The sequence below is a fragment of the Vibrio sp. Vb1166 genome (assembly GCF_033338695.1).
In the GTDB taxonomy this organism is placed as follows: domain Bacteria; phylum Pseudomonadota; class Gammaproteobacteria; order Enterobacterales; family Vibrionaceae; genus Vibrio; species Vibrio alginolyticus.
This window is the reverse complement of sequence record NZ_JAWOTE010000004.1, coordinates 1-55,897: the sequence shown is the minus strand read 5'-3', so window position 1 is coordinate 55,897 and position 55,897 is coordinate 1. Positions and strand designations below refer to the sequence as shown.

Annotated in this window: 59 protein-coding genes, 1 rRNA gene and 1 riboswitch (1 of these 61 cut by a window edge); of the genes, 24 read left to right on the top strand and 36 right to left on the bottom strand. The window is 46.5% G+C overall.

Translation table 11 applies throughout. From position 1 onward, the window contains the following. Window positions 1-109 carry the start of a GGDEF domain-containing protein gene (locus tag R7E51_RS06130; protein ID WP_206957599.1) on the bottom strand. It extends 1,040 nt beyond the left edge of the window, so the window shows 109 of its 1,149 coding nt (coding positions 1-109); it begins with the start codon at window positions 107-109; its stop codon lies beyond the left edge, outside the window. A 507-nt stretch (window positions 110-616) separates the two neighbouring features. On the opposite strand from R7E51_RS06130, the gene R7E51_RS06125 reads away from it, so the two are divergent. Further along, window positions 617-1,957: an MATE family efflux transporter gene (locus R7E51_RS06125; protein WP_064354450.1), complete on the top strand. Its 1,341-nt coding sequence runs from the start codon at window positions 617-619 to the stop codon at window positions 1,955-1,957. Window positions 1,958-2,054: 97 nt separating this feature from the next. Here R7E51_RS06125 and R7E51_RS06120 read toward each other — a convergent pair whose 3' ends face one another. The 3 genes from R7E51_RS06120 to R7E51_RS06110 all read right to left on the bottom strand — a co-directional run bounded on the left by R7E51_RS06120 (window position 2,055) and on the right by R7E51_RS06110 (window position 5,332). Next, window positions 2,055-3,734: an RluA family pseudouridine synthase gene (locus R7E51_RS06120; protein WP_137282906.1), complete on the bottom strand. Its 1,680-nt coding sequence runs from the start codon at window positions 3,732-3,734 to the stop codon at window positions 2,055-2,057. Window positions 3,735-3,851: 117 nt separating this feature from the next. After that, window positions 3,852-4,472: a DsbA family protein gene (locus tag R7E51_RS06115; protein WP_047102496.1), complete on the bottom strand. Its 621-nt coding sequence runs from the start codon at window positions 4,470-4,472 to the stop codon at window positions 3,852-3,854. Further along, on the bottom strand, window positions 4,466-5,332 hold the full coding sequence (locus tag R7E51_RS06110) for an MBL fold metallo-hydrolase (protein WP_017633829.1): 867 nt from the start codon (window positions 5,330-5,332) through the stop codon (window positions 4,466-4,468). The genes R7E51_RS06115 and R7E51_RS06110 overlap by 7 nt, the downstream gene beginning before the upstream one ends. 126 nt (window positions 5,333-5,458) lie before the next feature. Between R7E51_RS06110 and R7E51_RS06105 the strand changes: the two genes are divergently transcribed. Further along, on the top strand, window positions 5,459-6,346 hold the full coding sequence (locus R7E51_RS06105; RefSeq protein ID WP_005383264.1) for a LysR family transcriptional regulator: 888 nt from the start codon (window positions 5,459-5,461) through the stop codon (window positions 6,344-6,346). Between the two features lie 94 nt (window positions 6,347-6,440). Continuing rightward, window positions 6,441-7,244, top strand: a complete 804-nt coding sequence (locus R7E51_RS06100; protein WP_042522338.1) for a Cof-type HAD-IIB family hydrolase — start codon at window positions 6,441-6,443, stop codon at window positions 7,242-7,244. Window positions 7,245-7,353: 109 nt separating this feature from the next. Here the strand turns inward: R7E51_RS06100 and R7E51_RS06095 are convergent, their stop codons facing one another. The 5 genes from R7E51_RS06095 to R7E51_RS06075 form a co-directional block, all read right to left on the bottom strand. After that, the gene (locus R7E51_RS06095; protein ID WP_242531387.1) at window positions 7,354-7,743 is read right to left on the bottom strand and encodes a hypothetical protein; all 390 of its coding nucleotides are present in this window, start codon (window positions 7,741-7,743) and stop codon (window positions 7,354-7,356) included. Window positions 7,744-7,767: 24 nt separating this feature from the next. After that, window positions 7,768-8,865 (bottom strand): GGDEF domain-containing protein, encoded by a 1,098-nt coding sequence (locus R7E51_RS06090; protein ID WP_005383270.1) that lies wholly within the window; start codon window positions 8,863-8,865, stop codon window positions 7,768-7,770. 5 nt (window positions 8,866-8,870) lie between these two features. Further along, the gene (locus tag R7E51_RS06085) at window positions 8,871-9,326 is read right to left on the bottom strand and encodes an oxidoreductase (RefSeq protein WP_206957597.1); all 456 of its coding nucleotides are present in this window, start codon (window positions 9,324-9,326) and stop codon (window positions 8,871-8,873) included. Window positions 9,327-9,770: 444 nt separating this feature from the next. Beyond that, entirely contained in the window at window positions 9,771-10,610 is an 840-nt protein-coding gene (gene fghA, locus R7E51_RS06080; protein ID WP_064354455.1) for an S-formylglutathione hydrolase, read from the bottom strand. A 62-nt stretch (window positions 10,611-10,672) separates the two neighbouring features. After that, window positions 10,673-11,821, bottom strand: a complete 1,149-nt coding sequence (locus R7E51_RS06075) for an S-(hydroxymethyl)glutathione dehydrogenase/class III alcohol dehydrogenase (protein ID WP_017821027.1) — start codon at window positions 11,819-11,821, stop codon at window positions 10,673-10,675. A 293-nt stretch (window positions 11,822-12,114) separates the two neighbouring features. Here R7E51_RS06075 and R7E51_RS06070 point away from each other — a divergent pair, with 293 nt between their 5' ends. Together R7E51_RS06070 and R7E51_RS06065 are read left to right on the top strand one after the other, a co-directional pair. Beyond that, window positions 12,115-12,921 carry an arylamine N-acetyltransferase family protein gene (locus tag R7E51_RS06070; RefSeq protein ID WP_115386898.1) on the top strand — a complete coding sequence of 269 codons (807 nt, stop codon included), beginning with the start codon at window positions 12,115-12,117 and terminating at the stop codon, window positions 12,919-12,921. 80 nt (window positions 12,922-13,001) lie between these two features. Then, entirely contained in the window at window positions 13,002-13,874 is an 873-nt protein-coding gene (locus tag R7E51_RS06065; protein ID WP_017633836.1) for a LysR family transcriptional regulator, read from the top strand. 99 nt (window positions 13,875-13,973) lie between these two features. Here the strand turns inward: R7E51_RS06065 and R7E51_RS06060 are convergent, their stop codons facing one another. Further along, the gene (locus tag R7E51_RS06060) at window positions 13,974-14,747 is read right to left on the bottom strand and encodes a siderophore-interacting protein (RefSeq protein ID WP_206957596.1); all 774 of its coding nucleotides are present in this window, start codon (window positions 14,745-14,747) and stop codon (window positions 13,974-13,976) included. A 179-nt stretch (window positions 14,748-14,926) separates the two neighbouring features. After that, a complete protein-coding gene (locus R7E51_RS06055) occupies window positions 14,927-15,511 on the bottom strand; it encodes a LysE family translocator (RefSeq protein WP_054578560.1) in 585 nt (194 codons plus the stop codon). Window positions 15,512-15,625: 114 nt separating this feature from the next. On the opposite strand from R7E51_RS06055, the gene R7E51_RS06050 reads away from it, so the two are divergent. Beyond that, entirely contained in the window at window positions 15,626-16,066 is a 441-nt protein-coding gene (locus R7E51_RS06050; RefSeq protein ID WP_005374369.1) for an Lrp/AsnC family transcriptional regulator, read from the top strand. A 214-nt stretch (window positions 16,067-16,280) separates the two neighbouring features. Continuing rightward, the gene (locus R7E51_RS06045) at window positions 16,281-17,459 is read left to right on the top strand and encodes a lytic polysaccharide monooxygenase (RefSeq protein WP_054578559.1); all 1,179 of its coding nucleotides are present in this window, start codon (window positions 16,281-16,283) and stop codon (window positions 17,457-17,459) included. 116 nt (window positions 17,460-17,575) lie between these two features. Here R7E51_RS06045 and R7E51_RS06040 read toward each other — a convergent pair whose 3' ends face one another. The 3 genes from R7E51_RS06040 to R7E51_RS06030 are packed head-to-tail and all read right to left on the bottom strand — an operon-like array spanning window position 17,576 to window position 19,206. Further along, window positions 17,576-18,196, bottom strand: a complete 621-nt coding sequence (locus R7E51_RS06040) for an HAD-IB family hydrolase (RefSeq protein WP_031778857.1) — start codon at window positions 18,194-18,196, stop codon at window positions 17,576-17,578. A gap of 38 nt (window positions 18,197-18,234) precedes the next feature. Next, window positions 18,235-18,546 carry a cupin domain-containing protein gene (locus R7E51_RS06035; protein ID WP_206957594.1) on the bottom strand — a complete coding sequence of 104 codons (312 nt, stop codon included), beginning with the start codon at window positions 18,544-18,546 and terminating at the stop codon, window positions 18,235-18,237. Between the two features lie 9 nt (window positions 18,547-18,555). Further along, window positions 18,556-19,206: a Qnr family pentapeptide repeat protein gene (locus R7E51_RS06030; protein ID WP_005374358.1), complete on the bottom strand. Its 651-nt coding sequence runs from the start codon at window positions 19,204-19,206 to the stop codon at window positions 18,556-18,558. Between the two features lie 495 nt (window positions 19,207-19,701). On the opposite strand from R7E51_RS06030, the gene ompW reads away from it, so the two are divergent. From ompW to R7E51_RS06015, 3 genes are all read left to right on the top strand, one after another. Beyond that, window positions 19,702-20,346, top strand: coding sequence for an outer membrane protein OmpW (ompW, locus tag R7E51_RS06025; RefSeq protein ID WP_054576497.1), 645 nt, complete (start codon window positions 19,702-19,704; stop codon window positions 20,344-20,346). Window positions 20,347-20,560: 214 nt separating this feature from the next. Then, entirely contained in the window at window positions 20,561-21,586 is a 1,026-nt protein-coding gene (locus R7E51_RS06020) for an HlyD family secretion protein (protein ID WP_054576496.1), read from the top strand. Then, window positions 21,583-23,073 (top strand): MDR family MFS transporter, encoded by a 1,491-nt coding sequence (locus tag R7E51_RS06015; protein ID WP_054576495.1) that lies wholly within the window; start codon window positions 21,583-21,585, stop codon window positions 23,071-23,073. The genes R7E51_RS06020 and R7E51_RS06015 overlap by 4 nt, the downstream gene beginning before the upstream one ends. Before the next feature lie 96 nt (window positions 23,074-23,169). On the opposite strand, the gene R7E51_RS06010 is transcribed toward R7E51_RS06015, so the two are convergent. After that, window positions 23,170-23,415 carry a Rho-binding antiterminator gene (locus R7E51_RS06010; protein WP_054576494.1) on the bottom strand — a complete coding sequence of 82 codons (246 nt, stop codon included), beginning with the start codon at window positions 23,413-23,415 and terminating at the stop codon, window positions 23,170-23,172. A gap of 181 nt (window positions 23,416-23,596) precedes the next feature. Here R7E51_RS06010 and R7E51_RS06005 point away from each other — a divergent pair, with 181 nt between their 5' ends. After that, on the top strand, window positions 23,597-24,733 hold the full coding sequence (locus R7E51_RS06005; RefSeq protein WP_206957592.1) for an MBL fold metallo-hydrolase: 1,137 nt from the start codon (window positions 23,597-23,599) through the stop codon (window positions 24,731-24,733). Between the two features lie 76 nt (window positions 24,734-24,809). Here the strand turns inward: R7E51_RS06005 and R7E51_RS06000 are convergent, their stop codons facing one another. From R7E51_RS06000 to R7E51_RS05980, 5 genes are all read right to left on the bottom strand, one after another. Then, entirely contained in the window at window positions 24,810-25,235 is a 426-nt protein-coding gene (locus R7E51_RS06000) for a VOC family protein (RefSeq protein WP_017634369.1), read from the bottom strand. 173 nt (window positions 25,236-25,408) lie between these two features. Next, window positions 25,409-25,894 carry a VOC family protein gene (locus tag R7E51_RS05995; RefSeq protein WP_005374344.1) on the bottom strand — a complete coding sequence of 162 codons (486 nt, stop codon included), beginning with the start codon at window positions 25,892-25,894 and terminating at the stop codon, window positions 25,409-25,411. Window positions 25,895-26,033: 139 nt separating this feature from the next. Beyond that, complete coding sequence (locus R7E51_RS05990; protein WP_033907198.1) at window positions 26,034-26,363, bottom strand: DUF4144 domain-containing protein; 330 nt, start codon at window positions 26,361-26,363, stop codon at window positions 26,034-26,036. A 24-nt stretch (window positions 26,364-26,387) separates the two neighbouring features. After that, window positions 26,388-26,924: a DUF924 family protein gene (locus R7E51_RS05985; RefSeq protein ID WP_206957590.1), complete on the bottom strand. Its 537-nt coding sequence runs from the start codon at window positions 26,922-26,924 to the stop codon at window positions 26,388-26,390. A 69-nt stretch (window positions 26,925-26,993) separates the two neighbouring features. Beyond that, window positions 26,994-28,841: a M3 family metallopeptidase gene (locus tag R7E51_RS05980; protein ID WP_206957588.1), complete on the bottom strand. Its 1,848-nt coding sequence runs from the start codon at window positions 28,839-28,841 to the stop codon at window positions 26,994-26,996. Between the two features lie 276 nt (window positions 28,842-29,117). Between R7E51_RS05980 and R7E51_RS05975 the strand changes: the two genes are divergently transcribed. Further along, a complete protein-coding gene (locus R7E51_RS05975; protein WP_017634365.1) occupies window positions 29,118-29,480 on the top strand; it encodes a hypothetical protein in 363 nt (120 codons plus the stop codon). Between the two features lie 70 nt (window positions 29,481-29,550). Here the strand turns inward: R7E51_RS05975 and R7E51_RS05970 are convergent, their stop codons facing one another. After that, the gene (locus tag R7E51_RS05970) at window positions 29,551-29,724 is read right to left on the bottom strand and encodes a hypothetical protein (RefSeq protein WP_005374332.1); all 174 of its coding nucleotides are present in this window, start codon (window positions 29,722-29,724) and stop codon (window positions 29,551-29,553) included. Between the two features lie 234 nt (window positions 29,725-29,958). Here R7E51_RS05970 and R7E51_RS05965 point away from each other — a divergent pair, with 234 nt between their 5' ends. The 3 genes from R7E51_RS05965 (at window position 29,959) to R7E51_RS05955 (ending at window position 33,765) form a co-directional block, all read left to right on the top strand. After that, window positions 29,959-31,101 (top strand): sugar diacid recognition domain-containing protein, encoded by a 1,143-nt coding sequence (locus tag R7E51_RS05965; protein WP_005374330.1) that lies wholly within the window; start codon window positions 29,959-29,961, stop codon window positions 31,099-31,101. A gap of 158 nt (window positions 31,102-31,259) precedes the next feature. Further along, a complete protein-coding gene (locus R7E51_RS05960) occupies window positions 31,260-32,612 on the top strand; it encodes a GntP family permease (protein WP_053308050.1) in 1,353 nt (450 codons plus the stop codon). Between the two features lie 16 nt (window positions 32,613-32,628). Continuing rightward, window positions 32,629-33,765, top strand: a complete 1,137-nt coding sequence (locus R7E51_RS05955) for a glycerate kinase (RefSeq protein WP_054702117.1) — start codon at window positions 32,629-32,631, stop codon at window positions 33,763-33,765. Between the two features lie 95 nt (window positions 33,766-33,860). Here R7E51_RS05955 and R7E51_RS05950 read toward each other — a convergent pair whose 3' ends face one another. Continuing rightward, the gene (locus R7E51_RS05950) at window positions 33,861-35,297 is read right to left on the bottom strand and encodes an aminotransferase-like domain-containing protein (protein ID WP_206957587.1); all 1,437 of its coding nucleotides are present in this window, start codon (window positions 35,295-35,297) and stop codon (window positions 33,861-33,863) included. Window positions 35,298-35,389: 92 nt separating this feature from the next. Here R7E51_RS05950 and R7E51_RS05945 point away from each other — a divergent pair, with 92 nt between their 5' ends. The 3 genes from R7E51_RS05945 to R7E51_RS05935 all read left to right on the top strand — a co-directional run bounded on the left by R7E51_RS05945 (window position 35,390) and on the right by R7E51_RS05935 (window position 37,387). Continuing rightward, a complete protein-coding gene (locus R7E51_RS05945; protein WP_170897421.1) occupies window positions 35,390-36,289 on the top strand; it encodes a DMT family transporter in 900 nt (299 codons plus the stop codon). Between the two features lie 66 nt (window positions 36,290-36,355). Continuing rightward, complete coding sequence (locus tag R7E51_RS05940) at window positions 36,356-36,643, top strand: hypothetical protein (protein ID WP_005374318.1); 288 nt, start codon at window positions 36,356-36,358, stop codon at window positions 36,641-36,643. Window positions 36,644-36,796: 153 nt separating this feature from the next. Next, window positions 36,797-37,387, top strand: a complete 591-nt coding sequence (locus tag R7E51_RS05935) for a type II secretion system protein (protein ID WP_262591170.1) — start codon at window positions 36,797-36,799, stop codon at window positions 37,385-37,387. 37 nt (window positions 37,388-37,424) lie between these two features. On the opposite strand, the gene R7E51_RS05930 is transcribed toward R7E51_RS05935, so the two are convergent. The 5 genes from R7E51_RS05930 to R7E51_RS05910 form a co-directional block, all read right to left on the bottom strand. Beyond that, window positions 37,425-37,952: a GNAT family N-acetyltransferase gene (locus tag R7E51_RS05930; RefSeq protein WP_025768768.1), complete on the bottom strand. Its 528-nt coding sequence runs from the start codon at window positions 37,950-37,952 to the stop codon at window positions 37,425-37,427. 33 nt (window positions 37,953-37,985) lie between these two features. Continuing rightward, entirely contained in the window at window positions 37,986-38,453 is a 468-nt protein-coding gene (locus R7E51_RS05925) for an HAD family hydrolase (protein ID WP_176311403.1), read from the bottom strand. A gap of 119 nt (window positions 38,454-38,572) precedes the next feature. Next, window positions 38,573-39,043 (bottom strand): GNAT family N-acetyltransferase, encoded by a 471-nt coding sequence (locus R7E51_RS05920; RefSeq protein WP_033907192.1) that lies wholly within the window; start codon window positions 39,041-39,043, stop codon window positions 38,573-38,575. A 1-nt stretch (window position 39,044) separates the two neighbouring features. Continuing rightward, the gene (locus tag R7E51_RS05915; RefSeq protein ID WP_176311404.1) at window positions 39,045-39,776 is read right to left on the bottom strand and encodes a glucose 1-dehydrogenase; all 732 of its coding nucleotides are present in this window, start codon (window positions 39,774-39,776) and stop codon (window positions 39,045-39,047) included. 9 nt (window positions 39,777-39,785) lie between these two features. Further along, window positions 39,786-40,301, bottom strand: coding sequence for a GNAT family N-acetyltransferase (locus R7E51_RS05910; RefSeq protein WP_017634358.1), 516 nt, complete (start codon window positions 40,299-40,301; stop codon window positions 39,786-39,788). Window positions 40,302-40,571: 270 nt separating this feature from the next. Between R7E51_RS05910 and R7E51_RS05905 the strand changes: the two genes are divergently transcribed. Together R7E51_RS05905 and R7E51_RS05900 are read left to right on the top strand one after the other, a co-directional pair. Next, entirely contained in the window at window positions 40,572-41,666 is a 1,095-nt protein-coding gene (locus R7E51_RS05905) for a NapC/NirT family cytochrome c (RefSeq protein ID WP_017821006.1), read from the top strand. A gap of 22 nt (window positions 41,667-41,688) precedes the next feature. After that, window positions 41,689-44,136 carry a trimethylamine-N-oxide reductase 2 gene (locus R7E51_RS05900; protein WP_017821005.1) on the top strand — a complete coding sequence of 816 codons (2,448 nt, stop codon included), beginning with the start codon at window positions 41,689-41,691 and terminating at the stop codon, window positions 44,134-44,136. Between the two features lie 70 nt (window positions 44,137-44,206). Here R7E51_RS05900 and R7E51_RS05895 read toward each other — a convergent pair whose 3' ends face one another. From R7E51_RS05895 to thiD, 8 genes are all read right to left on the bottom strand, one after another. Further along, a complete protein-coding gene (locus R7E51_RS05895; RefSeq protein ID WP_005374297.1) occupies window positions 44,207-44,932 on the bottom strand; it encodes a phosphatase PAP2 family protein in 726 nt (241 codons plus the stop codon). 210 nt (window positions 44,933-45,142) lie between these two features. Then, window positions 45,143-45,757 (bottom strand): thiamine phosphate synthase, encoded by a 615-nt coding sequence (gene thiE, locus R7E51_RS05890; RefSeq protein ID WP_053350096.1) that lies wholly within the window; start codon window positions 45,755-45,757, stop codon window positions 45,143-45,145. A 63-nt stretch (window positions 45,758-45,820) separates the two neighbouring features. Further along, a complete protein-coding gene (gene thiM / locus R7E51_RS05885) occupies window positions 45,821-46,612 on the bottom strand; it encodes a hydroxyethylthiazole kinase (protein WP_017821002.1) in 792 nt (263 codons plus the stop codon). Window positions 46,613-46,624: 12 nt separating this feature from the next. Next, window positions 46,625-47,293 (bottom strand): thiaminase II, encoded by a 669-nt coding sequence (gene tenA, locus R7E51_RS05880; protein WP_206957585.1) that lies wholly within the window; start codon window positions 47,291-47,293, stop codon window positions 46,625-46,627. Window positions 47,294-47,347: 54 nt separating this feature from the next. Continuing rightward, entirely contained in the window at window positions 47,348-48,298 is a 951-nt protein-coding gene (locus R7E51_RS05875; RefSeq protein ID WP_017821001.1) for an ABC transporter substrate-binding protein, read from the bottom strand. Between the two features lie 47 nt (window positions 48,299-48,345). Continuing rightward, window positions 48,346-49,146: an ABC transporter permease gene (locus R7E51_RS05870; protein WP_017821000.1), complete on the bottom strand. Its 801-nt coding sequence runs from the start codon at window positions 49,144-49,146 to the stop codon at window positions 48,346-48,348. Next, window positions 49,139-49,894, bottom strand: coding sequence for an ABC transporter ATP-binding protein (locus R7E51_RS05865; RefSeq protein WP_017820999.1), 756 nt, complete (start codon window positions 49,892-49,894; stop codon window positions 49,139-49,141). Before R7E51_RS05865 ends, R7E51_RS05870 begins: the two co-directional genes overlap by 8 nt. Then, window positions 49,884-50,741 carry a bifunctional hydroxymethylpyrimidine kinase/phosphomethylpyrimidine kinase gene (gene thiD, locus R7E51_RS05860; protein ID WP_005383329.1) on the bottom strand — a complete coding sequence of 286 codons (858 nt, stop codon included), beginning with the start codon at window positions 50,739-50,741 and terminating at the stop codon, window positions 49,884-49,886. The genes R7E51_RS05865 and thiD overlap by 11 nt, the downstream gene beginning before the upstream one ends. A gap of 97 nt (window positions 50,742-50,838) precedes the next feature. Continuing rightward, window positions 50,839-50,946: riboswitch (TPP riboswitch) on the bottom strand. Between the two features lie 311 nt (window positions 50,947-51,257). Between thiD and R7E51_RS05855 the strand changes: the two genes are divergently transcribed. Both R7E51_RS05855 and R7E51_RS05850 read left to right on the top strand, forming a co-directional pair. Continuing rightward, window positions 51,258-52,643 carry a TldD/PmbA family protein gene (locus R7E51_RS05855; RefSeq protein WP_017820998.1) on the top strand — a complete coding sequence of 462 codons (1,386 nt, stop codon included), beginning with the start codon at window positions 51,258-51,260 and terminating at the stop codon, window positions 52,641-52,643. Then, window positions 52,643-53,986 (top strand): TldD/PmbA family protein, encoded by a 1,344-nt coding sequence (locus tag R7E51_RS05850; protein WP_017820997.1) that lies wholly within the window; start codon window positions 52,643-52,645, stop codon window positions 53,984-53,986. The genes R7E51_RS05855 and R7E51_RS05850 overlap by 1 nt, the downstream gene beginning before the upstream one ends. Before the next feature lie 77 nt (window positions 53,987-54,063). On the opposite strand, the gene trmY is transcribed toward R7E51_RS05850, so the two are convergent. Further along, the gene (gene trmY, locus R7E51_RS05845; RefSeq protein WP_017634347.1) at window positions 54,064-54,663 is read right to left on the bottom strand and encodes a tRNA (pseudouridine(54)-N(1))-methyltransferase TrmY; all 600 of its coding nucleotides are present in this window, start codon (window positions 54,661-54,663) and stop codon (window positions 54,064-54,066) included. Between the two features lie 158 nt (window positions 54,664-54,821). On the opposite strand from trmY, the gene R7E51_RS05840 reads away from it, so the two are divergent. Then, window positions 54,822-55,346: a DUF3087 domain-containing protein gene (locus R7E51_RS05840; RefSeq protein WP_017820996.1), complete on the top strand. Its 525-nt coding sequence runs from the start codon at window positions 54,822-54,824 to the stop codon at window positions 55,344-55,346. 483 nt (window positions 55,347-55,829) lie between these two features. Further along, window positions 55,830-55,897 (top strand): 16S ribosomal RNA (locus R7E51_RS05835); the annotation flags it as partial.

Sequence of the window (55,897 nt, the reverse complement as noted above, 5' to 3'; positions counted from 1 at the left end):
AAGTTAAACAGGCAGCGGCGATACTGGAGCATAAAAAGACAATTTTCTTTTTTCTTGTTGAGCGGATGTCCGCCATTTCTTCTAAGCGCGCCCCAGCCAATGTCGACATTACGTATCCTTGCTTAATTAACGTGTACGCTTATTCTAGGCGGTATTTTCGCGATAAATAGAACAACAAAGTTTCCAAATGTGATATCAGTCATTTTTAGTGCAAAGCCATCAGTGTGATTTGGTGCGAGTGTTCAAAGAAGAATGGTGGCGCATGCAGGTTTTCATGACGGTTCTTCATGGCTCTATATGGTTGGACTGATAATTCAAAGTAATGCATTTAGTTAGACATATTTCTATTGATTATCCTGATTCTGTTCGGTGCTCGTTGATTGAGAGTATTGTTCACCAATCTCTGCTCTACGTATCGTCAAGGCATATGTCGTTTCGAAAATGCATTAGAAATATTTTTCCGAAACAGGGCGAAATATTGTTGTCGTTATGACCAATATGCGACTAGAATCCGCGCTAAATCACAACCTCATATCGAGCTTCGTTCGAGTCACTATTTTTAAACTGCTTCACAAATATTGTGAGGCAGTTTTTAGTTGTAGGAAAGGTTACAAGCATGCCTAAAAGCCAAAACATCAACCAACGAATGTCCATCGTGGCATTAGCTTGGCCAATTCTTGTCGAAATTTTGCTACGGACGGCTTTAGGAACCAGTGACGTGTTCATGCTGAGTGGCTACTCAGACAAAGCCGTATCCGCTGTTGGTGTGATCACGCAGATTACCTTCTTTTTAATCATCGTTTCGACCTTTGTCAGTAGCGGTACGGGGATTTTGATTGCCCAATACAATGGCGCTGGACGCGAGCAAGAGTCAGTGAGCGTTGGTGTTGCGAGTATTGCGTTGTCTGTGCTCGTCGGTGTGCTATTGAGTGTGATTGCCGTGCTTGGTGCGATATATCTACTCCCGTATTACGGCTTGGAAGCGCAAGTCGAGCAGTACGCTCATGAATATCTGCTGATAAGCGGTGCGATGACGTTTAACGTTACGATTGGCGTTGTTTTTACAACTATTCTGCGTAGTCATGGTTATTCACGTTCCCCAATGGTGGTGAATTTGATCTCGGGTGTGTTCAACATCATTGGTAACTATATTGCGCTTTACCAGCCATTCGGTTTACCTGTGTATGGTGTGCAAGGTGTAGCAATAGCAACCGTCGTCAGCCAAGTCATCGGTACGTTAATGTTATGGTTTATTCTCGCTCGCAGCAGCATTGAACTACCGATGTCGACCATGAAACAAGTGCCCGTAGAGATTTACAAAAAAATCTTAAAAATCGGCGGTATGAACGCGGGTGAAGTGCTGTCTTACAACGTGGCGCAAATCTGCATTGTGTATTTTGTGGTGCAAATGGGGACGGCATCGTTAGCGGCTTTCACTTATGCGCAAAACATTGCCCGTTTCTCGTTTGCTTTCGCGCTGGCAATTGGTCAGGCAGCGCAAATTCAGACTGGTTACTACATCGGTAAAGGTTGGGTGAGCAGCATTTTAAAACGCGTACAAATCTACTTCTTAGTAGGATTTGTGGCATCAACGGCGGCAACCACACTGATTTACCTGTTTAGAGAAGAGATTCTGCGCGTATTTACCGATCAACCAGAGATACTCGCATTGGCAGGTTCGTTAGTCATGGGCTCAATTTTGCTCGAGGCCGGACGTGTGTTTAACCTGATTTTTATCGCGGGGCTCAAAGGCGCGGGTGACATCAAGTTCCCAGTGCAAATGGGGATTTTGAGTATGTGGGGACTAGGTGTGCTTTTCTCTTACATCTTTGGCATTCACATGGGGTATGGCGTTTTAGGGGCTTGGATGGCAATCGCACTCGATGAATGGGTGCGTGGTATCATCATGGCAAGGCGTTGGCGCTCTCAGGTGTGGACCAAGTTTAAGGTGAGCTAACGGTTTTCGGTATCGCGCATCACGCTTATTCTGTTGTTAGAAACCAAAAAAGGCACTGATAGTCAGTGCCTTTTTGTTATTTAAACTCGGGAAGACGTTAGAATTCGCACTCAGCTTTGAACACCATGCGCTCTTTGCTGTATGGATGATCCAGCTCTAGCATCTCAGCATGCAGGTGTAAGCGGTTGGCTTTTTCGCCGTATAAACCATCACCAACCATCGGCATGTTTAACCCCATGTGATGAGCACTGTGTACACGTAGTTGGTGAGTTCGCCCGGTTTTCGGATACATGTATACCTTGCTGCGCCCATCTTTGACTTCAATCAGTTGCCAGTAGGTTTCTGCATGTTTCCCGTGTTCAAAACACACCAGTTGACGTGGGCGGTCGTCGGGGTCACCACGCATTGGCAGTGAAATTTCCCCTTCAGGCTCGTTTAATACGCCTTCGAGCAGTGCCATATAACGTTTTTGTACGCCGCGAGCCATAAACTGTTTTTGCAGACTTTTGTTCGCGCGCTTAGTTAAGGCAAACACCAAAATGCCAGAGGTCGCCATGTCGAGACGATGAATCACAAACGGCCCTTCCACATCAGGGTACATCGCTTGTAGGCGCGTATAAGCAGAGTCCTTGATAGTTTTACCAGGCACTGAAAGTAAGCCCGAGGGCTTGTTGACGACGACCATAGCGTCGTCTTGGTAGATTATCTCTAGTTCTTTGTCTTCTGCCCAATTCTCCGCCAATGGATTAGGTTCGACATCCAGCCCTTGCATCATATGGCCCAAAATCGGCTGACATTTGCTGTTGCACGATGGGTAGAATTTTTTGTGTTGGCGAACTTCAGACTTTGGCGACACACCCCACCAAAATTCTGCCAGCGCCAGCGGTTTGAATCCGTATTTAAACGCGTATTGGAGCAGTTTTGGCGCAGCACATTCCCCTGCACCTGCTGGTGGTATTGGGTTTGTGGTGTCCGCAAAAATGTCCACCAAGTCGCGTGCTTCGCCATGGCTGTTTAGAAAGCGGTACTGTTTATGCAGTTTGTGCTGTAAAGCGTTGGAGAGCGTTTTGCGCTGTTCTTTCAGATGAGCAAGTTGCTGCTCTAACTCAGCCAAGCGCGCTTCTTTGATTGCAAGCTTTTCATCCCACGCTTGCTTTAAGTATTTGAGAACGTTTTTCTCGGCGACACTTTGCTTACCCAACTCATCCAATAAGATTTTGAGGTCATCGGCATTGAGTGTTTGCTCGCCCTGTTGACGCTGTCGTTTGCGTGCGGCGCGGCCGTCAATCATCACTTGGCGCTGTGTTTGCTCCTCTTGCTGATAAGCGGCGCGGTCGGCTTGGATTTGCGCTTTAAGATCCGCCAATTCCGGATTCGCGGCACAGGTTTTGTACTCCGTATTGGCGGCGTTGATGGCATCCGTTTCTGCGCGGAAGAAGCCTTCATCGGTCAGCATGTCGTACACAGGAGGGACAAATCCTGGAATCAAGTTTTGGTCAGCAATTTTGCCAGAAAACGCACTTAAAAAGCCGAGCTCGCCTTGAGGGCTTTCTACCAGCAATACGCCAAACATTTTGCCTCGCCCCGTTTCTTCATTAACCAAACCAAAATCGTGTTCGAAGTCGGTTTGCGCTAATAAGTGCTGTTGCAATTGCTTTGCGGCCATAACGCAAAGAGGATGCGGCGTGTAGTAGAACGGAAACGTAAACTGCGTTGGCGATTCATAGCCAGAAATATCAGCAGTAAAACGAGTAAAATAATGTTCAGGCGAGTGCATGGTGGGTATCCGCGAGAGTAAAAAATCGAGCGAGGATTGTACCTGTTTGAGTCAGGATTGCCATGTCGGTGTTGGCACTCGCTCTTGGATTAAGAACAAGAGCGAGTGGGGAAGAGCTTATTGCAGTTTTTGTAATGCAAGCTTCCACTGTGCCGGTTTGTCGTAGTAGGTCGAGTGCGGCAAGGTCAAGTACTCGCCATTTACTTCTGCAATCAGGGTTGGATAACCACCAACGTGTAACTGTCGCATCAATTGTCGGCTAGAGCGAATTCTCTCATCTAGTTCGGCTTCGCTTAACGCCATGTTTTGCTCCCACGCATCACTTGTTAAACCTAGCGATTCTGCAATGGCTTTGAGCGTCGATGCTTCATTCACTTTTAACCCGAGCTGATAATGCGCAGATTGGATGGCCTTTAGCATGTGCCATGGATTCAGCCCCATTTTCTCCGCACTCAAGATCGCTTGTGTGGGTAGATAAGAATCAAGAACAAACGCATCTTCGCTTTTCACGCGTTGTAGATATGCTTCACCAAACGTTGCTCCGGTTTCGGTTGCGATACGAGCGTCACTGTTGATGATGTGCTGACGAAATTCAGGTTCAATCGCGCGTTTCTCAATCATACCGCCGGGATGAAGCTCTACCTTAAATTGAGAGGTGTCCATCAAGGCTTCGATGAGTGGTGATGCCCCGTAGCACCAACCACACATGGGATCGAAGAAGTAATGCACGGTTACCATGACATTTCACCAGTATGCACTTTCGCACCGATTTCTAGCGCGATTGGCAATTGAGCTTCTGGGTATTTCGCAGACATGGTGTCAATGAGTTGAACGCTGTTATTGCTGTGTTTTTTCGCTTGCTGAAAATCCTGCAAGTATTGTTGCGAGTAGCGAATGGTGTCTGCGTTCAGCTTTGTGCCTGCTTTCATGTGACCAGGAATGACCACTTGAGGTTTAAGCGCAAGCATCTCGCTAAGTTGCTGCTCCCAAGCATTGATGGCGGTCTGGTCAGCGGCATCTGCCATCCACAAATGTACGTTTGAGTACACGGCTACGTTACCTAGAATCGCTTTGTTATCTGGAATCCATAGGTAAGGGCGGTGTGCTGATGTGCCATGGTTACCACGAATTTCAATCTTATGACCTTCTAGCTCCAATGATGCTTTATCGTACGCGACAGGGATCACTGGTTTTACCGGTGCGTTTGCGCCAAGCTTTGGTCCCCAGTACGCCAGCTTTCCAGCCAATTTCTCTTTAATAATTTTTTGAACCGCAGGCGTTGTGATGATCTGCGCATCAGGGAACTGTTGGTGTAAGGCCTCTGCGCCAAAGTAGTAGTCTGGGTCCGCTTGGCTGATAAAAATGGTTTTAAGCGTTTTGCCTGAGTCCAGCACTTTAGCGGCAATGCGCATCGCGTCAGCTTTGGTGAAGCCAGTGTCGATAACCATGGCGTCAGTCTCACCGTATACCAAGGTTGAGTTTACGTGGAAGCTGTTACCGTCGGCGTTGTAAACCTCAAGAGTAAGGGGAGAGTGGTTTGCCGCTAGAACAGGGCTTGCCATTAAAATGGATGCAGCAATCAAAGTGAATTTTTTCATAATAAGCTCCTAAAGAATTTGGGGCCAAGCGACCATGGCTTGGGAACGGGAGCTATATTAGGAAATTGATACGCTCGGAAAAATACACAATAATGTGCATCACTATTTCTTATTTCGAGCAAATGTATGGATAGAGTAACGGCAGCAAAAGTGTTTGTGGATGTGGTGTATTCTGGCAGTTTTACCGCGACCGCAGAGCGGTTAGACATGTCTCGGCCAATGGTGACTCGTTATGTAGAGGCTATGGAGAACTGGCTGCAAACTCGTTTGTTACACCGCACCACGCGCAAGGTGTCCCTCACCACCGCAGGGGAGCGCAGCTTGCCTCAGATTGAGCGCTGGTTAAAACAGGCCGATACATTAACGTCGAACATTGCCGCTGATGGTGAGCTGTCCGGAAAAATCCGTCTTGCGTCTAGTACTTCATTTGGATTCTCACAGTTGATCCCCGTAGTAAACAGTTTTATGCAAAAGCACCCCAAAGTGCATATCGACATAGATCTGCAAGATTCAGTGAGTGATCTAACCGAACAACGTATCGATCTGGCGATCCGAATTGCGTCAGATCCCGATCCTTCTTTGATTGGTAAGCCGATTGCGGTGTGCGAATCGGTGTTGGTAGCATCACCGCAATATTTACAAACTCACCACGCGATCGCGCATCCGCGAGATTTATCTTCACACGACTGTTTGGGATACAAAAACTTTGAGCGTCACGTATGGCATTTGTCTCAGGGCGACCAGTTCGAATCGGTGGGAATTGAGTGTCGCCTAACCAGCAATGAGGCCACGGCGTTATTGCATGGCGCTTTACAAGGCATGGGTATTTCGATGTTGCCAACTTACTTGAGCAATATCTATCTCAAATCGGGTCAGCTTGAGTCGGTGTTGCCGGATTGGAAGCCAAATGATCTCAACATTTACGCGCTGTATTCATCACGTAAACACTTGTCTCCTGCGGTGAGAGCTTTCATCGATCACAGTGAAGATTACTTTAAACAGCATCCTTGGTAATAGCGAAAGGCGTCGTCATCCCGACTTGAGATTCATACAAGATCCTGTACCTTACATGGATATATTTTCGCAGCGTCATTTAGAGTTTTAGTTAATGTCACAAGTTTGCATCAAATTTATTGCTTCCGATATGGATGGCACATTGCTTGACCAGTACGGTCGTTTGGATCCAGAGTTTTTCGATCTGTTTTTGCAACTGGAAGAGCAAGGCATTTTGTTCTCCGCTGCGTCTGGTCGTCAGTATTACAGCCTGCGAGACACGTTCGCGCCAATCAAAGACAGACTGTTGTATGTGGCTGAAAACGGCACCTTGGTGATGTACCAAGACAAAGAGCTCTACAGTTGTACCATTCCTAAAGCGGAAGTGTTGGAGATTGTGAAAGCGGCTCGTGAAATTGACGGAGCGAACATCGTATTGTGTGGCAAGCGCTCGGCGTACATCGAAACGCATGATCAGCAATCGCTGGAAGAATTTCAAAAGTACTACCACCGCTGTGAATATGTGCCGGATTTGCTTGAGGTCGAAGACGAGTTTATTAAGGTAGCAATTTGTCACTTTGACGGTTCGGAAGAGCTCCTGTTCCCGACCATGAACGCAAAGTTTGGCGCAACGCATAAAGTCGTGGTGAGTGCAAAAATCTGGCTGGATGTGATGAATGCCGAGGCCTCTAAAGGTGCGGCCATTCAGCATCTTCAAGAGACGATGAATTTTACTCCGGCAGAAACTATGACGTTTGGTGACTACCTCAATGACCTCGAAATGCTGCAAGTCAGTGAGCATTCGTACGCGGTTGCCAACGCGCACGAAGAGATTAAGAAAATTGCTCGTTATTCTGCGCCAAGCAACCAAGAGGCTGGGGTACTCAAAGTGATTAAAGAGAAAGTATTAGCGAAGTAACGCTCATTCTTTCGATGTTATTTTCTTCTTCACGTAAAAAGCCCCGCAGTGTATGCGGGGCTTTGTTTTTTTTGTGTGTGTGGTGGGAGGGGGTAGTAAGGTTCCCGTTTTAGCGTACGTACTTGGTGGTTGCACTGACTAAAAAGTGTTGCAATTTCCCGTCTGATTTTGGCACCCACAAGTCGTTATGATAATGGTAAATACGGCCATTGACGGTCACAGACAAGGTATTATCACCCGTTTTCTCCATGCGAATAAACTGATCCGAAGTGACCAAAAACGGCTCTTGCTCTTCAATGCTCTGGCCCGTTGCCAATACGAAGTAGCCGAATCGGTTGCCAGCATCCGGATCGGTTGAGTAGATTCGATGTCCAACGAGGCTGTAGTCGTCGTTGAGTGCCTGCTCAAGCGTTTTTTGCCCGATGGTTTCGTGCGATGGAATAAATACCCAAGCCAACACACCTGCCGCAATGACTGCCAGTAGAAGCAGTACTTGCATGAACTTTCTCATCATATATACCGTTTAACGTTGAAATTTCATTTTGTACATGCGCTTATCCGCTATGCTGATAAGAAAGTCAACATTGTCACTGTCTTTAGGGTATTGCGCTAAGCCCATGCTTGTTGAAAGTGTTGAGACTTTATCGGAGTTTAATATTTGTGCATCAAAGACGGTATTTATCTGCTCACGTACGTTCTCTTCATTGAGATGTTCACCTTCAAGGATAACCGCGAACTCATCTCCTCCCATGCGATAAACAGTAAAATCATTGAGTGCCATAGAATTAAGCCGCCTAGCGATTTCCCGCAGTACAGTGTCGCCAACTTGGTGTCCGTGTGTGTCGTTGACTTCTTTAAAACCATTTAAATCTAGAATCCAGAGAGAAAAGGGCCTTTTTTCTTGAGTAAATTTGTTTAGGGTTATGAATAGTGCATTGCGGTTCCCTAGGTTCGTCAAAGGGTCACTTAGCGCCAATTTTCTATGAAAATGGGATTCACGATAAAAGAAATAAGTTAGAGAGATAATCGACAAAACGAACGTCGCAAACAACATATATTGTGCTTGCATTAAGCGCTGGGTTTGACCTTTTTGTGCTTCATAAGCTTTACTGCTTAGGCGGAAGTTTTGATTAACGAAGTCTATTAAGCCTAAATATAGTGTTTGAGTTGAACGATAAAATGCAGCAGCAGCTTGGCTGTCACCTGTTCTAGCTTCTACTAGTTGTTTTTCTAGCTCTTTGAACTCTTCAAAAAGATTAATGAAGTAAAGGTGCATGTTGTTCCGAGAAAAGAACTTATTGGCTTTCGTGCTACTGGTCAATAAGTCAAAGCGACTCCACGCTAACTCGTATTGAAGCTCTGCACCATCAATATTCAATACGTTTTCATCTAACCGTCTGGCCTCGCCGACAAGTTCTGATAGTTCTTTGGAGAGTTGGAATAAAAACCAAGTCGCTTGTTTTTGTTCGTTATTAAAATTTTGTGAGAGTGAACGTGTTTGCTGTAAAAGCACGACATTCGCGAGAAGCAAAGAAACGGCAAACACCACCAGCAGCATTTTGCTGGTGGTAGAATATTGCAATATTCTTTGTTTCTTAGAATAGGGTTCTGATAACTTCATTCTTATTATTTTTCTTTTATTTCATTTACTTGCCATACCATTTGCGCATGATATTTATTGTAGTTTAGCTCTGGATAGAGATTGAGTGGATATATCACCCAGAAAGGGCCTTTATTCCTGACTTTTATGTAATTCTGATCTTGTTGATAAGCCAGTATTGGTTGATATCGAAGAATATCTTGTCGGGACAATGTCGAGTGATAGTCGTTTAAGCTGCTGATATCAACCTGCTCTGGTACATTTCCGTAGACGTGTGTAAGAAGCGTGCTGAGTTTAACGCCTAAAAACTCTGACGAGGCAGGAAGCCAAGGCAATGTCATCGTGTAGCTAGTGGTAGGTAAAGCTTGGATCTCTTCCAGTTCCAGTATGACACTAGGCTGCTGGCTACTACTAAATACGATCGTATTTGCAGACAAGAATGGCGCAACAAAAAACAGACCTAGCGCGACTATCTTTTTCATCATATGCCCTTTTGAGTTTTATTCTTTTTTCTTAGCTAGGACAAAGGTGCTAGCGGTAATTGATTTATAATTATAGAGCCAACCGGATGAGATTTTATAATACGTTATGTTTCAAAAATAACTGTCGGTTTACGTCACGTCAAGGTTATTAAGTTGCTTCTTAATTAAAAGCTCAGAGTATTGGGATGATGGTAGAGTTTCGTAATGATTTCGCGGTATTTAATTGGTTTTTAGTGCAACTTTGTTTCATTTTTAATAAAGATGCTGTGTCGGAAATGAGAATTTAATAAGGCGAGAAATGGACGTCGAATTTGTTCTTAAGTTACATTATTTTACATATTTAAATCATCGATATTCAGATATGTATTTGTTAGTACGTAAAGAAAATAAAGTCACCTGGTTTTGGTGACTTTATTTTTTATTTCATGAGCTTACTTAAATTAACTATGCAAACAAATATTTTGCATGGAAGTTGAGGTGCTCTTCAATAAAGCTTGAGATGAAGTAATAGCTATGGTCATAGCCTGGTTGCATTCTCAAGGTTAGGTTTGAATCGTGTATTTTTGCCGCAGCAATCAGCGCTTCCGGTCTAAGCTGCTCATTTAAGAAGCCATCAGCATCACCTTGATCAATCAAAATTGGTAATGGTGATTGTTGTTGTTTTAGAAGTTCACTTGCATCGTATTGCTTCCAGCTTTCAAGCTCCTTGCCTAAGTAAGCAGTAAAGGCTTTTTGTCCCCAAGGGCATTGCATTGGGTTACTGATTGGACTGAACGCTGAAATAGAACGGTACTGTTCTGAATTTTTCAGACCAATGGTGAGCGCTCCGTGGCCGCCCATACTGTGACCGGAAATTGACTTCACGTCAGAGACTGGGAAGTTACTTTCGATGATCGCAGGCAACTCCTCAGTCACATAGTCGTACATACAGTAATGCAGTGACCAAGGTGCTTGCGTCGCATTAAGGTAAAAGCCAGCTCCTTTTCCTAGGTCATAGCTTTCGTCGTCAGCGATACCTTCGCCTCTCGGACTTGTGTCTGGTGCAATGATCGCAATGCCAAGCTCGGCTGCCATACGAAATGCGCCCGCTTTCTGCATAAAGTTCTCATCGGTACACGTTAAACCAGAGAGCCAGTATAGCGCGGGTACGGGATTTGATTTCGTTGCGTTAGGTGGCAAGAATATTGCGAAGCGCATGGTGCAGTTTAGGGCATTGGATTCGTGTGTATATTGCTTGTGCCAACCGCCAAACACTTTGGCTTGGCTTACATTTTCAATGGTCATGAATAAACTCTCTAATTAGCAGAAGGAATTCAGGCTCCCCAAAAGGAGAGCCTGAGGCAGCATTATTGATCCATATGGATAACTGTTCGGATGCTCTTACCTTCATGCATCAGATCAAACGCTTTGTTGACGTCTGCTAATCCCATTGTGTGGGTAATGAACTCCTGTAAGCCGAATTCACCAGCCATGTAACGGTTTACGATTTCTGGAAGCTCAGAGCGACCTTTAACGCCACCGAAAGCGCTGCCACGCCATACACGACCAGTTACCAGTTGGAATGGACGAGTTGAGATCTCTTGACCTGCACCAGCAACACCAATGATGACTGACTCACCCCAACCTTTGTGACAGCACTCAAGTGCTTGGCGCATCACGTTTACGTTACCGATACATTCGAATGAGTAGTCAACACCACCGTCTGTCATTTCAACAATCACTTCTTGAATTGGCTTGTCGAATTTTTGTGGGTTGATGCAATCAGTTGCACCAAGTTGTTTCGCTAGGTCGAATTTGCTTTCGTTGATGTCTACACCGATGATGCGGCTGGCACCAGCCATGCGAGCACCGATGATTGCAGAAAGACCGATACCGCCGAGACCAAAGATTGCCACTGTGTCGCCTTTTTCAACTTTAGCTGTGTTTAATACCGCACCCATACCAGTGGTTACGCCACAACCTAGAAGACAAACTTCTTCAAGTGGTGCTTCTTTGTTTACTTTCGCTAGTGAGATTTCTGGAAGAACCGTGTACTCAGAGAAAGTAGAACAACCCATGTAGTGGAAGATAGTTTCGCCGTTGATAGAGAATCGGCTTGTGCCATCTGGCATTAGGCCTTTACCTTGCGTTTCACGAACGGCCTGACATAGGTTCGTTTTGCCAGATTTACAGAACTTACACTCACCACATTCAGCAGTGTAAAGTGGGATAACGTGGTCGCCAACTTCAACGCTTGTTACGCCTTCGCCAACCATTTCAACGATGCCGCCACCTTCGTGACCAAGGATTGAAGGGAAGATACCTTCTGGATCGTCACCTGATAGTGTGAATGCGTCAGTGTGACAAACACCAGTTGCTACGATGCGTACTAGCACTTCGCCGGCTTTTGGAAGTTGTACATCCACTTCTTCCATTTTAAGCGGCTCACCTGCAGCCCAAGCGACCATTGCTTTTGATTTTATGTGAGTTTGACCAGGTTTGATTTCAAGCGACATTGGATGTTTCCTTTATATTTTCAGTATATGGAGTGACGTAATAAGCGTAGTTAAGGTTTGCTTACCGCGCTTCGTCGTTTTGTTGGTGCTCATTTTAGGTGTTTCAGTAAAAATGATAATCCGTCCATTTTGAAAATGATTTTTACATATGCGTAATAATGATAAGGTGAGCGTGTAAAAAGAGTGCGATGCCTCCTTAAAGCGGAAGGGAAATGGAAAAGGTGATTGACCTGAAGTTAGATAGAGGGGCTAAAGTAGAAAACTGTCAAACCATCAGCTAAGTAAGAGTGATTATGAATAAGACGGATCTGAGTGCCTATTTAACCAAGCTAGGCTTGCCTAGTGAATTGCCCGCCGATTTGGAGTCATTGCACAGAATTCACGTGGCGCAGCATCGTTGCCTGCCGTTTGAGAATTTTGACATCGCATTGCAGCGAGGCGTCTCTGTTGAGATTGAAGATATTATTCAAAAAACCGTGTACCACTCTCGCGGTGGTTACTGCTTTGAATTAAATGGTTTAATGCTTGATGTGCTCAACACTCTTGGGTTTGAAGCGCGAAGTTTGCTAGGGCGTGTACATGTGTCTGGTACACCAACAGGTCGTAGTCATCAAATCACGTTAGTGACGTTAGAGGAACAAACATGGATTGTCGATGTAGGTTTTGGCTCCAATACTCCTCGAGCGCCATTGCCATTTATCCTTGACCAAGTGATTCAGACGGATTTACAAACCTTCCGTTTTGTCAAAGATGCTCAGTTTGGTTATTTCCTCCAAGTGCTTTCAACCGATGGAACGGACACGTGGAACAATCTATACAGCTTTGACCTAGAGTTTGTGTTTGCTGGTGACATTGCATGTAGCAACTTCTTTACCTCGACTTCGCCTAATTCACGTTTTACTAGCGCAAGAGTCGCTGCTAGAGCGACAGAAAGTGGGTTGGTGACGCTGTTTAACTACACACTCAGATGCACCAATCATGAAGAGCTAACAGAAATAGAGCTAGAGCCAGGTCAAACCTACCTGGATGCGTTGAAAGAATATTTTGGCATTGAGCTTGATGCGCAATACGACGATCTTCGTCCGTTACCTGACGCGTAAAGTTTTCCAGTTTTCAAAGCGTAGCGCGACGAGAACAATGTAATCACTATTTGTCTAGAAGAGGTCGACAGGAATACAGCATGGCGAATTGGGAAGGAGTCAGCGAGTTTGTTGCCGTAGCGGAAACTAACAGCTTTACAGCTGCCGCGGCTAAACTGAAAACGTCAGTGGCACAAATCAGTCGCCGCGTATCGGCACTTGAAGAGCGTCTTGCGGTTAAGTTACTGCATCGCACGACGCGAAAAGTTTCTCTGTCTGAAGCTGGACAGCTTTATTATCAGCAGTGCAAACACTTGGTCGAAGGGCTAGAACTAGCTGAGCTTGCTGTAACGCAAATGCAAACCGAACCGCGAGGTTTGCTGCGTGTGACAGCGCCTGTGACCTATGGGGAAATGAACCTCGCACCGCTCTTGCATCAGTTTTTGGAGAAGTACCCGCGTGTGGATCTCGATTTAGTTCTGACCAATCAAAAACTGGATTTGATAGAGCAAGGGGTAGACGTGGCGATTCGTCTTGGCCGCCTGCAAGATTCCAGCATGATCGCAAAGCGTCTTTCGTCGCGTCAAAATTACGTGTGTGCTAGCCCTATGTATTTGGAGCGATTTGGCGAGCCTCACACATTATCCGAACTGGCTCGACATCAGTGCCTAGTTGGTTCGGTCGATTATTGGCATTTTAAGGAAAATAAACGTGATAAGTCTTTGCGCGTATCGGGGAGAATTAAATGCAATAGTGGTTTTGCGCTAATGGGCGCCGCCAAACGTGGTTTGGGTTTAGTGCAGTTGCCGGACTATTACGTTCAAGAAGCTCTAGATAACGGTGAGCTAGTCGAGGTGCTGACCGATTACCGAGACGACCGTGAAGGCATTTGGGCACTGTATCCACAAAGCCGAAATTTATCGCCCAAAGTGAGGTTGTTGATCGACTTTTTAGCGCAGGAACTAGCGGATTAGAGTTTTCATGAACTTTAATACAACTGAAGTTGCTAAAACGCCCGGTGATGCCGGGCGTTTTTATTAGGATGAGAGCTGGAATCGAAAAGACATGAATCACTATTGGTTGGATTCCGCGTCTTCACGTTTAATCACTTTGTGCCCATCTTCAGATACGCCTTGCTTCCAATAGCTGCTGATGTAGATATTCTCGCGATCGACTTCTTTTTCGTTGCGGAAATATTGGCGCAGCGCACGCATTGAATCGAACTCACACGCACACCATACCGAAGCGTTACCATCTAACCATTCCAGTTCGCGAACGCTATCAGCCAAGGTTTGCTGTTCAGTTAGCCAAATCAACTCCATGCCTGCTGGCGCGTGTAGGGGTTGGATGTCGTCTGGAGACATCACGCTGATCACAGCGTAGCCTTTGGTCTCTTCTGGCAGCGTACGAATTTTCGCAGAAAGCGCTGGAAGTGCCGTCATATCGGCAGCCATGAAGAACCAATCCGCCTCCGTATTTAAGTTGGAGATGCTACCTGGCCCAACAATGCTGATCGTGTCGCCTTTTTGCGCGGCCATTGCCCAACGCGCTGCAAATCCGCATTGCAGATCTTGCGTTACGTGTCGGACGAAATCCACTTCGATTGAACTGGTTTCTGGATGAAAGCGTCGAATAGTGTAGGTGCGCATGATTGGTCGGTCGTCTTCTGACAGGATGCTCAGATCCGCGCCGCCCATATCGTTAAACAGTAATTTGATGTAACTGCCTTCGCAGTCACGAGGAAAGTGGCTCAGCGCCTCACCTTGCAAGGTAATGCGCTGCATGTTTGGAGTGATGGTTTCTGTGTCTGTGACAACAAGCGTTTTAGGTTGAGGCTTCTTTTTCATTGTTACTTTACTCGATAATTATTCTCTTTCTCATTTAAAGATTATCAAGTTCCCTAACAAGAGGGTAGCGTCTTTAAACAAATTTACACTGTGAATTAACGCCAAAGCCTCAAGAAAAATATTACCTCTATCCTTTCTCTAACCACGTAAAGTGAGTCGTTTTTTAACCATAAATGGACTTATATCATTGGAATCGTAGACAAAAGCAACAGCGCAGCCATACTGTAGTTGAACCCCTTAACGCGTTTATCGGTGGTCAACCAACGCTGCAATTGCATACCTGCCGCCGTCCAAAATGTCACCGATGGCAAGTTAGCTAAACAGAAGATACCGGCGATAAAAGTCAGTTCGAGCCATGCACCGCCACTGCTGTATACCGTAATGGCCGTCAACGCCATCGACCAACCCTTCGGGTTCACCCATTGGAATGCGACAGCCCCTAAAAAAGACATTGGGCGAAAATCGTGTTTTGCTTCGGTTTTGTCGCTGGTGGCGATTTTGTACGTCAAGTACAGCAAATAACTCAAGCTCAATACTTTCAAAATGGAGTGGGTTAGCGGGTAGGCATGGAACAGGCTCATCAAGCCAATACCCACCAAAATTAGCATGGCACCAAAGCCGAAGGTAATGCCCAACATGTGTGGGATAGTGCGTTTAAAGCCGACATTTGCCCCTGAGGTCATCAACATAATGTTATTGGGACCCGGCGTAAAAGTGGAGACAAAAGCGAACAACGCCAAAGCACCCAGTTGATGATATTCCATAGATTGTTCCTTGAATCAGTTCTCGATAAGTTGAGAACAACTATAAGTAGAACTGAGGTCAATATTGTGCTTTTATTTGATGATTAGAAACTAAATAAGCAATAAAACATCATCATGGATAGATTTGACGAAAGAATATTGCAAGTGCTCAAACGAGATGGAAGAATCTCCAATGTAGAGCTGTCGGAACGCGTTGGTTTATCTCCATCTGCAACCTTACGCCGAGTGCAAGATTTAGAGCGTAAAGGCGTGATCAAAGGCTACCGAGCAGTACTGGATAATCAGCAACTTGGCGTGGGTTTTGTCGCTTATGTGTCGATTGGTTTGGCCTCGCACTCTAAGCAGGCGCAGCTGGGTTTCGAAGAGCATGTGCGTTTTGTAAACGAGGTGGTGGAATGTCACAACATTACGGGATCTAACGAATATCTCATACGCGTAGAGACGCAAGATCTCGCCGCTTATAAAGCGTTCCATGCTGATGTGTTGGGTGAGTGCGAACACGTCAAGTCGATCACAACGATGGTGGTGATGGACACACCAAAAGACGAGCGATAGCCAAACGAGAGTGACAGTTTTTGTGGCACATGAATTTGAAGTGACTCGAAAGAGTCAGTCGAGTATGAGATAAGTACAAAACAAATGCTGGAAAGCAGATGGCACTCTTACAATTTCCACCTTTATTCTCACCTTCGAAATAATCTCATCCTGCTAGTTTTGCTTAAACCGCTTGTGTTCATGAGCGGCGAGTCAGCAAATTTAAGGATGAACGATGAAATCACATGTAACACTTCCTCTTTTGAGCTTAAGCGCTGTTGCCGCATTGAGCTCATTTAACGTCAACGCCCACGGCTGGGTAGAATTTCCAAGTGCTCGTCAGAATACGTGTTATTTAGACGGTGGTTTTTGGACCAATGAGATCCCCAACCAAGCGTGTAAAGCGGCTTTTGAAGAATCTGGTGCTTACCCGTTTGTGCAACGCAGTGAAATTGCAGCAAACGTACCAAATTACCGAGATATGGAGCATGTTAAAGCCGTAGTCCGTGACGGCGAACTGTGTTCTGCCGGCGATGCCGCTAAGAAAGGTTTGAACATTCCTTCTCCAAACTGGCAGCGCACCAATGTTACGCCAGATGCAAACAACCAGATTGAATTGGTGTTTTACGGCAAGGCGCCGCACAACCCATCGTACTGGGAATTCTATCTCACCAAGCCGACTTATGATGATTCAAAACCGCTTACTTGGAGTGATTTAGAGCTGATCGACACCGCAGGTGACGTGTATGTTGATGCGGAAAAACGCTACCGTATTCAGGTGACTTTCCCTGCTGATCGTTCCGGCGATGCAGTGCTTTATACTCGTTGGCAGCGCATTGATGTGGCTGGTGAAGGTTTCTACAACTGTAGTGACATTACGTTAAACGGAACAGGTACGACGCCGCCGACTGACCCCGTTGATCCAACCGAACCGGGCAATAATCTGACATCTCTAGGCTACTTTGTTCAGCAAGGTTTCGGACCAGTAGAAGCGGGTGACACCATTCGTTTCCGTACGTTTAATGCGACAGGCAATGAAATTGTCGATATTTCACTGCCAATCAGCGCAAACAATACGACGACTTGGGCGGCAGAAATTGCTGATCAATTTAACGCGCAGCAAACGGGCGATTGGTATGTGGGTATTTGGCATCAAGAGATGAATCACTACATGTTCGACAGTAACAACGTGAATGCGAATCAAGTATTAGCGCCAAGTGCAGACTTCAGTTATGCGTTGTCACTGCTCAAAGCGGATGTCACGCCACCAGTTGAACCAACCAATTTGTGGGACAAGACAGCCGTTTACAACCAAGGTGATGTGGTGACGCACAACGGCAAAGAATGGACTGCCCAGTGGTGGACGTCTGGTGAGGAACCTGGCACAACGGGTCAATGGGGTGTATGGCGTTAAGCCATTTATTCTGGCTCTGAACAATAAAACCCTTCTCATGTGAGAAGGGTTTGTTTTTTCAGTCTAAAACGACCACTTTGGTCGAGTGGTTGTCTTGAAAATCAGAGCACATATCGTTATTCGCTTGCTCTCCACTCGTTCCAGTTGAGCATCGCGTAGTCTGCCAGTTTGAGCATCGGAATGTCTTCGTGCGTATCACCGTAGGCATAAACAGACGCAAATTCGTCGAGCGAAAACGTGGCCCTAACGCGCGAGACTTTTTTTTCTAAACTGCAATCACCTTGCTGGTAAAAGCCACTCAGTTTTGGCTGTTCTGAGATCAGTTCACTGCACAGCAAGTGGTAACCGTTCGCTTCACACCAAGGCTTGAGATACGCATTGAGTGATGCCGACACCACCACAATGGTATCGCCTCTGTGCTGATGCCACGCCAACCTTTCCATCGCTTCTGGCCGTAAGTACAGCGGGATCACTTCGTGGGCAAACTGAGCGCCAATCGCTTCAATTTTCTGCGTTTCTTTCCCTGAAAATGCAATAAAACTGCTGAGAGGACGCATAACACGAGCGGGTAACACTCCGAGTTTGTACAGCGCATAAAATGGCATGATAGCGACCTTTCCCACTCGTTTGCGCAGGCCATAAGCAGAATAGTGGAGGAAAAGGCTAAACATATCCTCTCGGGTGATGGTGCCATCAAAATCAAACAGTGCCAGTGACGGCTTAGTAGTATCGAGCAAACTCAGCGCCTATTTTTTGGTTTAAGATCGTTTTGTGTTTATTGATAAAACACCGCCAACCAGATGGTTTCTTGCGTTGGGTCAGTCCAGCTCACTTTGTGTTTGGTATGAGCTGGAATCGTAACGTGATCGCCTGTCTCAAGTCGTTGCACGACACCTGATTCAAAAGTCAGCTCACCTGCTCCTTTAAGAACCAAGACCCATTCATGTTCTTCTTGATCGTACCAGCCACTTTCGGGAGAGGTTTGCCCCGTTGAGAGAATGCGTTCTATACGCAGGTTTTTGTGGGTCAGCAGGTCTTCGAACACTTCCTCGTCGAGGTTATTCGGTAAGTCTTTAAACAGGTTCATGGCCTTTCCTTAGAGAATGATCAGTCCAAAAGGCGCAAGCAATTGCTCTTGTTGCCAATCACAAATTTTAACACCAAACAGAGAAACGCGGCGAACATCCAGCCCGTCTAGTTCGACATGAGTCAGATCACACTGCTCAACGTTAAAGGTTCCCCATTGTTCTGGCGAGAATTCGCAGCGAGATAAATCCGAGCCTTTGAGAGTTGCCCCTGCGAGGTTCGCACCGTTCCAACGGTTTTCAAAGAGGTCACATTTTTCTAGTAACACTCGCTCGAAGTTACAGTAGGTGAGGTTGCAGCCAGTAATAAAAGCAGAACAGAAAAACATGGTGTTACTGACGCGATTAGCAAAGTTCGCACCTTGGAAGTTTGCCCCTTTGAGATCGCACTTACGTAGCTCCAAGCCCATACAATTTGCGCCGTTAAACAGGCTCATCGCCAACATGCAGTTCGTAAAGCTAGCGTCTTTTAAGTTCGCGAAGCGAAAACTACACCCTTCTAGCGCTTTGGATTCGATAAAGCGACAGTCGATGAACTTAGCATCGCGCAGATCGGCATGGTCGAAACAGCACATATAAAAGTGGCAGTTTTTAAAGGTAGCATTCTGAAAATCGTGATGAGAAAAGTTTTCTCGTTCAAAAATGAGATCGGTTTTTAACATGTCTTCTCCTTAGTTGCGAGCAGACTAGCACTCCAAGTGACTGATTTTCCAGAAAAATAACTTCTTGTATTTCAGTGTTTTACAAACCCCTCAAATCGCGATTTTAAGGGGTCAAACGAGCTTTTTAAGTGGGTTGTTTTTTGAAAATAGAAGACGTAGAGGGCGAAAAAAGTTTTTGCTGGCTACGAGCCTTAACGAGAGGATTCGCATTTATGGGTATGCATGGCAACTCACACGCACAGTTTGCATTACAGAATTGTATCCTATTTGCATAATTTGTTGATCAATATGGCGTTTCTCCATACAAAAAACCTATATTTTTCACAAATTGATTTCCATCAAAATAGTAGGGTTTCTATGTGCTAGATTGCGCACAGCTCAAAAAGATATAGATACCCGTGTGCTTCAAGGCGCTGAGTTTACTTGAAATCTCAGATCAGTTAGCAGGCACCCCTTTGGGTACGACATAACGAAGCCCTACGAAAGGAAATAAAAATGAAAAAAACAATCTGCAGTCTAGCAGTGGTTGCTGCACTCGTGTCACCAAGTGTTTTCGCTCATAAACAAGGTGACTTCGTTCTTCGTGTTGGTGCGGCGTCTGTCGTTCCAAATGACAGCAGTGATAAGATTCTTGGTTCTCAAGAAGAGTTAGAAGTTGACTCAAATACGCAGCTTGGTTTGACGTTTGGCTACATGTTTACAGACAACATCAGTTTAGAGCTTCTAGCAGCAACACCATTCAGCCACGATATTTCAACAGACTTGTTAGGTCTTGGTGATATCGCGGACACCAAACACCTTCCACCAACGCTTATGGTGCAGTACTACTTTGGCGAGCCACAAAGTAAGTTCCGTCCATACGTGGGTGCAGGTCTCAACTACACCATGTTCTTTGATGAGGGCTTCAATAGCACGGGTAAAGGCGCTGGTCTTTCAGATCTTAAGTTGGATGATTCATTCGGTCTAGCAGCGAATATTGGTGTGGATTACATGATCAACGATCAATGGTTCCTCAACGCCGCTGCGTGGTACGCAAACATTGAGACAGAAGCAACTTATAAAGCAGGTGGAGTGAAGCAAAAAACCGACGTCAAAATTAACCCTTGGGTATTTATGATCAGCGGCGGTTACAAGTTCTAAGAAAAACCAGTAGTTACACGCACATTACTATTATTGGCATGACTTTGGGGGCGGTTACGGGGACTGCCCCTCTTTTTTATCCTCGTTTTGATTGCACATCATTTACTCCACTTAGCAACATGCAAAATTGGATCTTTACCTTGCAGATCATTTTATTGTCGGAAGATCGAAAAGTCCTACACTGATCACATAATTGAACAAGTGGACAATATAAATGAGCGACGACATCGCAAAGCATTCTTCCTCCAGATCTAAGCTGGTAAAAACTCTTTTCTTTACTCTCTGTGTTATCGCATTTGGTGCGATGTATTGGTCTTGGCAGTATTCAGACAGTCACCCAAGCACGGAAGATGCCTACGTTAGGGCAAAAATTTTGTCGGTAGCGCCTCAGGTAAAAGGCCAAGTGGTTTCTGTGGATGTTAAAGATTTCCAATCTGTTAATAAAGGTGACCTACTGCTAAAGATAGATTCACGCCCATATTTGTTGGCCGTGAAGCAAGCAAAAGCGGCATACCAATTGGCGGTCCAGCAACATGACGTTGCCGATAAGCAGGTAACTGAAGCTGTTGCGGGCTTAGATGCGGCGCGCTCTAACCTGACAGAAGCGCAAGTAGAGTACAAACGTACGGATTCCCTAGTGAAACGCAAACTGGCGTCGGACCAAGATTTAGATACGGCAAAAAACAAACTCGCCAATGCCCAAGCGAGCCTGGAGCAAGCGCGCGCAACGGTAGAAAAAGCCATTGCGAACCGTGGTGAAGAAGGCGTAGAGGCTGCGGTCGTTCAACAAGCGGCAGCACAGTTAGCGCAAGCGGAGCTGAACTTGAGCTACACCGACATTACGTCACCAGTGGATGGCATTGCCGGTGAAATCAATACGCACGTAGGCTCGGTCGTTAGCGTGGGTCAAACGTTGTTCCCTGTGATTTTAAAAGACAGCTATTGGGTACGCGCGAACTTTAAAGAAACCGATCTTACTCATATTAAACCTGGCATGCATGCGGATGTGGTGATTGATATGTACCCAGACGTGGTGTGGAAAGCAACGGTAGAACAACTATCGCCTGCGAGTGGTACATCGTTCTCCTTGATGCCACCAGAAAACGCAACGGGTAACTGGGTTAAAATCAAACAGCGTTTCCCTGTACGTTTGGCATTAGAAGTACCGGCCGATGCGCCGCAACTTCGCGTGGGTGCGAGCTCAGAAGTCACCATTGATTTGCAAAGTAGCGTGCAATGAGCCATCAAATTACGGCAGACAAACGGGGGATTGCCACCGTCGCCGTGATGCTTTCTGCCATCATGGTGTTAATCGATATGACCGTTGCGAACGTGTCGCTATCGCACATGATGGGCGCGTTGGGCGCAACGGCAGACCAAATTACGTGGGTGTTGACGGGTTACAGCATGGCGGAAGCGATCTTCATTCCGATGACCAGTTTCTGGGTGTCGCGTTTTGGTGAACGCAAAGTCATGTTGGTTGCTGTGATCGGTTTTGTGATTGCCAGTGCGCTTTGTGGGCAAGCACAGTCTCTTGAAGAGATGGTGCTATTTCGCATTATCCAAGGCGCTTTCGGCGCGTCGGTGATTCCATTGGCGCAGTCGACGTTAGTGCAGATTTATCCGTATGAGCAAAAAGGCAAAGCGATGGCGATTTTCTCCATCGGCATTTTGCTTGGTCCTATTTTGGGCCCAGTTGTGGGTGGTGTGATCACCGACAACATTAACTGGCGCTGGATTTTTTACATCAACTTGCCATTCGGTTTGATCTGTACCTCTTTGATTTATCGCTATATCCACATCGACAACAAATCCAAACCTAACTTTGACTGGTGGATCATCGGTTACATGGCGTTAGGTGTGGGCGCGTTGCAGTTTGTGTTGGATAAAGGGAATGAAGAAGACTGGCTCGACTCACGCATGATTCAGACGGCGATATTGCTCGCAGTCATGGGATTGGTGATGTGGATCTATCGCAGTTGGAAAACCAAAAGTCCAATAGCGCCATTGTGGCTGCTGAAAGACCGAAACCTTATGGTCTCGTCATTGATGATTGCCGTGGTGTCGATGGCGATGTTTGGCCTGACGACTCAACAACCAATGCTGTTGGAAAGCTTGCTGGATTATCCGGTCTCAACCACTGGTTTATTAATGGCACCGCGTGGGTTGGCGTCAGCGGCGATGTTGATTTTGGTGATTAAGCTCAATCCGCAATTCGATCCCAGAATCAAAATAGTCTTTGGCTTGAGCTGCATCGGGATTGGTAGCTATTTGATGACGCAGTACTCACTGCAGATCGATACATTTTGGATTGTGATGCCGAGTATGATTCAGGGGATGGGGCTTGGTTTAACCTTCTCGACGCTATCCACCTTGGCGTATTTAACGATTCCGAAAGAGCAATCTGTTGCGGCGGCGAGTATTTACAATCTGTTCCGTACCATTGGTAGCTCGTTTGGTATTTCTATCGCCACCACGTTCCAATATCGTGATAGTCAGCAGCAATGGCATGCGCTGGGAGAGGGTATTAATCCTTATAATCCTAACTTGCATGACTGGGCGGCCAATCAGGGGCTTTCTATTACCGACCCGGTTGCGTTAGACCAATACCAACAGATGTTGCAGCAGCAATCGCAAATGGTCGCGTTTGTGCACACCTTCCAGCTTGTGGGAGTGATGTTCGTGATCATGATGCCGATGCTGGTTTTCATTCGGTCGCGTGAATAACATGAAGTTCCGGTGAATAGTGTAAGAGAACGCCTCTCAAGTTGTGTCAGCTTGAGAGGCGTTTTTTATTGGACAGTGCCAGTGAAAGAAGGACGTTTACTCTAATGTCACTTCGTCAAAATGCGGATTGGTTTTGAGCGCGCGCATTGCGACTAATTGTTCAGTCGGGAAGGCGGTGTGCTCACCATCCATATCTAAAAACAAGCACTCTTGTCGCTGCATGTCGTAGCCTGTGTCGAACGCGTTGCCCTGATGAGTTTCACCATTTTTTAGTGTGATCTCGATAGGGAGCTTAAACATACAGGCGATTTCAATAAAATCGTATTGGCTGCAAGTCACCATAGCTTTCTCCTTTCAAACCGACGCAGTATTCAGAAGGTTTGAGAACCGCTTCCTTAATATAGAAAACGTTTGATTGAAACTGAATCTTCATCTTACACCTCATTTTGGTCACGAAATAGACATACACGCACGTTTTAATAAACCTACTGTTGAGCGTTCGCAAGCGAGACAAAACTACGATATGTCTGAGACGATACTTAAGCGCACATACCTAACGAGTGAACAAAAGACACAAAAGCCAAGTTCACTGATTCCGCCTCAAACCTACCATGCGCAGTTGGCGCACCGTGTTCACCACTCGCCTCAATTTGAAAACGGCCGCGTTAAAAACGAGATGCCAAATGTCCCTAGTCCGCAATCATTCTGGCAGGTGTGTTGGAGTTATTTTGGTGGTAGAACGCCGTTGAGTCCTAACGAACATCTGCCACATTCCCCAATTCAACCTACGCAGTTTGCACAGCGAAGTGAATCGATGCGCGTTACTTGGCTGGGCCATTCCACTATGCTGGTGGAGGTCGATGGCATTCGAATTCTGACCGATCCGGTATTTGATTACGCTTCTCCGTTCATCGCAAAAGCGTGGTTTGAACGCAATATTCCCAATACTCACGCCAGAGATTGTTTGCCGATTCCTGAAATTATCGTGATTTCGCACGATCATTACGACCATTTAGAAGCGTCGACCATACGTTTCTACGCCGATAAACCCGTGACGTTTTATGTGCCCTTAGGGGTTGGCAAGCATCTGATAAAATGGGGCGTTTGCGCAGACAACATCGTGGAATTCGATTGGTGGGATAGCGTGCACTATGCTGGAATCGAACTGATTTGTACGCCCGCTAACCATAATTCGGGTCGTACTTATTTCGATAAAAACGCGACCCTGTGGGCTTCTTGGGTCATCAAAGGAAAAGAAGAGACGCTCTATTTTAGTGGCGATTCAGCTTACGATTCGCATTTTTCCGAGATCGCACTGCGATGTGGACCAATCGACATTGCCTGTTTGGAAGTGGCTGCCGATGTGAAAGGCCAAGGTTATCCGGTCGAAAACTGGGGACACATGCAGGCTCACCATACCGTGCAAGCGTTTCACGATTTAAATGCGAAAAAACTGTTGCCCGTACATTGGGCTACATACGAGCTATTTACTCACCGTTGGGACGAACCGATTTTAGATTTGCTTGCCCATTGTCAAAAAGAACATATAACGCTGCTGACGCCAATGCCGGGGGAGAGTTTTTACGTTCATCAAGAACATATAAATAAACAGTGGTGGCGAGAAAAAGAAATAGGTGAGCTAGCTAGAATTTTGACTTAATAATATGTTCTTACTTCAATAATTATTTGAGAAGTTAACCTTGTTATTTTAAAAATATAACAAGGTTTTTACTCGCTTACTCATCAATCACTTGAGGTTTTAACTCGACGACATTTCCTTCCGGATCATGTATATAGAGTGATCTACCGAACCCTTGTGCGCCATACCGCTTCGCAAACTCTTCGGTTTCAATGCCGCGCGCACGCAGATATTCCAGTAATTCATCCTCGGAAAAAGGCGCCAATTGCAGGCAAAAATGGTCAATATTACGACCATTTTGAACTGGTGGCTTACCGCCGAGTTGGCCCAATTCGCTGTCTACCGTCACTACATCAATCAATGCGTTACCTGCCCTAAGTTGAGTTAAACCAAGTTCCGTTACTTCGCGTTCGACAGGGCAGCCCAAAATGTCTCGATAGAAATGCAACATAGCATCGAGGTTACAGGTCCTTAATACAACATGATCAAGCGCTTTGATGGCGATTGGATTTTTGGTGGGCATGCTTCACTCCTTTTTGCATTGTGTTGAGGTAAGTATAAAGTGACCTTAAAAGTGGTGAGAGAAATGATCAAATTCCAGATGTTTTTTTCTAGAGCGAGTGCAGAAACACTGCAACTCAAAGCAAACAAAAAAGGCTAGCGTATTGCTAGCCTTTTGGAATATGGATGGGGCTATTACTCGTAATCAGAAGCGTAAGTTTCTTCGTAAGTGTGTGAGTAAAGCTCGAATAGGTTGCCGAATGGGTCTTCTAGGTAAACCATTTTCGCAGGCTTATTATCGTCTTCTGGGTGGTAACGCATGATGTCCATGCGAACTTTGCCACCTAGTGCTTCGGTGCGTTTGATAGCACCTTCAAAATCGTCTGTCTGCAAACAGAAATGGAAGATACCGATGCGAGAAAAATCCACTTCATGGCGCTCTTGACGCTCTTTCATTTCGAATAACTCAAGGCCGATGCCATCACTTGTCACAAGGTGCGCAATGTTGAAGCCTTTAAAGCCTTCCCCAAAGACCGCAATACACATTCTGCCAATTGCCGTTTCGCGTTCTTCAATCACTTTCGTGTTGCCCATAACGACTTTTAGACCTAGCGCTTGCGTGTAAAACTCAACCGCTTTGTCCATATCTCCGACCATAATACCGACATGATTCATTTTCATTTGTTTGCTCCCAACATGTGTGTTTGAACGTTGTCTTGTTTCGATGTGGGAGAGTATATGGCGTGATGTTGATTACATGAAATTATCATAAATTATAAAAATGATAATTTTATTTAATGTTGTACATGTTGGGATTGAGTTAGTGAGCTAAGGCCTCAACAGCTTGCCTCACCGAGGTGAAATGAATCTTGATAATGCACCGTTGCGCGAGGCTGAATTCATGCGATTGGATTAATGACGTAACCTCTTCTACGGACAGCGTTCGTTCTTTTGGGTGTAAAAGAGTGGTGTTCGAACCATTGTTTTTCAATTCGAACGTGTTGCCATTTGAGTCAATAACGTAATCATCTTGCCCAAAAATGAGGGCTTCGCATTCAGAGTCTAAGTCGGACTGGGAATGCGTATAGATCAGCTCATCGTCGCCGTCTAGTTTTAGCAAGCATGGCCAGCATACTGCGTGGTCTCTCATGGTTAACTCATTATTCATTGTTATTTAGAAACTTGACCCAGGTTGTTGCAAAAATGCTAACTCTTCAGGTGTGCTTTCTCTACCCAAGATGGCGTTGCGATGTGGGTAACGTCCAAACTGGTCGATGATGGCTTTGTGTTTTAGCTCAAAATCGTAGTTATTTTCAAGCCCTGATGCGCGAAACAATTTCTCAGCTTCGACATGAATGAGGCGAGATTCGCTGTGCATAAACGGCATGTACAAAAAGCTTAGCTGCTCAGGCGCTAATTCTTTATCGTGACCTAACCGAATTGCCTCTTGAGCCAGTGCTAATGCGAGTTGGTCTTGTGCAAACGCTTTTGGGGTGTTGCGATACACATTACGTGAAAACTGGTCGAGGACGATGATTTCGGCCAATCGTCCTTGTGCGCTGTCACGCCAATTAAACAGTTCACAACGAGCCGCTTGTTCTAATACCGAGGCAAATCGCGATGCAATACGCTTGTCCAGTTCTGGGTTGTTTTCAAACCAATTTTTGGGCGATAGCTCCTCGAACCAAAATTTGATGATTTGTTGATGCATGGATCTTCCTTCCTATTGCATTAGCTAAAGAATAAAAAGCCAGAAGGCGAGCTCCTGGCTTTCTGCGTGTTATCGACCGTAAGTCTCTATGATGTAATGTTCAAAATCGTCACACATTTGTTCGTCAGAGATGGCGTTGCTTGCCAGCTCTTTACTGCCGTCGACGACTTTAATCGCGGCGTTCAGTGAAGCGACTGATGCTCGCTCTCGCGTCGCAAGTGAGTCGATTTTCTTCTGCTGCACTTCCCATGCCTGTTCTGGCGACAGGTTACACACGTCTGCAAGGTATTTGGCATTGAAGCCTTCGCCAGTCAGGCTGACAATGGTTTCGTTGTGCGACAAGTGATTGCCTGCGTGCCAGTAGTGTTTTGCCAGCAGTGGGCCAATTTCTGGGTTATCCGTCAGGTAACCAAACTTCTCAAGGAAGTATGCACGGGTCTGATACACCGCCATGTGCGCGAGTAGATAACCTTGATACGCACAAGCTGCTTCGTCGGATAGCAAATGTGGAATCGCCATCAGTGGGCGAGGGCTGCATTCCAAACCAAGGATCTGTTTTTCACAATCGCGAGCGAGCTTAGTGATGCGCTCTGGCGTTAACTCGTCATCGCTCAATTGATACAACGCGCGCTCAAAATATGGCACAACCAAGATGCTACGTTCTTCATAAGCTTTGAATGGCTGACGGCTGTTGATCATTGCTTGAATAATCTCATCAGGCACAGAATTCCCTTCATCATCCAGTGCGTACTGTTTTAGCCAATCGGCATCGGTTAACAGGCTATCACAGAACATCGACTGAGTTTCTGCATAAGCCATTGACGTCGGCGCAAACTCCTGCGAGAAACAAGGCGCGTTCATTTTTACGTTCGCAAAGTGTGCTGCGTGGCCGCCTTCGTGGAACAGCGTGTTAATGCCATCGTAGCCGCTGCCCACTTGGTCTGGTTTGGCATTACTGGTGAAGTTCACCTGCGCTGCGACCCATTCGCCTTGATTATAGAAAGAAGGAATAGGGCCGTGGCAGAACCCATTCGGGTACTTACCTTTGCGATCTAGTAAATCCAGCGTTAGCGTCGCACCAGAGTAATCAATATTTAGGCGACCAAATGATTCTACCCAGCGTCTCAGAGATTTTGAGAACGGCACGTATGGGTCAAGGTCACGCATAACGTCACCCGCGAATGAGTAAACAAAGTTGTAGCCTGCTAGTGCGCTTGCGCCTTTCTCTTTCGCCAAGTTTTCTAAGCTGTTTAGATGCGCATCTCGCGTGCGTTGTTCGAAATCTTCCAAAATCTCGAATAGCTGTTCAGAGCTCATCTTTTCCGTTTTTTGCACGGAGTAATCAAAGAAAGTCGCATAACCGAGTGAGCGAGCGAACTGGTTGCGCAGTTTGATCAGCTCTATAAAGCCGTTTTGCAGTAGCCATTGTTCAAGGTTCAGCAACGCTTGATGAGCCGATTGGCGAACTTCTTCATGATTGCTGGTGCGAATGGTTGAGCTTAATACGGGTAGTGAACCTTCTACTTGCTCGCCGTTCTCATCGGTAAATGTTTGTACGTGGTTCTGTTTTTTCTCGAAGAGCTCAGCTTCAAAGGCAATGAGCTGATTTTTCAACGCTTGTGCTTTTTCGCCCTCGATAGCGTGAGATTCAAACATCGCCAGCCAACCAGATAGACCCGTAATGGTTTGTTGTTTCTCTTGTGGGTCGGTAATTGAGTCCGCGGCTTCAAGCTGTTGTTTGATGGCAGTAATTTGCTCGGCGTTGCTTAAAAAGCTTGTCCATGCCGTTTGTGCTTGCGTCGAGCCATCATGGTCATCGCTGATCCCCATGTAAGTTTCCCAAAAGAAATCTTCTTTGGTGCGGTGAATCGCAAGGTAACGTTGATTGAGGTCGTTGAGGTAATCCGTTGCGGTCATTTTGATCCTTCAAATGGTTTCGTTATGTAGACAGTTGATTATTGCACGCTTGGTCGCGAGAAAGGAACGCTAATCTCATTTGTCGATTTTGCATCGCGTAAAGGTGATTTTACTATTTGTTTACATTTGGGTGAGTTAATAGGAGTTATGAGCTTGCAGTGTTAAGACTGGTATGGAGTTTACAGTTTATTAAGTAATTAATCTGCGGTGCGCTATCGATGATCCTTATCAGGTGTAATAAGATTTCCATATCGTGGCGATACAGTTGGAAACGATATGATAAATAAGACAAAAGTTACGTTATTGGCGGTAGGTACGATTTTAGTTGGATGTTCCACAGTCGCGCCACCAAGAAATGATGCGGTTGAAAGCATTCAACAAAAGTGTTCTGTGATTTTAAGCAATGATGTTGCGGGCGATCAGCGCTGGCAGACGTACAACGGCTTGCTTGTAGAATATGCCGTGCATGGCGTTAAGAGTCAGGCGCAACTGGAACGTTTTGAAGCGTTTGTGCAGAGAGTGCAAGATGATGAGTCTGGACAGTTAGTTACTGAGTTGATTGAGGTCACCGACTGGGGATGCTCAAACGGCAATTATCTTGAAGAGATGAGCTTGTTTATTCAAGAAGTTCAAAAGTAAAAAACCGAGCGTTAAGTCGCTCGGTTTTTCTGTTTGTGGAACGCTTTTGTGCGCTGGCTCGTCAGGACGTTTACTCCTCTGGATACTCGCCCATACCTTGCGTTTTACCTTCCGCTTTCCAATGCTCTCCAGGAGCAAATGCTTCATCGCATAAATCTACGGTGTAGCCCATTTCTGTGATTTCCTTCAAAGTGAGGTTATCAGCAATATTTGCAACTTCCCCCGATTTATTCCGTAACTCCATGTTGATCTCTCCTCTGTAGGTAGACGAGTGGCATCAATGCACAGTGAAGAATGCATTGGTAACCTTTGTTCTAAGTATATAACCCGCTGCTAAAAATGAAGGTTTAATCCACTTTTTAAATATGGGTAATTGGATAATGCTTTGAGCTGCTTCCGTTATTTAGAACCGCAGCATCGCGATAGTTTGCCATTTGTGATTTATTGAGTGATTAAACGGTCAATTTGGAAACTCGAAATGGTGATTCTCGACCACGCTTTAGCACAACAAATTGTTGATCGAACCATGTCCATCATTGGTCACAATGTGAATGTGATGAACTCGGCAGGCATCATCATTGGCAGTGGCGACCCTAAACGTGTTGGGCAAGTGCATGATGGCGCGGTACTGGCGCTGAATCATGGCGATTCGCTAGAGCTTAATGAGCAGCAATGTTTGACGTTGCAGGGTGTCAAACCCGGTATCAATATGTTGTTGAAATTACATGGCGACGTGGTCGGTATTGTTGGCGTCACAGGAGAGCCGGAGAAAATCCGAGATTTTGCAAAACTGGTTAAAATGACCGCTGAACTAACAATCGAGCAAGCTGCGCTGGTGGAAAAATTTCAGTGGGACAGACGTCATCGTGAAGAGTTTATTCTGGCTTGGATCAATGGCAAATTGACCGATGAAGAGCTGAAAGATTGGGCGATGCGTCTTTCTATCGATGTTACTCAACCACGGGTGGCAACGGTGATTGAAGTCTCGACGCCGTCCGCCTCGAAAAGCATGAAGAGTGTGCGCAATATTGTTGAGCTGCTTGAATACCCAGAGCGTAACAACCTGGTTGCGATTGTCTCGGTGAATGAAATTGTGGTGTTGAAACCGTGTCATTCCGCCAAGCAGTGGGATAGCCAAGTTGAAAGTGAACGCATTGATAAGTTGATGTCGCGTTTAAGCGATCACGATTCGCATACGTTTCACATTGCGCTAGGGCAGCTGTTTAATGAGCCTAAAGATGTCGCGTTGTCATACCAAAGCGCGAAGCAGGTATTAGCCATTGGCAAGCAGTTCTACCCAGAGAAACGTAAGTACCTGTTCGATGAACTTCGTTTGCCTGTTTTGTTAGCGCCGTTGGCGGATATTTGGCAAGGTGAACAAATTATTGATGGTGTGAAACGGTTGAAAGAGAAAGACAAATCTGGGCAATTATTGAAAACCCTAGATGCACTGTTTGAATGCAATGGCAATGTAACAGAATGCTCTAAAATGCTGTTTATTCACCGGAACACTCTGCGCTATCGGTTAGAGAAAATCACCGAGATAACAGGGCTACCAACAACCAATTTTGTGGGGTTAGCGGAGCTTTATATTGCGACTCGGCTCTCAAAAATGTCGTGATGTTGTGCATTTGCACAATACGCGTTATTTTTTGACCACATCATTTGTCACTCCGCCTAAAGGAATTCGAAAGCAAACGATTAATAATTCATGCGTCCCTACATGTTGAGTGAGCCAACACGGACTCGCTCAGCAAAATAAGAATAAATGGAGTTATCATGAACCTTATATTAATCCTGCTTGGGGTGATCGCATTTATTGTGCTCACGACCACCAAATTCAAATTACATCCCTTTTTAGCGCTGATCATCGCAGCGTTTCTTGCGGCATTTGCTTACGGCTTACCGGCAGATAGCATTGCCAAAACCATTGCTTCTGGCTTTGGCGGCATCCTTGGTTACATTGGCTTGGTGATCGTTTTAGGTACCATCATTGGTGTTATTTTGGAAAAAAGTGGTGCGGCGATCACCATGGCCGATACGGTCATCAAAGTGTTGGGTGAGCGTTTCCCAACATTGACCATGAGCATCATCGGTTACATCGTTTCTGTTCCGGTATTTTGTGATTCAGGCTTTGTCATTCTGAACTCGCTCAAAGAATCACTCGCGAAGCGTTTAAAAACCTCAAGCGTTGCAATGAGTGTGGCGTTGGCAACTGGCCTATACGCGACGCACACGTTTGTGCCGCCAACTCCTGGCCCTATTGCCGCTGCGGGTAACTTAGACCTGGAATCTAACCTTGGTTTAGTGATTGGTGTGGGTGTGTTTGTTGCAGCGGTTGCGGCGTTAGCGGGGATGTTGTGGGCGAACCGATTCCAACATGTTGAACCAGATGGCATTGAAGCCGTAGAAGAAATTCAGCAAGACTGGCAAGCACTCAAAGCGTCTTACGGCCAATTGCCAACGGCGAGCCAAGCATTCGCTCCTATTTTTGTTCCTATCTTATTGATCTGTTTTGGCTCTATCGCGAAATTCCCAAGCCTACCGCTGGGCGAAGGTTTTGTGTTTGATGTTCTGACTTTCTTAGGACAGCCACTAACGGCATTGGTGATTGGCCTGTTCCTTTCTGTTCGTCTACTCAAGTCAGACAACAAGATTGAAGAATTTGGCGAGCGAATCAGCCAAGGTATTACGGCTGCTGCGCCTATTCTTTTGATTACCGGTGCGGGTGGTGCATTTGGCGCGGTATTAAAAGCCACGCCGCTAGGTGAATACTTAGGTACGACGCTATCGGCGCTGGGCGTGGGTATTTTCATGCCATTTATCGTTGCGGCTGCGCTAAAGTCGGCGCAAGGTTCATCAACGGTTGCATTGGTTACCACATCGGCTTTGGTTGCGCCTATGCTTACGCAATTGGGGCTCGATTCAGAAATGGGCCGCGTATTAACGGTGATGGCGATCGGTGCAGGTGCGATGACGGTTTCTCATGCAAACGACAGTTTCTTCTGGGTAGTTTCGCAGTTTAGCCGCATGTCGGTGGGCTTAGCGTACCGCGCGCAAACCATGGCTACGCTCGTTCAAGGTGTCACGGCAATGGCATTGGTGTACATTTTGAGTCTCGTTCTCTTATAAGTCTCTGGAAATACGTATGAAAGTGGTAATTGCACCTGATTCATTTAAAGAAAGCTTAACCGCCAAACAAGTGAGCGAGGCGATCAAAACGGGTCTTGCTCGCGTATGGCATGATGCCGAGTTTGTTACGGTTCCGGTCGCAGACGGTGGCGAAGGCACGGTTCAATCTTTGATAGATGCAACTCAAGGCGAACAAGTCTTCACAACGGTGACCGCGCCACTAGGGAATGATGTTGAAGCGTTTTATGGCATCCTCGGCGACGGCGAAACCGCGGTTATTGAAATGGCGGAGGCCAGTGGGCTGCACCTTGTGCCGAGTGACGCTCGCGACCCAAAACTGACCAGTAGCATTGGTACCGGACAGCTGATCAAACACGCGCTAGACAGAGGCATTCAACGCTTAATTATTGGTTTGGGCGGCAGCGCTACCAATGATGGTGGCGTGGGCATGTTGACCGCGTTGGGGGTGGCGTTTCTTGATGAATCTGGTCATGCAATTACCCCAAATGGAGGCGGGTTAGCGGCGCTTGCGTCCATCGATATTTCTGGTCTTGACCCTCGTTTAGCAACTTGCGAAGTGTTGGTAGCGTGCGATGTTGATAACCCACTCTGTGGTGACAAAGGCGCGTCGGCTATCTTTGGCCCTCAAAAGGGAGCGACCGTATCAGACGTCACTCAGCTCGATAACGCATTGCGCAAGTTTGGCGAGTTGACGGAACAAGCGACGGGTAAGCATGTACTGACTCGTGAAGGGGCGGGTGCTGCTGGTGGTATGGGCGCGGCCTTGCTCGGGTACACGCCAGCACGTTTGCAACCAGGAATTGAGATTGTGCTTGAAACGGTCAAACTTGCTCAGCATGTTGAGGATGCGGATATCGTATTTACAGGCGAGGGTCGAATCGATCATCAAACCGCACATGGCAAAACGCCGATGGGCGTTGCTCAGGTCGCCAAGCAGTGTAATTTACCAGTCATTGCATTAGCAGGCTGTGTGGGCGACAACTATCAGGCGGTTTATGAGTGCGGCATTGATGCGGTGTTTGCTTGTGTACCAAGGGCGATGAGCTTACCTGAGGCCATGAAAGAGGCCGACGTCAACGTTGCTAACTTAGCCGAAAACGTCGCGAGAATGTGGCAAATTAAGTCGCACTGAAGGCGATGACGATATGAAAAACTCCACCTTTGCGTGGAGTTTTTTGTTGTTACGTGTTTGCGTGTGTAGGCATAAGTTCATTTAGCAAGAGCGAGTTAACAGGCATGCTTTGCTATCAATTTTGCCAGTGTTTGCATCGCTTGACTCCAATCGGTTTCATGACCAAAGTTTGCCACGCTGAGGCGTACGCAATGCCGATATTGCCCTTGAGTGCCAAATACGGTGCCGGGAAGTAGGCTGATTCTGTGCTTATTGCATGCTTGATACAACGCATAGCTGTCCGTGTCTTCGGGCAGTCGCAACCAAAGTAAGAACGAGCCTTGTACGGCGTTGATCTGGTATCGATTTTTTAGAGGTTCGTATTCATCCAAGTATTGATGAAGCATCTGGATAAATCGTCGCATGTTGTTTTGATAAACCCGACCCATTCGCGCAGTATGCGTTCGATACTTGCCTGACGTTAGAAACGTTGCCACGGCGGATTGCATCAGGTTCAAACTGCCCATGTTCTCACACAGTAGATATTGTTCAATTTGGTCTCGATATCGCCCCGCCAACATCCAACCAATTCTCAAACGCGAATCGAGCGTTTTGGATAACGAATTCACGTAAATTACGCGTTGCTTGTCATCGAGCAATCTCAAGCTTGGCAACGGCTTATCATAACTTAACCCGCCAAACACATCGTCTTCGATAATAGGAATATTGCCGGACGCCAATAGTAATTGTTGACGCTTTTCTAGCGGCATCATGGCACCAGTTGGATTGGTGAAGTTTGGCGTTACGATGATCGCTTTTATGTCCCATGTCGCCATTGCTTTTGCTAAGGCTTCGGGGCACATACCGTCGCGTGGGCAACTCGGAATTTCCACCACTTTGAGGCCGAGTGATTCTAGCATCAATAAGTTGCCAAAATAGCAAGGGGACTCCACCGCGACGATATCGCCTTTTTGTGTCGTTGCGCGCAGCGCTAGGCTAATGGCTTGTTGCGCGCCGTGCGTTACCATGATCTCATCCAACTTGGCTGGCGTGCCCAAATCTTGTGTGATTTTCGCCAGTTGTTTGATTAAGAGGTGATCACCGGGTGGTAATTGGTAATGGCTCGGTACATGCGTTTGCTGGCGGCTGTGGCGGCCGATCTCGGCGTACAAGCTTTTGATCGCGGGGGAGTCAATGTTTGGGTGGGCAGAACCGGTAGGCAAACGCTCTTGGTATTCAGGATAAGTAAGGATTTCTTTGCAGATCGAGAGCAAATCCACGCGAGTCGGATCCGGAATTGAGCGAGAGGTCGGCAAGGCGACTTTAACTCGATAACCCGATTTGGGAACCGAGTAAACCAAGTTTTGTGCTTCCAGCTCTTGATACGCACGAATCACGGTATTTTTACTGACGTTTAATTCTTGGCTCAACGAGCGAATGGAGGGCAGTCGATCATCCGCCTGATAAACGCCACCATTGATGGCTTGCTTGAGGTGTTTTTCCACCACGAGGTACTTATTCCCTTCACTGCTTCTCAATAAATCTGTACCCATAAAAACACTTCCATCTGTCACTTTTTGAAAACACTGTACCTAATTACATTAGCAGTATCTCAAAACATAAAACAAGCGTGAGTGAGGCGATCATGTTAATCCGAGCCATCCCTTTTGTATTTGTCATCCTTTGGGCTTCTGGATTCGTTGGTGCGCGTTTTGGTTTGCAATATGCCGAGCCAGCGACACTACTTTCTATCCGTATGGCATTCAATGTCTTACTGTTTTTGGTTCTTGTGGCGGTATTGCGTAGAAGGTTGCCGACAGGAAAAGATTTTTGGCACAGCTGTGTAGTTGGTGCGTTGATCCACGGTTTCTATCTGGGCGGTACTTATTTCGCTATCGCCTTGGGTATGCCTGCTGGGTTGAGTTCGTTGTTGGTGGGTATTCAACCGATTTTAACCGCGGCTTTGCTGGTGGCGTTTGTTCGTGAGGAGTTTAAGCCCTCGCAATGGCTGGGTTTGGCTCTTGGTTTTGTCGGTATCGCTATGGTGTTGATGGGCAAAATGGAGTGGCAATCCGAGCAGCATAAAGTGCTGGCTATTGGTTTGTGTTTATTGGCTTTGGTTGGTATCACGCTAGGGACGCTTTATCAGAAAAAACATTGCCAACAAGTGGATATGGTCGGTGGTGCGACGGTGCAATATTTGGCCGCGCTCATCATGTTTCTGCCCGTTGCGATGCAGTTTGAAACCATGCAAGTGCAGTGGGAACTGGAGTTTATTTTGACTGTGTTGTGGTTGGTCGTCGTGCTCTCTTGTGTAGCTATTCTACTGCTGCTGTACATGGTTAAGAACGGTGCTGCATCGAGCGTAGCTTCTGTATTCTACCTGGTGCCACCAACGACGGCGATTCAGGCTTGGCTCGCGTTTGGAGAGTCATTTGATTGGATGGGGATTTTTGGTTTCGTACTGGCAGCTACGGCGGTGTATTTGGTGGTTAAAAAGCCGGATCTGACGATAAAGAAATCGATTCAAACAGAATATACCTAAATTGGGTAGGGACATTTGCGTACCAGTGGGTACAATCTGCTTCATCTTAATCCGTGGAGCAGAATGATGAAGGTAAAGCCAGATCGAATGACCGCCATGCGTAGCATCATCGAGCAAGTAAAAGCGGAACTACCAATTTATGAACCAGAAACGTTTGTATGTGGACCAGAAGGGCAGTGCATTGGCTGTCCGAAGAAATTGTTGGAAATGGTCGATTCAGAAGTCACTTATTGGGAGTCAGCCATGGAGCGCGGCATTGTTCCGCAGTTCGATGAGATTCGTCGTTTTGGCAAAATGTGCACGAATGTTCGTCGTGGTCTGGTGCGAAATAATGTGCCTTTACTCAGTAACTAGAGAGTAAAAACCGTCTAATATCTGACACATAGCGTCGTTTTGTTACACTGCTCTTTGGCTGCTGTTCTCAAGTTTGAGTGGTGTTTGTCTCTTCTTACCCCTTAAGCCTTTAATCGTAAGAAATTGGCGATATATTGGCTCGGTCTCACATGGATGTGGGGCTATTGTCTTGGACTAGTTGAGATAAGAAACGTGAAATCAAAGGGATTTACGCTGATGGAAATCACCATAGTGCTTACCACTTTGGCTTTCATCGCATTAGCTGCTTTACCAGTACTACTCGATATTCATCGCCAAGCATACGCTGCGATGTTACACAGTTCTCAGTCTTCTTTGGGTACGGCTCTCAAATTCTTCCATGCTCAATCAGTGATTGATAACGCTTACGGCCAAGAGCACGTTCACTACATTGACCAACAAGTCAAAACACGCAAAGGCATGCCAGAAGCGAGTGCCGATAGTATTCGAGCTTTGTTAGAAATCGATCTACCAGCTAGAGGTTACTCGAAAATTGACGTGCCGTGCAAAGGCAGTGATTTTTGTATCATCGGTCAGCAGCACCCGAACAGCGCTCATTTTGTCGCGATTCCTGATTATCAGTTCTTAGATAAATCGGGTGTTGATCGCGTGGTGTACATTTGGCCGCAGGGTTACACATTGGCAGAAGAAGCGTGCTATTTCTACTACGTGAATCAAGCCTCTAACGATTCAATTGTTCGAGGGCATGTGACGCAAGGGTGTTAACCCCGAATAAGTGTTGCGAACAACGGTTATCGTGACTCTACAAATCGGGGTTTTTCGAACGGCTTTGCGCTTTATACAATACCATTTTTTGACTCATCAAGACTTTACCATTTGGCAAGGTCACTTCCCCAAGTTCCCCCTGATGTTCAAATCCAAACCGTTCATACAAAGCAATCGCTGGTGTGTTGGTTGTGTATACGTAGAGTGCGATTTGGTCGTAACCAAATTCCCAACCACGTGCGATCGCGACTGCTAATAGTTTCCGCCCCAATCCTTTGCCTCGGTAGTTTTTGTCGATGTGAATACCAAGAATACCGACGCGAAGGCGTTGCCCTCTTTCGTAACCGCACATCTCAGCTGGGTAGATTTCAACACTACCGATAAGTTTTTGGCGGTCAAACGCGACAAACTGAGGGATGGACTCGTTTTCCACACGTTGCAGGATTCTGCGAAGCGTTGCGTTATCGGGTGCAGGAGAAATCAAAAATTCCCCTTCGGAGTACACTCGATTCCACAGCGCGGTGAAGCGCGCGATATCGCTCACCTTGATGGATCTGATTTGCATTCATCTTCCTTGATTAGTGCAGGTTAGTAACGGTTAGGGGATAAGCTCAGATAAACAACGAATTTGGTTAGGAATGGCTTCGGCTGGTGCATCAGCGCCCGTTGGGTTAAACCAAATTGTGTTTACGCCCGCTTTCATCGCAGGGTAAATATCTTTGTGAGGTAAATCGCCAACCATGGTTATTCCACTCACGTTAACCCCTAACTGTTTTGCGATGGCGAGATAAAACTCAGGTTGGTTTTTAGCGATGCCGAGGTTGGCAAAACAAAAATAGCCATTTAAGTATTGGTCTAAGTCGACGCGAACAAATGCACGCTGAACCTCTTCCATGTTGGAATCAGATGCACTGGTCGCAATGTAGATGGGATGATTTTGGGAAAGTATTGCCAGTGTTTCTCTGGCTTGAGGAACAGCTTCTACGTGTTCCCAATCGCACATTTTTCCTTGTACGTGAGGGAAATCTACCATCAAGGTGTTCCCCCAATCGAAAAGATAAATCATGTTCGAATCTCCTTATCCGCACATCATATCGTCTTTTTCTAAAATCAGGGGGGTAAATTGCATCGATAAATGCGATTTAGGTGGGTTTAGTCGTGAAAAGCGCTTAATTGTCGTTATCGTTACAAATGTTTCAGCATAATGCGTGAGTTAGTTTTAAAACCTTGATTATCGTAAAAGCGCTGTGCTGGCTGATTGAATTCCATCACTTCCAATCGAACTTGTGTGGCATTGGCATCGCGCGCCCATTGCTCACAGGTTTGGAGCAGTTGGCGGCCGATTCCTTGCTGCTTTTGCGCTTCATCGACAACAATTGTTCCCACGCGACAAATTGGGTCTTTGATCAGAAAACTGACGGTGTCGTTTTGGGTGATCATCGCGGTTAAGAAGCCGAGAATTTGCTGTTCGCGTTCGGCAATCAAAAAGAGTCGCTCTTTGTTCTCTAGTGCTTGTGCAAGAAATTCGCGGTCAGCTTCTGAAGGCGCAACAAAGGCTTCTGGCGCATTCGCAAAATGCAGTGAATTAATTTGAAAATTAAGCTGAAAAATTTCGTCTAAATCATCGGGAATCGCTTGTCGAATATGGACTTGCATTCTATCTGCCCCCTGCAATATCGATAAATGATCCCGTGACATAAGAGGCTTCGTCACTTAATAGCCAAGCGATCGCATTTGCCACTTCTTCTACCGTGCCACCGCGTTTAAGAGGAATTTGAGGGCTGAGTCTATCTACTCGGTTTGGTTCTCCGCCGTCGGCATGCATATCAGTGTAAATGAAACCAGGTCGAACGCCATTGACGCGAATATTGCGCTCTGCCAACTCTAACGAGAGCCCTTTAGTTAAGGTATCCATCGCGCCTTTTGATGTGGCGTAATCGACATACTCAAATGGCGCGCCTGAGCGCGACGCTCCAGAGGAGACATTCACAATTGCACCGCCTGCACTGAATCGCCTCGCCGCTTCTCGACAGCAGAGAAAACAGCTATTCACATTGGCGTTCATTACTTTCTGAAAGCGTTCCAAGCTGATTTCTGACAAAGGCGATTGAGTAAAGAGGATGCCAACGTTGTTGACCAAGTGCGTCACTGCACCAAATTCACGTTCTGTTTCATCAAACAAGGAGAGCACTTGCTTCTCATCGGCTACGTCTGCGGCGATGGCAATCGCTTTGCCACCGTTTGCTTGTATTTCTGCCACAACTTGGTCGGCGGCCTCTTGCTGAGTGCGGTAATTAACGCAAACGCGATAGCCTTGCTCGGCCAGCTTTTTCGCCGCTGCGGCTCCAATGCCTCGGCTTGCGCCGGTAATGATGACTACTTTATTCAAAATACGTCCTTATTTTTGTAGTGAGTAGATTTTATCGGCGTAGGGTTTGCCACCAATTTGGTATGCGTCTGGAATGACCTCAATGAGTTCGAAACCACATTTTATCAGGACACGTTCTGACGCAATATTGCCTTCAGTGACCGTCGCGGAAAAGTGGTTGATGTTATGTGTCGAGGTTGCCCAGTATAGAAGCGCTTGAAGAGTTTCTGTTCCAAACTGTTGGCCATGAAATTCCGGCAAAAGTAAGTAACCTACCTCTGCCTTACCGTTTTCAATAGCAAAGCCAGTGATGCCGATGGGTTGTTCAGATTGCTTATCGAGTATTACAAGGCAAAGCCAATGCTGGCAATTTGGGGTCCATGGTAATAATCGCGAAGCAAATTTTTCTCTTATTTCTGTTTCGCTGGGACGATCGAAACAGAGCGCAATAACCTCTTGTTCGGAGAGTAATCGTTGAAAGAGTTCCCAGTCACTGGCTTTGATGGGTCTTAATTGGCTTCTGTGCGTCTCGATATAAACTGACATGCGTGTCCTTACTGCATCAATGTGGAGATTCAGTCTCTCATCCTCTTATCTGTTTAATCAAATAGTTGCATTCATAAAAGTGATTTATGTGGTGAATAGTTGGCTGGGTAATGGATTATTGCCATATATTCATCTTTGAGATGCAAATAACAAAATTTCATACTTGAGGCATACAGAGCAACACGGAAATGATGTGGATCAAGAGAGGACTACCCATAAAGTAGTAATTTGCGACCTATAATTACATTTTATTTGGAAGTGTTGCTAATTATGTCAATAAAAAAACGATATGTTGCACTGCTGGTTGCTGCCGGCATTGGTGTGGGCTGGTTAACTTTGGGGGGGAGTGCGGCAGTAATGCATTACACCTCAGATACTGAATTTTGTCTCTCGTGCCACTCTATGGAAACCCCTTACAAAGAGTACCAAGGCTCAGTGCACTTCAGTAATGCGAAAGGCATTCGCGCGGAATGTTCTGACTGTCATATTCCTCAAGAACCAATGGATTACCTGATCACCAAAATTCGCGCGTCGAAAGACATCTACCATGAATTTGTGACAGGTAAGATCGACACGCCAGAGAAATATGAAGCACATCGTAAAGATATGGCTGAAACGGTATGGGCTCAGTTCCGTGAAAATGATTCAGCGACGTGTCGTTCGTGTCATGATTTCGATGCAATGGAAGAGTTTGAGCAATCACGTGATGCGGCGAAGATGCACGCTTACGCGAAAGCAAACGATCAAACGTGTATCGATTGTCATAAAGGTGTGGCGCACTTTGCACCAGAAGCAGAGCTAGACAGCAAGGCATTTGAAACGTTGATGAGCTTCACCACAAAAACATCACCTGGTGCCAAAGTCGTTTACCCTGTGACTGAAATCGCAATGGGTGAGATGGGCAAAATTAACCCAACGACGAAGTTGGAAGTAATCAGCTCTAAAGGCGACAACCGCACTGTTAAGTTGAACGCATTCCAAATGAAAGGCGCAGAGCAAGTGCTTTACATGGGAGAAGGTCAACGTGCCATCGTAGCAACGCTAACAGAGCAAGGCCAACAAGCGCTTGAAACTGGTGAATTTGAGGCAGATGTTTACGGCAACGAATGGCGCGCGGTTTCTCTAACTGGCGCTATTGATTCTCCAGTTGTTGACACGCTTGAACCAGTATGGTCATACGCAGAAGAGTTGGACAACGTTTACTGTGCAACTTGTCACGCGAAAATTCCTTCAAATCACTTCACAGTGAATGCATGGGGACCGGTAGCGAAAAGTATGGGTGATCGAACTGATATTTCAGCCGAGAACCTAGAAATTCTAACCAAGTTCTTCCAGCACCACGCGAAAGATGTGGTTGGTCACTAACGATAAATAGAAGGATAAGATTATGACTAATATGACCCGTCGCGGATTTCTAAAAGGCACTGGTATGGCGGCTGGTGCAATGGCATTCACTTCATTTGCACCTATGTCTGTTGCGTCTTCAAACCAGCGTGGCAAGGGCATTTTGACAGCGGGCCGCATGGGCCCAATGTTATGTGAAGTGAAAGATGGTAAGTTGGTTTCGACTACTAATGCTCTTCCACAAACTGTACCAAATAGTCTACAAACTACTGGGCCTGACCAAGTGCATACCAAGGCGCGTGTGAAGTACCCAATGGTACGTAAAGGCTACTTGGCAAACCCATCGTCGCCAGAAGGTGTGCGCGGTAGTGATGAGTTTGTGCGTGTGTCTTGGGATGAGGCTTACAAGCTGATCCACGAACAGCACATGCGAATTCGCAAAGAATATGGCCCGGCTTCTGTGTTTGCAGGCTCTTACGGCTGGCGCTCAAGTGGCGTGCTGCACAAAGCACAAACCTTGCTGCAACGTTACATGAGCATGGCGGGCGGCTATTCAGGCCACTTGGGTGACTACTCAACGGGTGCTGCGCAGGTCATCATGCCGCACGTTGTGGGCTCTATCGAAGTGTATGAGCAACAAACCACGTACCCAGTGGTACTAGAGCACAGCGATGTGGTTGTGCTTTGGGGCTTAAACCCGATCAACACTCTAAAAATCGCGTGGAGCTCAACAGACTGTGCTGGTCTTGAGTTCTTCCATCAGTTGAAAAAATCAGGCAAGACGGTTATCGCTATTGACCCTATTCGTTCTGAAACCATCGAGTTCTTTGGTGAGAATGCGGAGTGGATTGCTCCTCACCCAATGACCGACGTGGCAATGATGATGGGTATCGCACACACCTTAGTGAAACAAGGTAAGCACGATAAAGCCTTCCTCGATAAATACACCGCAGGTTACGACAAGTTTGAAGCGTACCTGATGGGCGAAGAAGACGGCGTAGAAAAATCAGCAGAATGGGCATCACAAATCTGTGGCGTACCTGCGAAGCAACTTGAGCTACTGGCTGACATCTTCAGTAAAAACCGCACCATGCTGATGGCTGGTTGGGGCATGCAGCGCCAACAATACGGTGAGCAGCGTCACTGGATGCTGGTTACACTGGCAACAATGTTGGGTCAAATCGGTTTACCGGGCGGTGGTTTTGGTTTCTCTTACCACTACTCAAACGGTGGTAACCCTGCTCGTGATGCTGGCGTACTTCCTGCGATTTCGGCATCGCTGGGTGGCGGCTCTTCTGCGGGGAACGACTGGGCGGTGTCTGGCGCGGTGCAAAGCTTCCCTGTGGCGCGTATTGTCGAGGCGTTGGAAAACCCAGGTCAATCCTACCATCATAACGGTCATGAACTGACGTTCCCGGACATCAAGATGATTTGGTGGGCAGGTGGTGCGAACTTTACTCACCACCAAGACACCAACCGTCTGATCAAAGCGTGGCAAAAGCCTGAGCTGATCGTGATTTCAGAGCCTTACTGGACGGCGGCTGCGAAGCACGCGGACATTGTTCTGCCAATCACCACATCGTTCGAGCGTAACGACTTAACGATGACGGGTGACTACAGTAACCAACACTTGGTGCCAATGAAGCAAGTGGTTGAGCCGCAAGGTGAAGCGCGTAATGACTTCGATGTATTCGCGGACATGGCCGAGATGCTAGCTCCGGGTGGCCGTGACGTATACACCGAAGGCAAAACTGAAATGGAATGGCTGTACGGCTTCTACAAGGCGGCGCAACAAGGTGGCCGTGGCTCTCGCGTAGCAATGCCGAACTTCAGCAAGTTCTGGGAAGATAACCAACTGATCGAGATGAAGTGGAACGAGAAGAACGCACAGTTTGTTCGTTACGCAGATTTCCGTGAAGACCCGATCATGAATCCACTCGGTACACCAAGTGGTAAGATCGAAATCTTCTCGAAAACCATTGAAGGTTATCAGTTGGAAGACTGTCCTCCACACCCAACGTGGATGGCACCAACCGAGTACACTGGCAATGCAAAAGACGGCGAGTTGCAGCTAATGACCGCGCACGCAGCGCATCGTCTACACAGCCAGTTTAACTACGCGAAGATTCGCGAAGAGTACGCAATTGCAAACCGTGAACCTATTTGGATTCACCCTGAAGATGCGAAAGCGCGTGGTATTAAAACGGGCGATTTAGTTCGTGCGTTTAACAACCGTGGTCAAGTATTGGTTGGTGCAGAAGTGACTGACCGAATCAAGCAAGGTTCAGTGTGTATTCATGAAGGCGGCTGGCCGGATCTGGATCCGAAAACCGGCATTTGTAAGAACGGCGGTTGTAACGTGTTAACGTTGGATATTCCGACCTCTCGACTTGCAAACGGCTGTGCGGCGAACTCGGCGCTGGTTCGTATTGAAAAATACACTGGCCCAGAATTAGAACTAACAGCGTTTGAACCACCAAGAAATGGTTAGAAAAAAGTAGCGTTTTAAAGCAAGAAGCCAGCGAATCGCTGGCTTCTTTTTTATCTAGTAATCGTTCACATTAGCGCGAAGCGAGAGAAACAAATGGCATCTGTTTCTTAATTTGAAATGTCGGGAGTAAAGTAAATACAATCGCGACAAACAAGACTGAGCCTATTAAATCTTCAGGGCGGTGCATCCCCAGCCATAAGCGGCTATATGCGACGCTCATTCCCCACATCCATAATGACAGTGCAGAGATATAGCACTTGTTCTGTAAGAACAACCCGCCAAAGAAAGCCAAACAAATCGAAACGAAAATCGTATGGCCGGATGGGAAAGAATAGTCTTTCTCGCCTTGCCAATGGCGCGTTCGCCAATCACTGACGTGTTCAGAAATCTGGTTAATTACGTTGGCTTGCTGCTTTGTATCCAACTGATAAAACGCGTCTGGGTGCTCAATCAATTGTTCTGCTGCGAGCAATTCCGTGTAGGGACGCGGGCTTTCTGTCATCAGTTTTAGCCCCGTTTTGCTGGCAAAACCAATCACCAGTAACAACCCTAACATTGAGAGTTTTTGTATCCACTCAATGCGACTTGGTTTAAAGCGAAATAAAGAAAGCAGTAGCAGTGTTAACGTAATTAAAAAGCCTTTGCTACCAGCAGAATCTGTGAGCAAAGTAAAAGTAATACCCAGACTTTCCGGCACCTGTGAAGTGAGATTGTGATAAGAGCCAAACAGCGACATTGGGATGATGCCAAGAACAAACAAGGCGAGCATCATCAATCCATATTTTTTGGTTTTCATTGAGAGCGTTTTGTTTTTATTGAGGGTTATTCAACCACGTGAAAATAAGGGGCTTATCTTACGTTATCTGGCGTGAAAAACTTATCAACGCTCTGTCAATTCGAGCGTGAAAGTGACATTGCAGCTCTTCGTTGTGAAAGGAGAGGTTGTTGAAAGTACTGAAAGGCAAACGCGCTCATCCATAAGCGCTTTGTTCAGGCGTGAGCAAGGTTAGCTCATCAACCCTAATAAATATTCCGATGCGGCTTTTGGATCTTCTGCGTGGCAAATCGCTGAAACCAAAGCTAAGCCATGAACACCAGTGGCGCTGAGTTGCGGAATGTTACTTTCGTTAATGCCACCAATAGCGACGATTGGTAAGGACGTGGTGTTCAACGCCATCTTCAAACCTTCAATACCCCAGTGTTTTTTGGTGTTGGTTTTGGTCGGCGTAGCGAAGATGGCACTCAAGCCGATGTAATCAATGGGCAGAGAATCCGCCTCTGCCAGTTGATCTTCAGTCTCAATCGATAAGCCGAGAATCTTGTTTGGGCCAATCAATTGACGAGCGATCTCTGCTGGCATGTCTGACTGCCCGAGGTGAACACCATCGGCATCGACGGCAAGTGCAACATCAACACGATCATTGATGATTAACGGGACGCCAGTGCCTTCAAGGATCGTCTTCACGGCTTGAGCTCGTTCAATAAATTCACGAACGTCACCATGCTTTTCGCGCACCTGTACCATGGTGACCCCACCTTCTACCGCCTTTCTTACAACGTGTTTGAGAGTGGGTAAATCTTGTTGGTCGTCGGTGACCAAATACAAACGATAGGCGTTCATTGTGTTTCCTTTCGCCTCCCACTTTCGTTGGAGTGAGAGGCGTTTAAAGCATTGAGAAGCGATTTATCTCACTTGTAATTTAAGACGTGTTGCCAGTGTTTCTTCATCCAGTTGGTAAAGCTCATCCAAAAGATGCATTTGCAAGCTACCTGGCCCTCGCGCTTGCTCAGCCGCAATTTCCCCCACAACGCCAAGCACCGCTGCTGCAGCAAGGCCCGTTTCGTCGCCGATTGCTGCGAAAGCGCCAGTCAGTGCCGTTAGTGTGCAGCCCATGCCCGTTACGTATGGCATCATCTCGTGACCATTGTTCAGTTGCACGGTTTGTTCCTTCGTGACGATGTAATCAGTCTCGCCAGAAATCACTACGCTCGCACCATACTCTGCGACTAAGAAGTTTGCTGCGCCAAGTGCTGCGTCGCTGCTGTCTAACGCATCGACGCCTTTGCTTTGTGCTTGCTCGCCAGCGAGTGCAATGATTTCTGAGGCGTTACCACGGATGATCAGCTTGTTTGCAAGGCGTGCGATCTCACGCGATGTCTCTGTACGCAGTGAACTTGCACCGCAACCGACAGGGTCGAGCACAACAATTTTACCGTTCGAATTGGCTTGCTCGACGGCATAGCTCATGCGCGGCGTCCAAACGCTGTCTAGGGTGCCGATGTTGATCACCAAAGCGCCAGCAAACGACATCATCTCTGCCATCTCTTGTTTGGAGTGCGCCATGATTGGAGAAGCGCCGATCGCTAATAGTGCGTTTGCTGTGTTATTCATCACCACGTAGTTAGTGATGTTGACGACTAACGGCTTTTGCTGGCGTACTGCGGTTAATGCTTGGGTGATTTGTTCAATTAACATGAGACTCTCCGATTAATCTTGCTGAGTGTTCAGACCTTGTTGCCAGAATGCTACTTCCATACGCGTTGCGGTTTTGAATACCTGAATCAGGTTTTGACCGCGCTGGCTGTTGATATCAATTTCTGCTAGCAACTGATTAAAGTGTTCTGCCCCTTTTGCGACACCAGATTGGAATTCCTCACCACCGTAGAGGTTGATCCAACTTGCATATGGGTTGCCTTCGATTACGGTCTTTTCATCTTCAATCAGCACCTTACCGATTACGGCATAACCGATGGAGCATGGCGCTAGTGCCGCGTATAGATCAACAAGATCGCCCGTCATGCCAGCATCTAATACGTAACGGGTGTAAGCCACAGTGCCGAAATCTTCTGGCTCGTTTTCTAAGTCGGATTCTGTCAGTCCCCATTGCTCACAGTAAGTCACGTGGTGGGCAATTTCAGAATCGAGCAATGCATGTACGCTTGGTAAGGCACGGCGCATGTCATCCAAAGTACGTGCTTTGTAGATCGCTAATGCGTAGGCTCGTGCGTACTGTTTTAGGAAAAGAAAATCCTGCTTTAGGTAATGCAGAAAACAAGGCTGAGCCAGAGTGCCTTGCGCCAATTGCTGCACGAAAGCATGCTCAGTGTATTCTTGCCAATCTTGGCGGCAAGCGTCGATCAAATCTTGGTATTTCATTATGGGTATCTCGTTATCAAAAGACCCTAGGCTTAGAGCCCAAAGTCAGTAGAATTAGTCAAAGTTCGGTACGTAATCTTTCGCTTTTGGCAGTGTTTCGATGATTTTTTGTGAATACATGAATTGCGCATAATCATCGTAGCGTTTCAGATCTACTGCGGATGGACGAAGAGCAAAACGAGTTAGCGTGTCGTTCCAAGCGCGTTGGTTAAGCTCGTTGTTGAGCGTGTCTGGTGAATAAGCAACAAACTCTTTCCAAGATTCTTTTGGATGGTTAACGATGTAAGTGGTTGCTTGCTCTAGCGCTTTGTTGAATGCCTTGATGGCTTCTTTGTCGTAGGTTTTTGCATTGGCTACGAAGACTAACTCGTCATACGCTGGCACGCCGTGTTCTTCAGGGAAGAAGGCCTTAGCTTTATAACCTTCTAGTGCCAGTTGGTTGGTTTCGAAGTTACGTAGACCGCCCCAAATCGCATCCACCTTTCCAGACGCAAGAGACGAAGACAGCGCCCAACCTACGTTGATGATTTGTACGTCAGAAAACTTCACGTTCTCTTGAGTTAGCATGGTGCCGATTGTCGCTTCTTCGTTGCCTGCGATCGCAATACCGATCTTCTTGCCTTTCAAGTCGCCAAGGTTTTCATTCTTACCGTTATCCAACACCATCAGAGTGTTGAGTGGCGTAGCAATCAAAGTCGCAGAGCGGATTAGTGGCAAACCAGCTGCGACATCGATAGTTAGGCTCGGTTGGTATGAAATCGCCATGTCGACTTTACCCGCCGCGACCAACTTAGGTGGCGTGCTTGGATCTGCCGGCTCTTGAATGTTGACCTTCAAACCTTGTTCTTTGAAGTAACCACGCTCTTTGGCAATCACGATAGGACCATGATTTGGGTTGACGAACCAATCCAACATCAGTGTCATCTCTTTTTCTGCTGCAAGCACATTGGTTGATACCACTGAAGCGAGTAGAGCAGCAGCGCTCATAAGTTTGTTTTTATTCACGGGGTTCTTCCTTTTCTTTCCCAATTTCCTTTGGTTATTTTCGGCAATTACTTGCTTTCCCAAGGGATGGCTTTTTTCAATAATTTATCGGTGATGAAGTAGAGTGCGATAGACAGCACGGCGAGGATAAACAGCGCCGCAAACATCTCATCAATGATCATGCGAGCGTTAGCTTGGAGCATCAGATAACCCAAGCCTTCACTTGAACCTACCCACTCACCGACCACTGCTCCAATTGGCGCAATAACGACGGCAACACGAATACCTGAGGCTAAAGTTGGTAGGGCGGCTGGCAATTGAATATGACGAAGTAGCTGCCATTTAGACGCGCCCATGGTCTTGGCAAGGTCGAGGTAACCTGTTGGCGTATTGCGCAAGCCGTCATAGCAACATGTCGTGACGGGGAAAAAGATGATGATCGCCGCCATGACTACTTTCGATGCAATGCCGTAACCCAGCCAAAGCATGAGCACTGGCGCGATAGCGAATACAGGGATCGCTTGGCTAGCAATCAGAATTGGCAGTAACCAACGCTTCAGCGGCTCGAACATCAGCATTTGCAATGCGAACAGCAAACCCATTGATAATCCAAGCGCCAAGCCAAGTAAAATCTCTTGCGCGGTAACCCAAGTATGTTTGAGCAGAACATCGTAACGAGTGACTAATCTATCCAGCACTTCAATTGGTGAAGGTAAGATGAAGCTTGGCATGTCGAATACCACAACAACCATCTGCCACAATCCCAAGATCACCGCTGTGCTGATAACTAAGCGTAGAGCCGGATGGGTCACGCGTTCTTTTTTACTAACGCGTGCCGAAACGGAGTTGTACTGAGTCATATCACTCATAGCCTTTCTCCAATTGATCCAAAATCGCTTGTTGAAGCGCGGCGCACTCTCCATCGAGAACTCGTGGTGGCTTGGAATCCGGAACAACCAAGTGCTGAGCTTGCGCAGGCGTACCTTGCAGTACATAGAGTTGGTGAGCTAATCGCACCGCTTCTTGTGGGTCGTGGGTAATAAGAACAACGGTCTTATCTTTCAGTAATTCGGCAGACAAGGTCTGCAACTTATGGCGAGTAACCGCGTCCAACGCAGAGAAAGGCTCATCCATCAGAACCAGAGGTTTGTCTTGCATCAGAGTGCGAGCAAGGGCAACACGTTGTCTCATGCCGCCAGAGAGCTGAGTTGGTTTAGCATCCGCGTAATCGGCGAGTTTTACTTGGTTTAGTAAAGCCAGTGCACGTTGTCTATTTTGCTCTGGTGCTTGCTCTTGAGAAAATCGAGAACTGAGGCAGACGTTGTCTAACACATTCAACCACGGTAGCAATAAATCCTGCTGAGCCATGTAAGCGATACGGTCATGCAGTGCAGCGCCATCCGTTGTGATGAGTTCGCCATGCCAGTCAACTTGGTCATCCAGTAGGCCAGCTAAGTAACGCAATATCGTCGTTTTTCCGCAGCCACTGCGACCAAGTAACACTGTCCATTGATTAGCAGGAATAGTCATACTCAACCCTGCTAGCGTTGGTGTTTGGCTGTCTTTGTATCGCAGACTAGCATCGGAAAGCTGAATGCCAATCGCGTTAGCGAACATAAGTATGACCCGCAAAAAAGTGGTTCACAGGGCCATGGCCTTTACCTACATCCAATTCATCAGCGTGTGCGATAGCTTGGCTGATGTACTGCTTACCCAGGTGCACCGCTTTGTGTAGGTTGTTGCCTTGGCCAAGATAAGACGCAATGGCGGAAGAAAGTGTACAGCCTGTGCCATGAGTGTTTTTGGTTGGAAATCGCTTGGCGCTAATTAACTCGGCACTGTCTTGCATGATAAGCAGATCGTTGCTGTTTTCATTTTCTTCAAGGTGACCGCCTTTGAGCAGAATAGCTTTGGCGCCAAGCGCACGAAGGTCGGTAATCATATCGTTCATTTCAGATTCTGATTGAGGCATTGGCTTACCCGTCAATGCTGCGCCTTCGGGTAGGTTAGGGGTAATGATGTCTGCGAGCGGAATCAATTCTTCTTTTAAAGTGCTGATTGCCGACTGTTCCAGTAATAGATCGCCGCTGGTGGCCACCATCACAGGGTCAATCACGAGGTGTTTTGGCTGGTATTGTTTAATTTTGTCTGCAACGACTTTGATGATGTTGGAATCTGCCAGCATGCCCACTTTGACTGCAACGATGTTGAGGTCGGTAAATACTGCATCAAGTTGGCTCTCTACATGGTCGAGAGGAATGGGGAAAATCGCAGAAACGCCTTGGGTATTTTGCGAAGTAATCGCCGTGATTACCGAGCAAGCAAAACTGCCGGTTGCGGACATCGCTTTGATGTCGGCTTGAATACCTGCACCGCCACCACTGTCTGAGCCCGCGATGGTCAATACGATAGGGGTAGGCAAGGCTGGCGTGTGATGTGAATGAGGTTGTGATTGCTGCGTCATGGTCGCTCCTACTACAAGACGTATAGGAACTGACTTTGACCGTTGCAGATAGATCGATTTTTCGATCGCTATCGCTTACCTAAGAGGGGCGACGAAAGGCAAAGTGTGCATAGTTCCCTACGTCAGTGCTAACTGAATCAGGTTCAACGGGTCTCGAATTTCGATCTCAGCCAACACTTGTCGTGTGGCCCCCCGACTATTTCGTTCGGATGATAGCAGGACCATTGCGGAAGGGATACGTTTTTTGAGCGTAATTATAATGAGTATTCAATTATGCGAGGTGAGTGATAAAGTAAGCACCTAAATGGTTTGCTGGGTGGAATTTACTAGTGCAACGCTCTGGTGAATGAGCAGAACCTGGAATATTTAATAAATAATCGTGGTCTCGTTAAGCAAGGATTAGCACAAAACAAGGTTAAAAAACTGTTAAAATTTAACGTGTTGCCAATTTAACTTTGTTGAACTTTTTCACAGTTAATTAGGAAGGCTAAGACGATCATCGAGCAAGGAGACTTCATGCTTAATTCTGTAACAGCGAAGTCAGTGATCGATCATGCGCTCTTTTTGGGGGCTGATTTCGCTGAACTATTCGTTGAACATCACCAAACCAACACTGTCCAGATCGCATCTGGTGAAGTGGATAAGGTTAACTCGGGTATCGATTTTGGTATCGGTATTCGTCTTTTTTTCGGTCATAAGGTGCTTTACGGTTACACCAACAGCACAGATGAAGCCGAACTAAAGCGCGTAACCTCGCTGCTTGCTGCAAAAGACAAGCGTGAGCAAATCGCGTCAGCGGGTTCTTTGAATTTGAACCGCTACCCAATCCAACATGGTTGCCGCATGCCGCTAGGTAAGGATGCTAACCTAGATTCAAAAATCGCGTTTCTATTGAAAGTTGACCAAGCCGCACGTGCTGAGAGTGAACATATCAGCCAGTTTATTGGCAGCGTTCTTCAGCGCGAGCAACAAGTGTCTATCTTCAACTCAGAAGGTCTACACGTTGACGATACTCGCCACTACATTCGTGTTGCTGGTAACACTGTCGCGCAAAAAGGTAATGAGCAGTCTTCTGGTATGGAAGGTCCTGGCGCTCTTGCTGGTTGGGAATTCAGTGAACAGCTTGATGCCAAAGAGCTAGGTCAAACTATCGCGCAGCAAGCGTTAGTAAAACTTGGCGCGGATGCTTGTCCATCGGGTGAAATGCCGGTGGTGATTGGTAACGGCTTTGGCGGCGTTATCTTCCATGAAGCATGTGGTCACTTGCTAGAAACCACTTCAGTTGCGAAGAAAGCATCAGTCTTCCACGACAAGATGGGCGAAATGGTTGCTCACACCGCAGTGAATGCAGTCGATGATGGCACCATGACCAACGAATGGGGCTCGATTCACATTGATGATGAAGGTATGAAGACTCAGCGCACTCAACTGATCAAAGACGGTAAGCTAACCAGCTTCATGGTCGATAAAATGGGTGGCATGAAGACAGGTTATGAGCCTACGGGTTCTGGTCGTCGTCAAAACTACAAGTTCGCACCAACCTCGCGCATGCGTAACACCTTTATCGAAGAGGGCGAGCATTCACTTAATGACATGCTGGCAGGCATCGAACGTGGTATCTATGCGAAGAAGATGGGCGGTGGCTCTGTTCAACCGGGTACGGGGGAGTTTAACTTTGCTGTTCGTGAAGCCTACCTCATTGAAAATGGCAAAATCACCAAGCCTCTGAAAACAGCAACGCTGATCAGCACGGGTCCAAAAGTGTTGAAAGAAATCAGCATGGTCGGCAAAGACATGGCGCTTGCGCCGGGCATGTGTGGTTCCGTGAGTGGTTCAGTACCAACAACTGTCGGTCAGCCAACGCTGAAAGTAGATAACATTCTGGTAGGAGGCGGTAACTAATGAGCCAAGAACAACAACTTCTTAATGCGGTTGATTACGTCCTATCAGAAGCAAAACGCCAAGGTGCAGAAGCGGACGTCATTGTAAACCGTAACAGTAGCTTTTCTTTGAAAGCGAACCAAGGAAAGCTGGATGAGTACAAAGTAAGCTCAAGCCAAGTTCTGGGTGTTCGTGTTGTGAAAGATGCGCGTGTTGCAACAAGCTATTCTGAGTCGTTAGAGCAACCAAGCTTGGATTTGATGCTGACCAACGCACTGCAAAGCGCTCGCTTTTCCAAGCAAGATGAACATCAGACAATTAGTTGCGTGAACAGCCAAATCGCGACTGATGTTGCTGAGATTGCGCAAGAAGATACAACTTCTGTTGACGAAAAAATCGAACTGTCTCTCGCTCTTGAGCAAGGCGTAGTGGCTCTGCCTCACGCCTCTAGCGCACCTTACAATGGTTACAGCGATGGCGAAACACAACTGATCATTGCCAATACTCAAGGCACATTGTGTCAACACTTCGAGCGCTCGTTCACTTGTTACGCGTATACCTTGTTTGAAAAAGACGGCAAACAGTCAATGGCGGGTAGAATGTCACTGGGTCGCCGTTTTGATGAGTTGAATCCAGCTTACTGTATCGAGGGTGGCTACAACCTTGCTCGCGATCTTCTTGAAGGCGCACCGGTTGCGACGGGTAACTACCCTGCTATCTTCCACATCAATGCGCTAGCAAGTTTATTCGGTGCTTTCGGCAGTGCTTTCTCTGGCGTAAGCGCGATGAAAGGCATTACGCCACTGGGTGACAAGCTTGGTCAACGTGTTGCGAGTGATTTAATTACCTTTACTGATACGGCTTACATGCCAAATGGTATGGCAATCGCGAGTTTTGATAGTGAAGGCTTCGCTACTCAAGATAATGTCATGATTGCTAATGGTGAGTTGAAAACCTTGCTACACAACAGCCAGACCGCAAGTTACTTGGGCGCAGTCTCGACAGCAAGTGCCGCTCGCGGTGCAAAATCGAGCCTAGACGTATCAGCGAATCACAAAGTGATTGCGACGGGTAACAGCAGTGCGTCAGAAGTAAAAGCGGGTGAGTACCTAGAGTTAGTCGAACTTCAAGGTGTCCATTCTGGTGCGGATGCAGTGAGTGGTGATTTCTCATTTGGCGCGAGTGGTTTCTTGTGCCGTGATGGTAAGCGCATTCAACCAGTTCGTGGGATCACGGTAGCGGGTAACTTCTACAATATGCTGCAAGAAGTTGAGGCAGTAGGTGATACTCAGCTAATTAACGATAGCCGAACTTTCTTCTCGCCAGACGTTCGTTTTGCTCGTTTGAGCATTGGTGGTAAGTAAACTTAGCATTACTATAGAAACAAAAAGAGGACTCAATAGAGTCCTCTTTCATTATCTAGCAACGTGTGCGCGAATAACTAGAATTCGCGTATGTCCAACTCATTGTGGATCAATACTACACACTGAGAAGCGAAAAGCATCTTAGGACCTAAGCTGATCTTCTCTGTGCCAAGGCGCTTTAAGCTGTTAAAAGACTTTTTCGGCATCGGTATATGGTCAGTTAGCAAGAAACATGGATTTTCACCAATTTCTGCATCACGAACAAATTCGCCTTTCTTATCCAGCATATATAGTTGGTGATCTTCTGCCAGTTCTTGTACTAGGCGTTCAAAGCTCACTGTACGAACGGTAATACCAGGTTCGACTTCACGAAGTTGCTCTTTACCCATACCAACCGAAGCATCCAAAGCGCGAGCCACTGCTGCAATCAAGGTTGACTCATGGAAGCCGCCAATGTTGGTGATGTCGTTGGAGCGAATAGTAATGGTGCGTGAGAAGTCTTTTGTGCTTTCCAAAACCAAGTGAACAACCACATCTTCACGGTGTGATTGAGCAACGAACATAGTGTTCATCATGGTATGAGCAAGAATCTCTGTATGCGCTTCATTACCAACACCTTCTAACAGTGCTTTGCTGGTGGTTGGCGCCGCGCGAGCTCGTAAAACAAAAGAGCGCATGAATTTAGCCTCTATATAGGAAGAGTGAATGCGCGGAAGTATATACCCAAGCAGGGAAGGGATGCGAGTTTAATAGCAAATGTGAACTTACTTACAAAGCTTCGATTGTCGTGCGGAGTGCGCTGGTTAAAATAGAGGTAACCTGTTAGGAGCGGTATATGGAAATCAAACAGATAAATAAAGACATTTATAAAAAGAAAGTAAACCTTGTGATTGGCGGTTTTGTTGCGTTGCTCGCCATCTCCTCTCTTGCCTTTAGTACCTTGCTGATTGTTTTGTTTGGCAACACTGAAGTCGTACCAGAACAATCAACGGGCAATTTCCATTGGAATTTGATTGGTGTCGTTCTCGCAGTTGCAACTTCCCTCTCTTTATTGAATCAAATTAAAACTCGACCATACATGGAAGAAGTGCTGTACGTTTGGAAACTCAAGCAGCTGCACAACAAGATCTTTCGTAAACTAAAAAGCATTAAAGCAGCCGCGAACAATGGCGATGTAAAAGCGCTGACGATCCTTAAGTTCTACTATACGACTCAAAGTCAGGTGTTTGAGCTAGACAACAACACACTGACGATGAGCAGTGTAAATAAAGAATTGGAGGCTCTCGAGCAAATCGAAGCGGCGCAATCAATGAGTCTCGATATCACAGGCTTTGAAGAGTCTTGGCTAGACACATATTGATTGCCTATTTGCTACTTGAAGTTAACAACTGAGTGCTAAAAATAAGCGTTTGAGTGAGATTTAATCATTCGACGCTTTTTTTTGATTTTTTTTCTGAAAAGGGGTTGCCAAGAAAAATCATCTCCCTATAATGCGCCTCCGTTGTCAGGGCAAAGCGGAAACGCAAAAGCGGTTGGCAAGAAGGCGAAAGAAAACTTCTAAAAATTAATTTAAAAAAGTGTTTGACACTGAAAATTAATTCCTTAGAATACGCCTCCGCTTCGATAGCAAAGCTTACGAAGCAAGCTCTTTAACAATATAGACCTATCAATCTGTGTGGGCACTCGTTGATGATAATCCAATTAGATATTTCTTTCTTAACGGAAAGCGGTATCAAATTAGGTTTCAATGAAACGAAGTGACCATTGAATCGAAAGATTCAGCACAGTCAATTCAAACATTACTTATGTAATGTTCAGTATTCATTGAGCCGAACAAAATCTTAAATTGAAGAGTTTGATCATGGCTCAGATTGAACGCTGGCGGCAGGCCTAACACATGCAAGTCGAGCG

Coding starts and splice junctions, on each gene's coding strand:
- R7E51_RS05985 (WP_206957590.1), bottom strand. CDS start 26,924: ATGCATCAACAAATCATCAAATTTTGGTTCGAGGAGCTATCGCCCAAA.
- R7E51_RS06070 (WP_115386898.1), top strand. CDS start 12,115: ATGAATAAGACGGATCTGAGTGCCTATTTAACCAAGCTAGGCTTGCCT.
- R7E51_RS06005 (WP_206957592.1), top strand. CDS start 23,597: ATGTCTGAGACGATACTTAAGCGCACATACCTAACGAGTGAACAAAAG.
- R7E51_RS06095 (WP_242531387.1), bottom strand. CDS start 7,743: ATGCAAGTACTGCTTCTACTGGCAGTCATTGCGGCAGGTGTGTTGGCT.
- ompW (WP_054576497.1), top strand. CDS start 19,702: ATGAAAAAAACAATCTGCAGTCTAGCAGTGGTTGCTGCACTCGTGTCA.
- R7E51_RS05895 (WP_005374297.1), bottom strand. CDS start 44,932: ATGAAAACCAAAAAATATGGATTGATGATGCTCGCCTTGTTTGTTCTT.
- R7E51_RS06010 (WP_054576494.1), bottom strand. CDS start 23,415: ATGGTGACTTGCAGCCAATACGATTTTATTGAAATCGCCTGTATGTTT.
- thiM (WP_017821002.1), bottom strand. CDS start 46,612: ATGTTAATTGAACAAATCACCCAAGCATTAACCGCAGTACGCCAGCAA.
- R7E51_RS05840 (WP_017820996.1), top strand. CDS start 54,822: ATGGAAATCAAACAGATAAATAAAGACATTTATAAAAAGAAAGTAAAC.
- R7E51_RS05965 (WP_005374330.1), top strand. CDS start 29,959: ATGGTGATTCTCGACCACGCTTTAGCACAACAAATTGTTGATCGAACC.
- R7E51_RS05910 (WP_017634358.1), bottom strand. CDS start 40,301: ATGTCAGTTTATATCGAGACGCACAGAAGCCAATTAAGACCCATCAAA.
- R7E51_RS05970 (WP_005374332.1), bottom strand. CDS start 29,724: ATGGAGTTACGGAATAAATCGGGGGAAGTTGCAAATATTGCTGATAAC.
- R7E51_RS06055 (WP_054578560.1), bottom strand. CDS start 15,511: ATGGAATATCATCAACTGGGTGCTTTGGCGTTGTTCGCTTTTGTCTCC.
- R7E51_RS05955 (WP_054702117.1), top strand. CDS start 32,629: ATGAAAGTGGTAATTGCACCTGATTCATTTAAAGAAAGCTTAACCGCC.
- R7E51_RS05900 (WP_017821005.1), top strand. CDS start 41,689: ATGACTAATATGACCCGTCGCGGATTTCTAAAAGGCACTGGTATGGCG.
- R7E51_RS06105 (WP_005383264.1), top strand. CDS start 5,459: ATGGATAGAGTAACGGCAGCAAAAGTGTTTGTGGATGTGGTGTATTCT.
- R7E51_RS05870 (WP_017821000.1), bottom strand. CDS start 49,146: ATGAGTGATATGACTCAGTACAACTCCGTTTCGGCACGCGTTAGTAAA.
- R7E51_RS05865 (WP_017820999.1), bottom strand. CDS start 49,894: ATGTTCGCTAACGCGATTGGCATTCAGCTTTCCGATGCTAGTCTGCGA.
- R7E51_RS06075 (WP_017821027.1), bottom strand. CDS start 11,821: ATGTCGCTTGAAATCAAACCTGGTCAAACTCACATAAAATCAAAAGCA.
- R7E51_RS05945 (WP_170897421.1), top strand. CDS start 35,390: ATGTTAATCCGAGCCATCCCTTTTGTATTTGTCATCCTTTGGGCTTCT.
- R7E51_RS05855 (WP_017820998.1), top strand. CDS start 51,258: ATGCTTAATTCTGTAACAGCGAAGTCAGTGATCGATCATGCGCTCTTT.
- R7E51_RS05990 (WP_033907198.1), bottom strand. CDS start 26,363: ATGAGAGACCACGCAGTATGCTGGCCATGCTTGCTAAAACTAGACGGC.
- R7E51_RS05930 (WP_025768768.1), bottom strand. CDS start 37,952: ATGCAAATCAGATCCATCAAGGTGAGCGATATCGCGCGCTTCACCGCG.
- R7E51_RS05975 (WP_017634365.1), top strand. CDS start 29,118: ATGATAAATAAGACAAAAGTTACGTTATTGGCGGTAGGTACGATTTTA.
- tenA (WP_206957585.1), bottom strand. CDS start 47,293: ATGAAATACCAAGATTTGATCGACGCTTGCCGCCAAGATTGGCAAGAA.
- R7E51_RS05920 (WP_033907192.1), bottom strand. CDS start 39,043: ATGCAAGTCCATATTCGACAAGCGATTCCCGATGATTTAGACGAAATT.
- R7E51_RS06035 (WP_206957594.1), bottom strand. CDS start 18,546: ATGAACCTGTTTAAAGACTTACCGAATAACCTCGACGAGGAAGTGTTC.
- R7E51_RS05925 (WP_176311403.1), bottom strand. CDS start 38,453: ATGATTTATCTTTTCGATTGGGGGAACACCTTGATGGTAGATTTCCCT.
- R7E51_RS05905 (WP_017821006.1), top strand. CDS start 40,572: ATGTCAATAAAAAAACGATATGTTGCACTGCTGGTTGCTGCCGGCATT.
- R7E51_RS06060 (WP_206957596.1), bottom strand. CDS start 14,747: ATGAAAAAGAAGCCTCAACCTAAAACGCTTGTTGTCACAGACACAGAA.
- R7E51_RS05995 (WP_005374344.1), bottom strand. CDS start 25,894: ATGAAAATGAATCATGTCGGTATTATGGTCGGAGATATGGACAAAGCG.
- trmY (WP_017634347.1), bottom strand. CDS start 54,663: ATGCGCTCTTTTGTTTTACGAGCTCGCGCGGCGCCAACCACCAGCAAA.
- fghA (WP_064354455.1), bottom strand. CDS start 10,610: ATGACCATTGAAAATGTAAGCCAAGCCAAAGTGTTTGGCGGTTGGCAC.
- R7E51_RS06125 (WP_064354450.1), top strand. CDS start 617: ATGCCTAAAAGCCAAAACATCAACCAACGAATGTCCATCGTGGCATTA.
- R7E51_RS06015 (WP_054576495.1), top strand. CDS start 21,583: ATGAGCCATCAAATTACGGCAGACAAACGGGGGATTGCCACCGTCGCC.
- R7E51_RS06100 (WP_042522338.1), top strand. CDS start 6,441: ATGTCACAAGTTTGCATCAAATTTATTGCTTCCGATATGGATGGCACA.
- R7E51_RS05935 (WP_262591170.1), top strand. CDS start 36,797: ATGTGGGGCTATTGTCTTGGACTAGTTGAGATAAGAAACGTGAAATCA.
- R7E51_RS05940 (WP_005374318.1), top strand. CDS start 36,356: ATGAAGGTAAAGCCAGATCGAATGACCGCCATGCGTAGCATCATCGAG.
- R7E51_RS06090 (WP_005383270.1), bottom strand. CDS start 8,865: ATGAAGTTATCAGAACCCTATTCTAAGAAACAAAGAATATTGCAATAT.
- thiE (WP_053350096.1), bottom strand. CDS start 45,757: ATGAACGCCTATCGTTTGTATTTGGTCACCGACGACCAACAAGATTTA.
- R7E51_RS06115 (WP_047102496.1), bottom strand. CDS start 4,472: ATGGTAACCGTGCATTACTTCTTCGATCCCATGTGTGGTTGGTGCTAC.
- R7E51_RS05980 (WP_206957588.1), bottom strand. CDS start 28,841: ATGACCGCAACGGATTACCTCAACGACCTCAATCAACGTTACCTTGCG.
- R7E51_RS06120 (WP_137282906.1), bottom strand. CDS start 3,734: ATGCACTCGCCTGAACATTATTTTACTCGTTTTACTGCTGATATTTCT.
- R7E51_RS05960 (WP_053308050.1), top strand. CDS start 31,260: ATGAACCTTATATTAATCCTGCTTGGGGTGATCGCATTTATTGTGCTC.
- R7E51_RS05850 (WP_017820997.1), top strand. CDS start 52,643: ATGAGCCAAGAACAACAACTTCTTAATGCGGTTGATTACGTCCTATCA.
- R7E51_RS06045 (WP_054578559.1), top strand. CDS start 16,281: ATGAAATCACATGTAACACTTCCTCTTTTGAGCTTAAGCGCTGTTGCC.
- R7E51_RS06000 (WP_017634369.1), bottom strand. CDS start 25,235: ATGCCCACCAAAAATCCAATCGCCATCAAAGCGCTTGATCATGTTGTA.
- R7E51_RS06065 (WP_017633836.1), top strand. CDS start 13,002: ATGGCGAATTGGGAAGGAGTCAGCGAGTTTGTTGCCGTAGCGGAAACT.
- R7E51_RS05950 (WP_206957587.1), bottom strand. CDS start 35,297: ATGGGTACAGATTTATTGAGAAGCAGTGAAGGGAATAAGTACCTCGTG.
- R7E51_RS06085 (WP_206957597.1), bottom strand. CDS start 9,326: ATGAAAAAGATAGTCGCGCTAGGTCTGTTTTTTGTTGCGCCATTCTTG.
- R7E51_RS06110 (WP_017633829.1), bottom strand. CDS start 5,332: ATGAAAAAATTCACTTTGATTGCTGCATCCATTTTAATGGCAAGCCCT.
- R7E51_RS06020 (WP_054576496.1), top strand. CDS start 20,561: ATGAGCGACGACATCGCAAAGCATTCTTCCTCCAGATCTAAGCTGGTA.
- R7E51_RS06030 (WP_005374358.1), bottom strand. CDS start 19,206: ATGTTAAAAACCGATCTCATTTTTGAACGAGAAAACTTTTCTCATCAC.
- thiD (WP_005383329.1), bottom strand. CDS start 50,741: ATGACGCAGCAATCACAACCTCATTCACATCACACGCCAGCCTTGCCT.
- R7E51_RS06050 (WP_005374369.1), top strand. CDS start 15,626: ATGGATAGATTTGACGAAAGAATATTGCAAGTGCTCAAACGAGATGGA.